Origin of the sequence: Streptacidiphilus sp. EB103A, assembly GCF_041261405.1 — a bacterium.
In the GTDB taxonomy this organism is placed as follows: Bacteria; Actinomycetota; Actinomycetes; order Streptomycetales; family Streptomycetaceae; genus Streptacidiphilus.
The window spans coordinates 1-57,671 of record NZ_JBGCAQ010000023.1; the positions used below are offsets into that span (position 1 = coordinate 1).

The following is a 57,671-nucleotide window of genomic DNA, read 5'->3' on the forward strand; positions in this document are numbered from 1 at the left end:
GCGGCCAGGTCCAGTTGCAGGTTCAGGCGCAGGATGTTGTCGAAGCCGAGCTGGTCCTCGCGCCAGGTGGGGGCGTACAGCACCACCGTTTTGCCCTCGGGCAGGCCGAGGTGTTCGCGGATGGCCTGGGCGCGTTTGTCGCGGTCCGGGGCGTGGAGCTGGTCGGTGCGCGGCAGCCCGGTCTCCAGCACGGTGCCGGTGTAGCGCAGCGCCCGGCGCAGCACCGGGGTGCTGGGCGGGTTGGGGGAGACCAGCAGGTTCCACTGGGCTGCGCCCTGGTCCAGGGCGTGGAGTTGGTCGGGGTCGGCGTACCAGTCGTTGTCGAAGTCGTGGCCGATGCGCTTGACGGGGGTGCCGTGCCAGGTCTGCAGCAGGGTCTGGCCCTCGCGGCGCTGGATCCAGGCGGGCAGGGGGGTGTTGGTGACCAGGTAGCGGCTGGTGGCCAGGGCCTGGTACCACTCGGGGCTGTGCAGGCGGATCGGGGTGGCGGTGGGCGGGATGTCGGCCTGGAGGTCGTCGACGACCCACAGGTGCTCCAGGGGGGTGCCGCGGCGGATGAGTTCGTGGTGGATGGCGCGGGGGGAGTCGGCGTAGGGGCCGCCGTCGAAGCTGTTGTACAGGACGGCGGGGCGCAGGGGCTGGGTGCGGGCGGCGGGGTAGCTGTCCTGGCGGAGCCGGCGCTGGTGGTAGGGGCCGGCTTCGTGGCCGGTCAGGGAGTCGGCGGCGGTCAGCAGCAGGCAGTCGTACCAGCGGCGGGCCAGGGTGACGCTCTTGCCGCGGGCCTGGACCTGCTGCGGGACGCTGGTGTGGGCGCGCGGCGCGAGGTGCAGTTTGATCTCGTCGGCCTGGTGGTCGCCGAGGCGGGCCAGGAGTTCCCATTCGCCGGCGCGCAGCGGCAGTTCGCCGCCGTAGACGTCGTTGGGGTAGGCGGGCAGCTGGGCCTGGAAGGTGCCGTCGGTGACCTGGACCCGGTGGGTCTGCGCGCGGCGGGTGTGCTGCTTGTGGCGCAGCACCAGGTCGAAGTGGTGGCTGCCGGCGACCGGGTAGCTGCCCTCCAGCAGGAACGCCGACCGGTCCGCCGGCACCGAGACCGCCTCGACCACCGGCTGCACCCGCTGATCACAGATCTGCAGATAACCCCGCGGCGAGGAGCGGACCAGCAGCGCGCGGTCTCCCGGCCGTGCCGGTGCGCCGTCCTTGACCAGGGGGAACTGCACCGATGACGGGCTGTCAGCCCCCTGGTCGACGACCAGGGGGAGTGTGCTGTCGTCGGAGAGCAGCAGCTCGGCGGTCCAGTGGTCGATCTGCCGGGTCCGGGCGCTGGCGCGGATCTCCGCCTCCTCCAGCCGGACCTGCTCCAGGGCGGCCGGGTCGATCCGGGTGGTGAAGGGCACCCTGCCGTCGGCCTCGGCGCCCAGCTCGACCGGGTAGAGCAGCTTCCTGCTGCTGCCGTCCTCAGTGTGCCGAACCTCTATCCGGACCGCGTCCAGGCCCTTGCGCGGCTTGATCGAGCCGCTGAGCTCGATCAGTCCGTCGACGGCCCTGGCCGAGGACACCCGGGCCTTGACGGTCTCGACCCGCAGGCCGAGGTGCTGGTCGGAGATCTCGGGGATCAGCCGTACGTCCTGGTTCACCCAGAACGGGGTGGGCACCTGGCCGGAGCCGGTCAGCCCCTCCTTGATCCGGGTCCGCCGCGGACGGCCGGCGCCGAACTGCGCCAGGGTCACGCCCCAGCTGCCGTCCTTCCACTCGCCGCGCTTCTTGAGCCGGTCCGGGTTGACCGTCACCGACCAGCCGGACCAGTCGGCGTGGTGGAACGGCAGATTGCGCTCCCGGGCGGTCACATCGGGACGTCGCACGGTGCGGGTGGGCAGCAGCAGGGTGCGCTTGCTCTTGCCGCCCTGGCGCAGAACCAGCGCGCGGACGGAGTCGTAGCGGTGCTCGGCGCCGAGGTTCTTCTGGAAGGCGTGGCCCTCCAGCCTGAGGGAGCCGTCCTGCCAGGTGATCTCGTCCACGGTGGCGTGCAGGCCGACGGCGGCGACCAGGGTCGCCACCGCCTCGTCCAGCGGCGGGCTGTCCCTGAGAGCGGGGTAGTCCGCCTTGGGACGCAGCGTGCCGCGGGTCGGGATGGCCCGCGGGTACTCCTTCTCGAACTCCAGGATCGCCAGGATGTCGGCCATCCGGCGCTTGGCGGTCAGCCAGAACTTGATCCGCAGACCCTCGGCCAGCTTGTTGAGGACCGTGGGCTCGATGTCCTCCAGGATCGGCCCGACATGGTCGAGGAACAGCTCGCGGTACTCCTCGTCGGCGATCGGCAGCGCCCGGAAGAAGATCAGCATCTCCTCGACCAGGACGTTGTGGTCGTAGGAGCGCAGGTAGGTGCGGAACTCCGGGTCGGACGCGGACTGGGCCTTGAGGAACTCGCGGACCATGCTGATCGAGGCCATTCGGTCGATCAGACCCTTGGGGTCGGTCCGGTTCTGCGTGATCGACCTGGAGCCGACCTCGCGCATCCGCCACAGGTAGACCGGCTCGGCCAGCACGTCCACCGACTTGGCGAGGTAGTGCAGCGGCACGCTGACCGGGGCGTCCTCGTAGAGGATGCCGGGGTACTGCATGGCGTGCTCGTCCCAGAAGCTGCGCCGGTAGACCTTGTTCCACGCGGTGCGGTCGGTGACCAGCGCCGGGAGCTCGCTGATGTGGGTCTTCAGCTTGGTCGAGGCGAACGGCGCGCGGTGCACCCAGGACGGGTTGGATCCCACGGCCCGGAAGCGGAGCACATTGCCGGCGACGAAGTCGGAGCCGGTCTGCTCCAGCGTCTCGATCATCAGCTGGTACGAGTTCGGCGGGACGATGTCGTCGCTGTCCACGAAGGTCAGGAACTCGGCCTCGGGGTCGACCGCCGCGGTGCCGGTGTTGCGGGCCGGGCCGAGGCCCTTGTTCTCCTGCTGGACCAGGCGGAAGCGGGCGTCACGTCGCGCGAAGGCCTCGGCGATCTCGGCACTGGAGTCCGTGGAGCCGTCGTCGACCATGACGACCTCGAAGTCGTCGAAGGTCTGTGCTGCGAGGGACGCCAGGCACTCCTCCAGGTACAGCTCGACGTTGTAGATCGGGACGACCACGGAGAGGCGGGGGGCCATGAGGTGCGGCGGGCCTTTCTGGGACAGGGCGACACGGCGGATGTACTTGACAGCTGATCGTCCGCCTATGGGCCTTCACCCTATCTGGCCGACCGATGCCAGGCACCCGCTGTTCGGATGCACGACACCCGCCGTTCGATCGGATGGCGTTCGGCAAGACGCCCACCGATTCGGGACGGTTCCCGGGGGTCGAACGCTAGGGTGGTGCACCATGCCCCGGTTCAGCATCATCGTGCCCGCGTACCAGGTCCAGTCCTACCTCGGCGCCTGTCTGGACTCCGTCCTCAAACAGTCCTACCGGGACTTCGAGCTGATCGGGGTGGACGACCGCTCGCCGGACGGCAGCGGCGAGATCCTGGACACATACGCCGCCGCGGACCAGCGGGTCCGGGTGCTGCACCTGCCCGAGAACGTCGGCCTGGGCCGGGCCAGGAACGCCGGGATCGAGGCGGCCACCGGCGACTACCTGATCTTCCTGGACAGCGACGACACCCTGACCGAGGGATCGCTCCGGGCGATCGCGGACCGGCTCGACGCCACCGGCGAGCCCGAGGTGCTGGTGTACGACTACGCCCGCAGCTACTGGGACGAGCGGACCGTGCGCAGCCGCGACGGTGCGGCCGGGGCGTTGCGGACCGGTGTCGGCCGGGCCGAGGTCTTCACCGCCGCCGATCGCGAAGACATCCTCAATCTGCTGATGGTGGCCTGGAACAAGGCCTACCGCAGGGACTTCGTCGAGCGGAACGGCTTCCGCTTCCCGGCGGGGTACTACGAGGACACTCCGTGGACCTATCCGGTGATGCTGTCGGCGGCCACCATCGCCACGCTCGACCGGGTGGTGGTTCACTACCGGCAGCGCCGGCAGGGCGGCAACATCCTGGCCACGGTCAGCCGCAGGCACTTCGACGTCTTCGCCCAGTACGACCTGGTCTTCGCCTTCCTTCAGGAGCGCCCCGAGCTGCACCGCTGGCTGCCGCTGCTGCACAAGCGGATGGTCGAGCACTGCCGCACCATCGGCAACCACCCGGACCGGGTGCCGCCGGAGGCGCGCAAGGAGTTCTTCGAGCTCGCCGCCGAGGCCGAACGGCGGCACCGGCCGGAGGGCGCCCCCGCCCTGGCGGTGGGCGGCGACTGGAAGCAGCGGCCGCTCGGCCGGCTGGCCCGGACCGCGGGCCGGACGGTGAACGAGATCCGGCCGGTGGCGGCCAAGGCGGTGGCGCAGGGCCTGCTGACGACCTACCAGGCCGCCCAGCGGAGGCTGCCGCTGAACCCGCAGCTCGCGCTGTTCTCCTCCTACCGGTACCGGCTGCCGGCCTGCAACCCGGCGGCGATCCAGGCCAAGCTGCAGGAGCTGGCCCCGGAGATCAGGTCGGTCTGGGTGGTCGAGGCGGCGCGCCGCAAGGACGTCCCCGAGGGGCTGACGGTGGTGTCGCCCGGTTCCCGGGAGTACCGCGAGGTGGCCTCCCGGGCCGCCTACTCGGTCAGCAACGTGCCCTTCGCGGACAGCGCGCCCAAGCGCGAAGGCATGGTCTACCTGCAGACCCACTGCGGCACCCCGGTCAAGCGGATGGGCACCGACCTGCGCGACTACCCGGCGGCCGGCTCCTCGCTGAGCTTCCACGCGATGCTGCGGCGGGTCGACACCTGGGACTACAGCCTCAGCGCCAACCACTTCTCCTCGCAGGTCTGGGAGCGGGTCTACCCCTCCGACTACCAGAACCTGGAGTACGGCTACCCGCGCAACGACGTCTACAGCACGGCCGGCGCCGCCGAGGTGCTGGCCGCCCGCGAAGAGCTCGGCGTCAAGCCCGGGCAGACCGTGCTGCTGTACGCGCCGACCACGCGTGAGTACCGCGCCAGCTACCGGCCCGGTCTCGACCTGGCCCGGCTGGCCCGCACGCTGGGACCGGACTACGTACTGCTGAACCGGACCCACTTCTTGGACCGGGAGAGCCCGGCGGGATACACGCCGGTCGACGCCCCCGGGGTCATCGACGTGAGCGGCCACCCCTCGGTCGAGCGGCTGGCCCTCGCCGCCGACGCGCTGATCACCGACTACTCGTCGCTGATGGTCGACTACGCCAACCTGGACCGGCCGATCATCGTCTTCGCCGACGACTGGGAGGTCTACCGCCAGACCAGGGGCACCTACCTGGACGTCTTCTCGGGCCGCCCCGGGCAGAGCCCCGGCGCGACCGCGAGCAGCGAGGAGGAGCTGACCGAGCTGCTCCGCTCGGACGAGTGGCGCTCCGGCGCGAACGCCGCGCTGCGGAGCGCCTTCCGTGAGCGCTTCTGCGCCCTGGACGACGGCCGCGCCGCGGAGCGCGTGGTCCGAACCGTCTTCCTGGGCGAGAGCACCCCGCTGCCGGTGATCCCGCTGGCGGAGCGGACCACGGCGCCGAGGCCCGAGGAGCTCTAGGCCTGCGGCGCCCACGGCGCCGACGGTGCGTCAGCTGCTGCGCCTCCGGCGCCGGTTCACGGCCCGGACGGCCAGCGGCGGGAGCAGGTCCGCGGCCAGCCGCCGCAGCCGGGGCCGGCGCGGCGAGGCCGGGGCCGTCTCCTGGGCGGTCCGGACGGTGGGCCGCAGCACCGACGGGCTGTGGAAGCGGGAGGCGGGGAACGCGGGCGGCTCCCCGTTTCCTCCCAGCCGGACGAAGGTCTCGCCCGCGATCGTCGTGTCGATGGTGTGGCGTCCCGGCCAGGTCCCGACGATGGCGCGCAGCGCGGTGACGGCCGGCTCCGGGTCGCCCCAGGTGCCGTAGAACTTCTGCGAGGAGAGGCAGATGGGATGGAGGCCGTGCTGGAACACGGCCTCCCACGCGGCGGCGGCCACCTCGGGGGTGTGCTCGGCCCGGTAGTCGTCGAGGACGATCACCCCGTCCGGCGCCAGGGCCTTCCGGGCGACCTGGATGTCGCCGGCCACGTGCTCGTACAGGTGCGAGGCGTCCACATGCACGAAGCGGCAGCTGCCCGCCGGGATGCGGCCGTCGGCCAGCACCGAGGTCGGGGCCTGGATGATCTCGGGCAGCCGGTCGTGGAACGCCAGGTAGTTCTGCTCGAAGTTGACCCTGGTGAGCGTGGAGCGGTAGAACCCCGCCATCTCGGCGCTGTTGGCGTCGTCCGCGGCGTCCGAGTCGAAGAGGTCGCAGACCGTCAGGATCTCGTCCTGGCGGAGATGGCGGCCCAGCAGGGTCGCGCTCTTGCCCAGGTAGGCGCCCAGCTCCAGGAGGTCGCCGTGGACCTCCCGCTGGTGGTCGCCGAGGAACCAGTCGAAGAGCAGGCGGTCGTTGGCGAAGAACCAGCCGGGTATGTCGTCCAGCTGTTCCGGGCGGGCCGGCGCCGGTGAAGAGGCGGGGGAGGGGGCGGTGGCAGAGGACACTCTGAACGCTCCGAGAGGTGGGGGTGGGCGACTCGGGGTGGTGCTGGATCCCTGGCGGGTGACCCTACCCTCCCCGCAGGGGAAATGGACAGGTTCTTCACGGTCTGCTCACTGACGGGCCGTAGCGTCCAGGGCGCCGGCGGCGGAGCGGTCGTCCTGCCGGCCGATCACGGTGCTGCCCTCCTCGGCGAGCAGCCGCAGCGCCTCCCGCGGGGAGGGGGCGTGGGCGCGGTCGGCGAGCGGCAGCACCGCGGGGACGTCCTGCCCGTCCAGGAACAGGGTGCGGACCACCCGCTCCGCGGCCAAGCCGTCGTCGTGGGTGCAGAAGCGCTCGCGGAACGCCGCGCGGAGGCCCGCCGAGTGCTCGCTGTCCCAGGCGCCGGAGCGGAACGCCAGCGCCAGGGTGTCCTCGTCCGCGGTCACCAGCCCGGGGGTCTCGCCGGGGCGGCCGGACAGCAGGTCGAAGTAGACGCCGCGGATCTCCCGGTACACCTCCCAGTCGGGGGCGTGGACGACGATCGGCCGGTCCAGGTTGGCGTAGTCGAAGAGGATCGACGAGTAGTCGGTCACCAGGGCGTCGGAGGCCAGCATCAGCTGCTCCACGCACGGGTGCTGCGACACGTCCCGCACCAGCCCGCGGCGCTGCAGGTCCCGCAGGGACGCGTCCTCGCCGTAGAAGTAGTGCGCGCGGACCAGCAGGGTGCAGCCGTCGCCCAGGGCCCGGCAGAGCCGGGCGAGGTCCAGCTGCGGCCGGAACTCCCGCTGGTGGTCCCGGTGGGTGGGCGCGTAGAGGATCGCCGTGTTCCCGGCCGGGATCCCCAGCTCCTTCCTGATCCGCAGCACGTCGGCGGAGGTGGCGGTGGCCAGCACGTCGTTGCGCGGGTAGCCGGCCTCCAGGTTCTCGAAGCTGCCGGGGAAGACCCGGTCCCACACCTCGGTGGAGTGCCGGTTCGAGGACAGGCTCAGGTCCCACTGGCCGGCCATGGCCATCAGCCGGTTCCAGTTGACCCTGGCCGAGCAGGCGGGGTGGTCCAGCTGGTCCAGACCCATCTTCTTCAGCGGAGTCCCGTGATGGGTCATCAGGAAGCGCTGCCCGGGGCGCTTCGGGTGGACCAGGCCGAGGCCCGAGTTGGTCACCAGCCAGCCCGCCCTGGTGGCGTACCACCAGAACCTGGGGGAGCGCAGCAGCACCTGGTCGGTACCCGGCGGCGCGGTCTCGGCGCCCTTCTCGGTCAGCACCCACACGCCGCGGACGCCGGGGGCGAGCCGCCGGGCGCAGGCGTGGATCGCGCCGGGGTTACTGCCGGTCGAGGCCCCCCAGTAGGAGCAGTAGAGCGCCAGGTCGCGGCGGATCGGCAGCATCCCGCCGATCCGTCGGGCGGCCCTGACCGCGTAGCCGGTGGCCCGCCGGCCGACCCGCTCGCGGCTCTCCCGCAGGCGCTTCCGGGCCCGGTCGAGCAGCTGGCCGGCCAGGAACGCCGGGCGTGAGCCGGTGATCACGCCGCGGGCCCGCAGCCCGCCGAGCCCCGGCAGCCCGCCCGCCGCGAGCCGTCGCCAGCGGGCGCAGCTGTCGGCCGCGGTGCGGAAGAAGGCGGCGGCCTCGGAGCGGGAGGCGGTGCCGGGGCGGGCCAGCTCGTCCAGGACTGTGCGGACCATCCGCTCCAGGACCAGGCGGGCCAGCGCCGGATCGCCCTGGACCCGGTTGAGCAGCTCCTCGAAGTCCCTCAGCGACGCCGGGTCGCAGGGGCGCCGCGTGGCCGGGACCCGGGGGTCGCGCTGGATCCGGCGCACCAGGCACAGTTCGGGGGTGGTGGCGACGGTCGTCGCGTCCAGCAGCGAGCGGTAGGCGAAGACCAGCTCGGAGTCGGCGCCGGGGAGCGGTCCCGGACCGTGCGGGGCGCAGAAGTCCCGGCGCAGCACCCGGTTGGCGCGCAGCGGCGGCAGGCGCAGCAGCGCGGGCCGAACGGCGGGTCCGCCGACAGTGGTGCCGGTGCCGCCGCCCGGTTGTGTCGGCAGCACCACGCCCTTGGCGGGCTGCGGGCGGCCCTGCCAGTCGTCGGTCCGGTGCGCGAACACCAGCACCTGGGGGTCGCCGGCGGCGGTGAGGGCGCGGTCCAGCACCGCCAGGGCCTCGGGGGTGAGCACGTCGTCGGCGGACAGCAGCAGCAGGTACTCGCCGGAGGCCCGGTCCGCGCCGAGGCGCAGGGCGGCGTCCTCGTCGTCGGGCCGACGGGAGGTCAGCATCAGCACCCGGGCGTCCAGCCGGGTGAACTCGGCGGCGATGGCCGCGGTGTGGTCGGTCGACGCGGTGTCCACCACGATGAGCTGGACCTCGCCGAAGGACTGCGAGAGCACGGACTCCAGACATGTCCTGAGGTGCCGTTGGGCGTTGCGGGCCGGAACGATGATGCTGAAGCGGGGCATGGGAATCCGTCGTGTCGAGGGCCAGGCGGGGCACGGCTGGGCCGGAGGGTGGCGTCACGGCCTGCATCGACAGCGGAACGTAGTGATCTGGTAACATTCTGTCAAATCTGGTGCGCTGTCCAGACGATGCGCCCGGATTCACCTGAACGGGCGAGGGCGGGTGACCTTCTTCCGAGCGCCCGGGTTGGACGTCCGACCGGGGATTCCCCGGTTCCGCGTCCCGCCCGGAACAGGTTGCCGCCATGTCACCCCAACTCAGCGTCATCGTGCCCGTCTTCAATGTGCGGGACTACCTGGCGGACTGCCTGGACTCGATCGCCGCACAGACCATGGCCGACCTGGAGGTCGTGCTGGTGGACGACGGCTCCACGGACGGCAGCACCGAGATCGCGGAGGAGTACGCGGCCGTCGACTCCCGGTTCCGGCTGGTGCGCAAGGAGAACGGCGGCCTCGGCAGCGCCCGCAACCTGGGCGTCCGCTCGGTCCATCCGGACAGCAGGTACCTGGGCTTCGTCGACAGCGACGACGTCCTGCCCCGGGGTGCGTACCGGTACCTGTACGAGGCGCTGGAGGAGAGCGGCTCCGACCTGGCGACCGGCAATGTGTACCGGCTGCAGGCGGACCGCCGGGTGCAGAACCACCAGCACGCTCATCTGCGCGAGACGGTGCTGGGCACCCATGTCACCCGGGAGCCGTGGCTGCTCACCGACCGGATCGCCTGCAACAAGCTGTTCCGGCGGGAGTTCTGGGAGCGGCACCGGCTGGCCTTCCCCGAGGGCGTCCTCTACGAGGACATCTCGCTGACCGTCCCCGCGCACTTCCTGGCGGAGGCCGTCGACGTGGTGCACCGGCACGTCTACTACTGGCGGATCAGGAGCGGCTCCATCACCCAGCGGGCGGCCGAGGCGCAGGGCGCCCGCGACCGGATCGAGGCCGTCAACCGCACCAGCCGGTTCCTCGCCGAGCGCTCGCCGGTCCATCAGCGGACGTTCGAGCAGCAGACCCTCTCCTATGACTTCCGCTTTCTGCTGGACGCCTTCCCGCAGGCGGGCGAGGAGTACCGGGAGGCGGTCGTGGCGGGCGCCGCCGCCTTCGCCGAGCGGCTGGCGCCGGAGGACTTCGCCGAACTCCCGGTCGACCTGAGGGCCAAGTGGGAGCTGATCCGCGGCCGACGCACGGCGGACCTGCTCGACCTGTTGCTGCTGGAGCAGCGCAGCCACAACGGCTTCGAGGTCGCCGGAGCCGTCCGGCGCCGGGCCGTCTACCGCACCGGCTCCGGCGAGCCGATCGCGCTCCCGGCCCGGACCGTGGCTCTGCGGAGCGACGAACTGCCGCTGCTGGCCAAGCTGGAGGAGGTGCGCTGGTCGCCCGAGGGCCGACTGGAGCTGCACGGCTGCGCCTATGTCGACAACCTTCCGGCCGGCTCGCCGCTCACCTCGCTCCGGGCCGCCGTACTGACCGGCCCGGACCGGCGCCGGACGCTGCTCCGGCTGCGCAGCCGGCCGTCGGTCGCCGCCGGACGGGGCTCCGGGCAGGAGCTGCACGACCACGCCGGCGCCGGCTTCCTGCTCTCCGTCGACCCGGAGCGGTTCAAGCTCGGCGGTAAGTGGCAGGCCGGCGCCTGGACGCTGCGGGTCGCGCTGGGCCGCCCCGGTCTGCTGCGGCACGCACCGATCCGGCCCGCCGGCGCCAACGTCGACTTCACCCGGGTCCGGCCGCTGGACGCGGACACCCTGCTGAGGATCGGTTTCGACAACGGGGCGCTGACGCTCAGGGTCGAGGAGGTCCAGGCCAGGATCGACGGCCATCGGCTGGTGGACGGCTGCCTGGAGATCACCGGCCGAGTGCGCGACAAGCACCGGCCGGTCCGGTTGACGGTCAATCAGAAAGACTCCGAGGCACGGGTGGAGACCCCGGTGACAGTCGGGCAGGCCGAGGCCGGATGGCGAGGCTTCACGGCGGCCGTGCCGCTGGACGCGGTCGCCTCGGTCGCGCCGGTGACCGAGGACGGCCCGCACGAACTGGCCCCGAGGTCGGTCGACGGCTGGTGGTCCCGGCTGGTCACCGAGGGCGGAGCGCAGCTGGTCGTCACGGCCCTGCCCGGGCTCGCCGCCGGCAGCTACCCGCTGCCGCCGGGACCCGGTGGACCGGATCCGCGCCTGGGCGACCAGCTGCAGCTGCTGCCGGGCACCGAGGGCCAGTTGGTGCTGGAGCGGACCCGGCGCCCCACCGCCGGGACGCTCTCCTGGACACCGGACGGGCGGCTGGAGATCGCCGGAACACTGCCGGCGACCGCCGGGCCGGTGCAGCTGGTACTGCGCCACAGCGGGCTGCACGAGGAGGTGACCGTCCCGGTCGAGCATGCGGACGGCCGTTTCACCGCCGCCCTGGACCCGGCCGCCCACCCCGGGCTGGGCGGCGAGCTCCCGCTGCGCGAGGGGCACTGGTACGGCTTCCTGCGCCGCACCGGCGCCGACAGCAGGGACGGCGAGCTGTCACTGCGGCTCGCCACCGCCGCCCAGGCCGGGCTGCCGCTGGAGCGCCCCGGTGCAGGACGGCAGTTCGCCGTCATCGCCTGCTACCGCGACATGTTCGTGCTCAGCTCGGCCGCCGCGCCCGGCTTCGAGGCGCAGAGCCCCTACCGGATCCGGCAGCTGGCCCGGCAGGCCTACCCCGCCGCCCGGCGGCTGCCGCTGCGCGACACCGTGCTCTACAGCAGCTTCGACGGACGGCAGTACGGCGACGCGCCACGTGCCATCCACGAAGAACTGCTGGGCCGTGGCAGCGAGTTGCGGCACCTGTGGACGGTGGACGACGAGCAGGCGCCGCTGCCGCCGTCAGCCCGGGCGGTCGCCCTGGGCGGCCCGGAATGGCATCAGGCGCTGGCGACCTGCCGCTATCTGGTCACCAACACCCAGCTCCCGTCCTGGTTCCGGCGCCGGGAGGGCCAGACCGTGGTGCAGTGCGGCGCCGGGGTTCCGGTCAAGCGCACCGGCCTGGCCTTGCGGGGTTCCGTCTACGCCGACCACAGTCGGCTGGCGGAACTCTCCGAGCAGTCCCGGCAGTGGAGCCTGCTGCTGGCGCCGAACCGGTCCGGCGCCACGGCGCTGCGCCGGACCTGGGACTTCCAGGGCGAGATCCTCAGCGACTGCTCCCCGCGCACCGACCTGCTGCACGCCGAGGACCGGGACAAGCTCGCCGAGGTGCTGCGGCGCCGGCTCGACCTGCCCGAGGGCCGGCGGACCGTGCTGTTCGCGCCGACCTTCCGCGACCACCGTGCGGTGTCCGGACGGCCGTTGCGCTACGACTTCACCCCCGGCCTGGACCTGACCTCGTTCGCCGAGGCCCTCGGCGACGGCTACCGGGTCCTGGTGCGCCGGCATCCCGACACGGTGTCCGCGTTCCCGATCGGCGGAGCGGTCACCGACGTCAGCGCCCACCCGGACGCCGTCGAACTGCTGCTGCTCGCCGATGTCCTGGTCACCGACTACTCCTCACTGGCGGTCGACTTCTGCCGTACCGGCCGGCCGGTGCTGTTCTTCACCCCGGACCTGGACCACTATCGGGACTCGGTCCGCGGCCTGGAGATCGACCTGCCCCGGCACAGCCCCGGCCCGCTGCTGGGGACCCAGGAGGAGCTGCTGGAAGCCCTCCTGGACCTGGACGCGGTGGCCGCCGCCCACGCCGAGCGCTATGCGTCCTTCCGGAAGGCCTACTGCGGCGTGCTCGACGCGGAGGGCGCCCGCCGGGCGGTCGACCGGATGCTGACCCTCGGCTGACCTGTTCCGAGCTCGTCGGGCCGGGGCTGCGGCAGGGTCACATCGTCGGACTGCCACACCTGCCAGGCCCCGTAGCCGATCGCCAGCCCGAGCACGGCCCAGGTGAGCAGCCCGAGGAACAGCTCACCGTCGCTCCACCGGGTCACATGGACCCGGTACCAGGGGAAGCCGCCGCTCCAGCGGGTGTAGATCAGCACCAGCAGCGAACCGCCGAGGACGTTGTACCAGAGCCCCGGCCACAGGCCGACGACCAGCATCGCGGGCGCGGCCCAGGCCAGGTACTGCACGCCGCTCGCTGTCGACAGGAACAGCAGCGCGGAGAGGGTGAGCCCGGTGACGACGGGCAGTTCCTTCGGCCGCTTCCAGGCCAGCACCGCGCCGAAGGCCATGACCAGGGCGACGACCGGGAGATGGCCGCTCCCGTAGAGGAAGTCCAGCACCGGCCTGGGCACCCCGAGCCAGCGGCCGGCCTGCAGCAGGCCCCACTGGCGGTCGCCGCCGCCCTGGTACTCCAGCACGTTGCGCAGCAGTCCGCGCGGCTCCAGCACCAGCGCCGGGCCCCACAGCACCGCGAGGGTCGCCAGCAGGCCGGCCAGGAAGCGCCGGGCGGCGCCGGGGCCGATCCTGAACGCGCCCACCAGCAGCAGTGGGAGGGCGACGACCGGCGGAAGCTTGACGCTGATCGCCAGCGCCGCGGCGACCCCGGCCCAGACCGGCGACCCCAGGTCGGCCAGCAGCAGCACCGAGACCAGGGCGAACATGACGCACAGCGAGTCGGTGTTGCCGTGGTAGGCGGAGACGCAGACCAGCACCGGACTGGCGGAGAGCGCCACCGAGCACCCCAGCGCGGTCGGCAGCCGCTGCCGACGCCGCGTCAGTTCGAAGACCACGACGGCGGAACAGAGGTCGCCGAAGCAGGGCGGGATCCGGATCAGGGTGGTGAAGGCGACGCCGTGCCTGGCCAGATGTCCCAGCAGCAGCAGGACCAGGCCGGTCAGCGGGGGGTGGTTGTAGACCGGGAGTCCGCGCCGGAGGCGTGTTCCGTAGATGTGGAACGGCCCGACCCGGAGAATCGCCTCACTGAATCCATGGAAGAACTGCGCGTCCGCGGATCCGACCGTGTGGGCGGCGATATCCAGTTTCAGCAGAAAGGCGATCAGGGCGACGGCGATGGAAAGGCCCCGTGCCAGCCGCAGCGGACGCGACTTCAAAAAGTTCATGTCCAGGACCAACGACCACGCGAACCGTCCGGCAACGTTCCCGGGGACCGGACCATCAGTTCGAGTGACGATCTCTGCTCGGCAGAAGCGGCGAACCTGCAGATGGGGAGCGCAAGGATGACAGTAGGACCGGTCTGCGCCGCAAGCTCCCCATGAGAGTGTCGGTGCCATGCCTCAGCCCGCTGTCCCGACCGCCCCCAGAATCGGCGTCCTGGTCGTCGCGTACAACGCGGAGAACACTCTGGCGAAAACGCTCCAGCGAATCCCGGCGGAATTCCGTGAGCGCATCGCCGAGATCCTGGTGATGGACGACGCCAGCCATGACGCGACCTTCCTGGCCGGCTGGCGCTGGTCCCAGCGGGAGGACGCCCCGCCCACCGTGGTCATGCGCCACACCAAGAACCTCGGCTACGGCGGCAACCAGAAGGCCGGCTACGCCCTGGCGATGGAGCGTGGGCTGGACATCGTGGTGATGCTGCACGGCGACGGGCAGTACGCGCCCGAGCTGATCGCCGAGATGGTCGCGCCGATCGAACGCGGTGAGGCCGACGCGGTGTTCGGCTCCCGGATGATGGACTCGGGCGCGGCCCGCCGTGGCGGCATGCCCGCCTACAAGTGGCTCGGCAACCGGGTGCTGACGAAGATCGAGAACTCGCTGCTGGGCACCTCGCTGACGGAGTTCCACTCCGGCTACCGCGCCTACCGGGTCGATGCGCTGCGCGAGCTGCTGATCGACCGCAACACCGACGCCTTCGACTTTGACACCCAGATCATCGTGCAGCTGATCGACGCGGGGAAGCGCATCGTCGAGGTCCCGATCCCCACCTACTACGGGGACGAGATCTGCTACGTCAACGGCCTCACGTACGCCAAGGACGTGGTCAAGGACGTGCTGGAGTACCGGCTCGCCATGAAGGGCTTCGGCAGCTGCCCGTGGGTGCCCAAGGCCGAGGAGTACGCGTTCAAGGCCGGCGACGGCTCCTCGCACGCGGAGATCCTGGCGATGCTGTCCGGGGCGGAGCCGATGACGGTGCTTGACCTGGGCTGCTCCGGCGGTCTCTTCGCCGAGCAGGTGCGCAAGCTGGGCCATACGGTGACCGGCGTCGACTACATCGAGGTGCCCGGCGTCCGCGAGCGCACCGACCGGTTCCTGCTGGCCGACCTCAACCAGGGGCTGCCGTCCGACCTCGACGGCCCCTTCGACCTGGTGGTCGCCGGGGACGTGGTCGAGCACCTGGTCAACCCCGAACGGCTGCTGCGCCAGGTGCAGCAGGTGCTGCGTCCCGGCGGCGAACTGGTGCTCTCGGTGCCCAACTTCGGGCACTGGTACTCACGGCTCCGGGTCGCCCTCGGCGCGTTCGACTACGACCGCCGGGGCATTCTCGACGAGACCCATCTGCGCTTCTTCTCCCGCTCCAGCCTGCGCCGGATGATCCGCAACGCGGGCTACGACCTCCTCGAACTCCGGTCCACCGGCTCCCCGTTCGTGCAGCTCGCCGGTACCGGGGCGGCGGCCGGGGCGGCCTCGGCGCTGTCCCGGGCGCTGGTCGGGCTGCGGCCCACGCTGTTCGGCTACCAGTACGTGGCCAGACTGACCCCGCACGCCCAGGAGGTCATCACAGCAGGTCAGGGCGGTGGCGTGGACGAGCTGCTGGCCGCCCAGGCGCGTCGCTAGGCGGTATCACCGGTTTCAACCGATTGGGGCGCTACGTTCATGGTCATGCAAGGACCACAGGCTCCACCGTCCGGCGGGCTCGTCGCGCTGACCGGCTGGGGCCGCACCGCGCCCACCGCCGCCAGGGTCACCTCGCCCGCCACCGCGGAGGCGGCGGTCGCCGCGCTGCTGGCGGCGGGGGAGCGCGGGGTGGTCGCGCGCGGGCTCGGGCGCTCCTATGGGGACGCCGCGCAGAACGCCGGCGGCTCGGTGCTGGACATGACCGCGCTCAGCGCGATCCGCTCCATCGACGTCCAACGCGGTCTGCTCGACTGCGAGGCCGGGGTCAGTCTGGACCGGCTGATGCGGCTGCTGCTGCCGCTGGGCTGGTTCGTCCCGGTCACCCCGGGGACCCGTCAGGTCACCGTGGGCGGGGCCTTCGGCGCCGACGTGCATGGCAAGAACCACCATGTCAGCGGCAGCTTCAGCCGCCATGTCCGGTCCATCGAGCTGCTCACCGCGGACGGCCGGGTGCGCACCCTCACCCCGGCCGACGACCCCGACCTCTTCTGGGCCACGGCCGGCGGGATGGGGCTGACCGGGGTGGTCCTCTCGGCGCAGATCCAACTACTGGCCGTGCAGACCTCGTTGATCAGCGTGGACACCGAGCGGGCGGTCGACCTCGACGATCTGATGGCCCGTCTGGACGCCACCGACCACCGCTACCGCTACTCGGTCGCCTGGATCGACCTGCTCGCCCGGGGTGCGTCGCTCGGCCGCGCCGTCCTCACCCGCGGCGACCACGCCCCGCTGGACCGGCTCGGCCCGCGGCAGCTGCGCTCGCCGCTCGCCTTCCGCACCGCCGACCTCCCGGCGGTGCCGCGCGGCCTCCCCGGCGGCCTGCTCAGCGCGGCCACGGTCGGCGCCTTCAACGAGTTCTGGTACCGCAGGGCGCCGCGCGAACGGCGCGGACAGCTGCAGACCATCCCCGCCTTCTTCCACCCCCTCGACGGTCTGCCCGAGTGGAACCGGGTCTACGGCCCGGCGGGCTTCCTGCAGTACCAGTTCGTGGTCCCGTACGGCGAGGAGGCCGCGCTGCGGCGGGTCGTCGAGACCATCAGCCGGCACCGCTGCCCCACCTTCCTGGCCGTCCTCAAGCGCTTCGGCGAGGGCGACCCCGGCTGGCTCTCCTTCCCCGCCCCGGGCTGGACCCTCGCCCTGGACATCCCCGCCGGGCTGCCCGGGCTCGGCCGGCTGCTCGACGGCCTGGACCAGGAAGTTCTGGCCGCAGGCGGCCGGATCTACCTGGCCAAGGACTCCCGGCTGCAGCCGGAGGCCCTGGCGCCGATGTACCCCAGGCTCGACGACTTCCGCGCCCTGCGGGCCCGGATCGACCCGGGCAACCGCTTCACCTCCGACCTCGCCCGCCGCCTCAGTCTCTGAGGTGTCCCGACTCCAAGGTGTCCCGACCATGAAGAACGCCCTGGGCCAGCCCCAGTCCCTGCTGCTGCTCGGCGGCTCCTCCGAGATCGGCCTGGCCACCGCCCGCCGGATGGTCCAGGGCCGGACCAGGCGGGTCCACCTCGCCGGACGCCCCTCGCCCGCGCTCACCGCGGCCGCCGCCGAACTCACCGCGCTCGGCGCCGAGGTCTCCGTCCACGACTTCGACGCCACCGCCCTGGACACCCATGAGGCGGTGCTCGGCAAGGTCTTCGCCGAGGGCGACATCGACACCGTGCTGCTCGCCTTCGGGGTTCTCGGCGACCAGCTGAAGGACGAACAGGACCCGATGGCCGCCGCCGCCGTCGCCCAGGTCAACTACCTGGGCGCGGTCACCTCGGCGCTGGTCAGCGCGCAGGCGCTGCGCCGCCAGGGCCATGGCTCGCTGATCGTGCTGTCCTCGGTCGCGGGGGAGCGGGCCCGCCGGGCCAACTTCATCTACGGCTCCACCAAGGCCGGGCTCGACGCCTTCGCCCAGGGCCTCGGCGACTCGCTGCAGGGCACCGGCGTGCACGTCATGGTGGTCCGCCCCGGATTCGTCAGGGGCCGGATGACCGAGGGCCGGCCGGAGGCGCCCATGGCGACCACCCCGGAGGCCGTCGCCGAGGCCATCCTGGTCGGGCTGCAGCGCGGCAGCGAGACGGTGTGGGCGCCGGCCGCGCTACGGTTCGTCATGTCCGGGCTGCGGCACCTGCCGCGCCCGCTGTTCCGTCGGCTCGCGGTCTGACCGGCCGTCAGGACCGGTCGACGTCATGGACTGGCTGACCCGGCTGCCGGTGCTCGGACCGGTCGCCGCCCGGGTGCTGCGGAGCCGTCCCTACCTGGTCTTCGACCATTTCAACAAGGCGGGCTCGAACCGGCTCGCGGGCGCCGTCACCTTCTTCGGGTTCCTGGCCCTGTTCCCGCTGCTCACCGTGGCCATGGCGATTGCCGCGGCCACCCTCAGCAGCGGACGGGTGCGGAGCATCCAGGACGCCATCGCGAGGCAGCTCCCCTCGCTGGCGGACTCGCTGGACCTGGACTCGCTGGTCCGCAACGCCGCCACGGTCGGAGTGATCAGCGGGGTGCTGCTGCTGGTCTCCGGCCTCGGCTGGGTCGACACCACCCGGGTCGCCATCCGCACCGTGTGGCGGCTGCCCATCGAGCCCGGCAACGCGGTGCTGCGCAAGGCCCTGGACGTCGGGGTGCTGATCGGCCTCGGCGTGGTGGCCGCGGTGTCCATCGCCGCCTCGGCGGCGACCTCGGCGCTCACCGGACAGCTCGCCTCCTGGCTCGGCGTGGCCCACCAGTCCTGGGGCCGGCTGCTGCTGTCGGCGGCGAGCTTCCTGATCGCGGTGGGCGCCGACACCCTGATGTTCGCCTATCTGCTGGTGGGCCTGCCGCGCATCGGCGACCAGCGCAGACGCGTCGTCGTCGAGGGCGCACTGCTGGGCGCGGTCGGCTTCGAACTGCTGAAGCAGTTGCTCTCCGCCTACCTCAGCAATGTCGCCGGCAAGAACATCTACGGCGCCTTCGGCACCCCGGTGGCCCTGCTGCTGTGGATCAACTTCATCTTCCGCTGGCTCTTCTTCTGCGTCGCCTGGACCGCCACCGACGACCCGGAAGCCGCCCGAGCCAGAGCCCGCGCCCGAGCCGTCGAAGCCTGGACCGAGGCCGGCGGCACGGGGACGCCCGGAGCCGCGGCCGACGACCCGTCCGAGCGGCCCGATGAACCGGCCTCGGCGCAGGCGCGCTCCCGCCCGGCGGCCCTGGCCGCCGCCTTCGGGCTGGGCGCGGCGAGCAGCTCCCTGCTGCGACGGCTCCGGCTCCGCCGCGTCCGCTGACGGCCCGGTCTGGCATGGTTGCTTCCCGCAAGCACGAGCAGGAGACGGTGGTCCGCGATGGCAGAGCAGCGACACGGCAGGGTTCTGGTGGTGGACGACGACGCCGCGATCCGGCGGTCGCTGGAGCGCGGGCTGCGGCTGAGCGGCTTCACGGTGGCCCTGGCCGAGGGGGGCCGTGCGGCGCTGGAGGCGTTGACGCAGGCACCGCCGGATGTGCTGGTGCTGGACGTCTCCATGCCCGACCTGCCGGGCACCGAGGTCTGCCGCAGGCTCCGCGAGCGCGGCGACGAGACCCCGGTGCTGATGCTGTCGGCGCTGGACCAGCTGGAGGACCGGCTCGCCGGACTGCAGGCCGGGGCCGACGACTACCTGGTCAAGCCCTTCGCGCTGCAGGAGCTGGTGCTGCGGCTGCACGCGCTGCTGCGCCGCCGGCCGCCGCGCGCCACCGATCTGCTGACGGTCGGCGGGCTCACCGTGGACCCGTCCACCCGCGAGGCGCGCTACCGGGGCGACCCGGTGGAGCTGACCCGCCGTGAGTTCGACCTGCTGGAGGTGCTGGCCCGGAACACCGGGCTGGTGCTGACCCGGGACCAGCTGCTGGAACGGGTCTGGGGCTATGACTTCGACGTACGCACCGATGTGGTCGACACCTTCGTCAGCTATCTGCGCCGCAAGCTGGAGGCCGGCGGCCGGCCCCGGCTGGTGCAGACCGTCCGCGGCGTCGGCTTCGTGCTGAAGCCCGACCAGCCCGACCAGCCGGACCGGGACCGGCGGCCGTGAGGCTCGCCACCAGGATCGCCCTGGTCACCGCCGTGATCGTGCCGGTGCTCGTGCTGCTGGCCGGGCTGCTGCTGCTCGGCCTGGTCGGCCGGGACCTGCGGGCCGGACAGGACGGACAGCTGCGCGACCGCGCCGCGGCCGCGCTCCCGTACGCGCGCACCGAGCTGCGGGCTGCCGCCGCGGGACGGCTGCGGCAGGAGGCCAACCAGCAGGGCCGGCTGAGCGCGGCCGCGCTGGACGCCGGGGTACGGCTGACCGCCGCCGACGGCACCGTGCTGAACAGCGCGGGCGCCCAGCCCGACCTCGCCGTCCCGCTCCCCGCCGCTGCCGACCGCCCGCAGACCGTCGTCGGCGCCGACGGCACCGCCTGGCGGGCGCTGGCGCAGACCATCCCCACCGGCGCCGCCCAGCCCGGCGGCACGCTGTGGCTCTTCGCCCGGGCCTCCGCCGTGCAGCACGAGGTACGGACGGTACGCGGCCGTATCGTCCTGGTCGCCCTCGTCGCCGCGCCGCTAGGCGGCCTGCTCGCCTACCTGGTCGCGGAGCGCGCCGCCCGCCCGCTGCGGCTGCTGCGCCGTCGGACCGGCGGGCTGGACCCGGACGACCCGGCGACCAGGCCGAGCCTCAGCGAGCGGCCCACCGGCGTGGTCGAGGTGGACGAGCTGGCCGGCACCCTGCAGTCGGTGCTCTCCCGCTACGACGAGCAGGCGGCCCGTACCGCGGAGGCGCTGGCGACCGCGCGGGCCTTCGCCGCCTCCGCCTCGCACGAGCTGCGCACCCCCCTGATGAGCATGCGCACCAATCTGGACGTCCTCACCGAGCACCCCGGGCTGGCCGCCGAGGACCGCGCCGAGATCCTCGCCGACCTGCAGTCCGAGCACGCCCGGCTGCTGGGCACGCTCACCGCGCTGCGCGCGCTGGCCCAGGGCGACCTGGTCGAGCAGGACGCCTTCGGTCCGGTGGACCTGGTGGAGCTGGCGGAGTCGGCGGCGGCCGAGGCGCGCCGCCGCGACCAGCAGGCCGTGATCACGGTGCGGTCCTCGGCCGGATCGCTGCGGCTGCACGGCTGGGAGCCCGGCCTGCGGATGGCGGTGGACAACCTGCTGGCCAACGCCCTGGTGCACGGAAGGTCGGCGGACGGCACGGCGCGGATCGACCTGGCCCTGAGCCGCACCGACACCGACGCCGTCCTGACCGTCGCCGACCACGGCCCGGGTGTCCCCGTCGACCAGCGCGACTCGGTCTTCGACCGTTTCCGGCGCGGCCCCGGCAGCCCCGGATCCGGGCTCGGACTGACCCTGGTCGCCCAGCAGATCGCCCTGCACCGGGGCACGGTCCGCTTCACCGACCCGCCGGCCGGGACGGGCGCGCTGGCCGAGGTCGTCCTGCCGCTGGCCGCCTCCACCCCGACCCTCCCCCTGCGCCGGGACTGGCTCAGCGCCGACGGCTGACGTGAGCTCAACCGGACCACAACGTTTCCACAAGGACGATTCCTACGCTCCCCGCAGACGGGGCGCCAACCGCGCTCCGACGTAGTGGAGGAGACCTGCCATGCCCACCCGTCGCGCGACCCTCACCTCGGCCTTCGCCGGGATCGCCCTCACCGGAGCGCTGATCGGCGCGAGCACCCCGGCCTCGGCCGCGGCGCCGAGCGACAGCTCCCCGTCCGCCTCCGCCTCCCCGTCCACCGGGGCCACCAAGACCCCCGCCCAGCGCGAGGCGAAGGCCGTCTGTGCCCGTGCCCCCAGGGTCGACGCCCGGATCACCCGTGCGCTGGCCCGGCTGCACGGCCCCGCCACCGAGCGTGGCTCCATCGCGCGGCTGCAGAAGCGGGTGGACATCGCCAAGGCGGCCGGGAACACCGCCATCGAGACCTACCTCAACGACCGGTTGACCACCCGTCAGGCCATGGTCGGCACGCTCACCACCAGGCTGAGCGACCTCAAGGCAGTGGAGACCTGGTGCTCCGCCAACAACCAGGGCGGCGGAGCCTCCTGATGAGCCGTCGCCCGATCCGCGCAGGCCTGGCGCTGGCGGCCGCCGCCGCGATGCTGACCCTGGGCGCCTGCTCGCACACCCCGGCCGCAGGCACCGCGCCCGCCGGCACCCCGTCGGCCGCGCCCACCGGGGTGGCCGGCAGCACCGTCCAGCAGATGCAGCAGCAGGTCGACGCGGCCCAGAGCGCCGCCGACGCGGCCGACTCGGACGCCGCCGCCGACCCCGGCAACTGAGCCGGTCAGTCGAGCCCGTTCACCGTCGGCAGCGGCCTGCTGCGCCGGGCGATGCGCCGCCGACGGCGCATCAGCAGCGAGGCGCCGGTCGCCACCGCCAACGCGACCAGGCCGGCGCCGGAAGCCCCGGCCCAGCCCAGTGCGCTGACGCCGGAGCTGCCGCCGGAGGCGCCGACCGAGGCCTGTGCGGCCTTGGTCGGGGCCTTCACGGCGTCGCCCCCCGAGCCGTTCCCGGAGCCCGCCGTGTGCGTCGCGGTCGTGGCCGCGTCCAGGCTGCCGACCGGGGTGACCTTGCCGTCCGCGGCGAAGCCCCAGTCGAGCAGCTCCCTGGCCTCGGTGTAGACCGTGTTGAACTGGTGGTCCTGAGGGTTCATCAGCGTCGCCATGATGGTCCGGCCGCCCCGCCTGGCCGCCACCACCAGGGTGTTGCCGGCGTTGGTGGTGTAGCCGTTCTTGACACCGATCAGGCCCTCGTAGCGGGGGACGCCGTCGATGCCCAGCAGCATCCGGTCGGTGTTGTCGATCTCGAACGGCTTGCCCTTGGTGTTCGGCCCGCCGGGGAACTCGGCCTTGCCGGTCCCTGCGTAGCGGGCGAAGTCGGCGTCCTTCATCCCGTCCCGCGCGAACAGACTGAGGTCGTACGCCGAGGACACCTGCCCCGGCATGTCGTACCCGTCCGGGGAGACCACGTGGGTGTCGCCCGCGCCCAGCTTCACTGCCTGGGCCTGCATCTGGGCCACCGTCGCCGCCACCCCGCCGTTCATCGCGGAGAGGACGTGCACGGCGTCGTTGCCGGAGCGCAGGAAGACGCCGAGCCACAGGTCGGACACCTTGTACGTCTGGCCGGGCAGCACGCCGACCAGGCTGCTGCCCGCACCCATCCCGGCCAGGTCCGCGTCGGTCACCTTGTGGGTGGCCGTGGTCGGGATCTTCGGCAGCACGGTGTCGGCGAACAGCGTCTTCAGGGTGCTCGCCGGAGGCAGCGCCCAGTGAGCGTTCTTCGCCGCCAGCACCTGGCCGGTCCCGGTGTCGGAGACGATCCAGGACAGCGCGGTCAGCTTGGCCGGCAGCGCCGGCGCCCCTGCCGCCAGTTGCACCTGCACACCGGACAGCCCCAGCCGTTCACCGCCGACCGTGGACATCCGGGCGGGCGGCCTCGGCGTCACCGTGCCACTCGCAGAGGGCGTGGGCGCCGCCGCAGCGGGAACGGCGGAAACCAGTCCAGCGGTGAGTGCGGCGATGCACACCACGGCTGCGGTACGGAGATCGTTGTGCACCGGTAGACCGTACCCAATCGATGGCGGCGACCGAACCACCCCCTGGTAAAAGCACACCAATGGCTGGCCGGGATACTTGCTCCATGAGACTGAGCCGCCGCGCCTCCTGGTTCCTGACCGCCTTCGGCATCTGGTCGGTTTGGATCTGGGTGACCTTTTTCAAGAACTTGTGGGCCGACGGTGAGGGCCTCGCCTTCACCCACGGCGACCACTCCCGCCCCACCGCCTACTTCTGGATCCACGCCACCCTGGCCCTGGCCTCACTCGTCCTGGGCCTGGTCGTAGGCTCCCTCGGCGTCAGATCCCTTCGCCACAAGGCCTGAACCACAACAAAGGGGCGCGAGGAACTGCGCTGCCAACCATGCACCTACGTGCACGTTGACCAGAACAGTTCCCCGCGCCCCCAGAATCTCCTAGAAGCGACGAGTAACCAGCGCCCGCTTCACTTCCTGGATCGCCTTGGTGACCTCGATCCCCCGAGGGCACGCGTCCGTGCAGTTGAAGGTGGTGCGGCAGCGCCACACCCCGTCGCGGTCGTTGAGAATCTCCAGCCGCTGCTCCGCACCCTCGTCGCGCGAGTCGAAGATGAAGCGGTGGGCGTTGACGATCGCGGCCGGGCCGAAGTACTGCCCGTCGTTCCAGAAGACCGGGCAGGACGTGGTGCACGCGGCGCAGAGGATGCACTTGGTGGTGTCCTCGAAGCGCTGTACGTCCTCCTCGGACTGGATCCGCTCACGGGTCGGCTCGTTGCCGGTCGTGATCAGGAACGGCATCACGTCGCGGTAGGCCTGGAAGAACGGGTCCATGTCCACGACCAGGTCCTTCAGGACCGTGAGGCCCTTGATGGGCTCGATCGTGATCGGCTTCTCCGGCGAGACGTCCTTGATCAGCGTCTTGCAGGCGAGCCGGTTCTTGCCGTTGATCCGCATGGCGTCGGACCCGCAGACGCCGTGGGCGCAGGAGCGACGGTACGTCAGGGTGCCGTCCTGCTCCCACTTGATGGTGTTGATCGCGTCCAGGACGCGGATCTTCGGGTCGACGGTGAGCTGGTAGTCCACCCACACCGCGTCCGGGTGCTCCTCCGGGTTGAACCGGCGGATCCGGACCGTGATGGTGATCAGCTCGACCTTGCCGGACTCGGCGGCGTCCAGGCCGGCCGAGTGCGGGTTCCCGTGCTGAGGGGCGTCGATCGTGGGGGTGCTCATCAGTACTTACGCTCCATCGGCTGGTAGCGGGTCACCACGACCGGCTTGTAGTCCAGGCGGATGCTGGTGTTCCCATCGGCGTCCACCTCGCGGTACGCCATGGTGTGCTGCATGAAGTTGACGTCGTCCCGGGTCGGGTAGTCCTCGCGGAAGTGACCGCCGCGGGACTCCTTGCGGGCCAGCCCGGACACCGCGGTGACCTCGGCCAGGTCGAGCAGGTTGCCCAGCTCCACGGCCTCCAGCAGGTCGGTGTTGAACCGCTTGCCCTTGTCCATCACCGAGATGTGCCGGTAGCGCTCCTTCAGCGCGGCGATGTCCGCCACCGCCTGCTTCAGGGTCGCCTCGGTGCGGTACACCATCGAGTTGGTGTCCATGGACTGCTGCAGCTCGCTGCGGATGTCCGAGACGCGCTCGCTGCCGTTGCCGTTGCGGATCCGCTCCAGCTGCGCGACGACCTGCTCGGCCGGGTTCTCCGGGAGCTCCACGTAGTCGGCGGTGGAGGCGTACTCGGCGGCGGCGATGCCGGCCCGGCGGCCGAAGACGTTGATGTCCAGCAGCGAGTTGGTGCCCAGCCGGTTGGCGCCGTGCACCGACACGCAGGCCACCTCGCCCGCGGCGTAGAGGCCGGGGACGACGGTGTCGTTGTCCAGCAGCACCTCGCCCTGGACGTTGGTGGGGATGCCGCCCATAGCGTAGTGCGCGGTCGGCTGGATCGGGATCGGGTCCGTGTAGGGCTCAATGCCGAGGTAGGTCCGCGCGAACTCGGTGATGTCCGGGAGCTTGGCGTCCAGCTGCTCCGGCGGAAGGTGCGTCAGGTCCAGGTAGACGTGGTCGCCGTCGAGGCCGCAGCCGCGACCCTCGCGGATCTCGGTGTAGATCGCCCGGGAGACGACGTCACGCGAGGCCAGGTCCTTCATGACGGGCGCGTACTTCTCCATGAAGCGCTCGCCGTCCTTGTTGCGGAGGATGCCGCCCTCACCGCGGGCGCCTTCGGTGAGCAGGATGCCCATCCGCCAGATGCCCGTCGGGTGGAACTGGAAGAACTCCATGTCCTCCAGCGGCAGCCCGCGCCGGAACGCGGCGGCCTGGCCGTCGCCGGTCAGGGTGTGCGCGTTGGAGGTGACCTTGAAGAACTTGCCGTTGCCGCCGGAGGCGAAGATCACGGCCTTCGCCTGGAAGACGTGGATCTCGCCGGTGGCCAGCTCGTAGGCGACCACGCCGGCGGTCCGCTTGACCCCGTCGACCTCGGCCAGCAGCAGGTCCAGGACGTAGAACTCGTTGAAGAACTCCACGCCCTCCTTCACGCAGTTCTGGTAGAGCGTCTGGAGGATCATGTGACCGGTGCGGTCGGCCGCGTAGCAGGAGCGGCGCACCGCGGCCTTGCCGTGGTCGCGGGTGTGCCCGCCGAAGCGGCGCTGGTCGATCTTGCCCTCGGGGGTCCGGTTGAACGGGAGGCCCATCTTCTCCAGGTCGAGGACCGCGTCGATGGCCTCCTTCGCCAGGATCTCGGCGGCGTCCTGGTCGACCAGGTAGTCACCGCCCTTGACGGTGTCGAAGGTGTGCCACTCCCAGTTGTCCTCCTCGACGTTGGCCAGTGCGGCGGCCATGCCGCCCTGGGCCGCGCCGGTGTGGGACCGGGTGGGGTAGAGCTTGGTCAGCACGGCGGTGCGGCTGCGCTTGGTCGACTCGATGGCCGCGCGCATTCCGGCGCCGCCGGCGCCGACGATGACGGTGTCGTACTTGTGTACCTGCATGTCAGTCTGCTGCCTCGTCCGTCCGCGCTCAGCTGATGTTCGGGTCGAAGGTGAAGATCACCAGGGTGCCCAGCAGCACGGTGAAGACCGTGGCGGTCACCAGCAGGACCTTCAACCAGAAACGGGTGGTGTCGCGCTCCGCGTAGTCGTTGATGACCGTGCGCATGCCGTTCGCGCCGTGGAGCATCGCCAGCCACAGCATCAGCAGGTCCCAGCCCTGCCAGAACGGGGACGCCCAGCGGCCCGCGACGAAGGCGAAGCTGATCTTGGTGACGCCGCCGTCCAGGACGAGCTGGATGATCAGGTGACCCAGCACAAGGAACACCAGCACCACGCCGGACAGGCGCATGAACAGCCAGGCCAGCATTTCGAAGTTGGTCCGCGACTTGCGGCCCGTCCTCTTGGTGCGGGCACGCGGGGGCTCGATCAGAAAGGCCGAGGGGTCCGTCGGCTGAGCGTTGGTGAGCTCGACGCCGGATACGGAACCAGAAGTTTCAATAGCCATTTTCGCCTCACCCGAACCAGTTGCGGAGGGTTTCCTGCAGGATCGGGTAGAAGGCGAACGCCATCGTCACGACCCACACGGTCACTACGGTCCAGAGCATCTGCCGCTGGTACTTCGGGCCCTTGGCCCAGAAGTCCACCGCGATGACCCGCAGGCCGTTCAGCGCGTGGAACAGGATGGCGGCCGTCAGGCCGTACTCCATCAGGTTGACAGGCCAGGTCTTGTACGTCGCGATCGTGCTGTTGTAGGCCTGCGGTGAGACCCGGACAAGAGCGGTGTCGAGGACGTGGGCGAACAGGAAGAAGAAGATGAGGACGCCGGTGACTCGATGAGCCACCCACGACCACATGCCTTCCCGGCCGCGGTACAGCGTTCCAGCCGGCACGGAACAACCCTCCGGAAGCGGGGCGGGGGCTCGGCCGGCATCGGTGTCGGTCGTCAGCCCGGCCGGGTATGGTCCACCGGCCCCGGCCATCGTAGCCACGGGAACCGGCGGTCAGCCCGCCGGGGGTCGGCAGGATGATCAAACGGCCCAGCCCGGCGTAACGGCCGCCCGGATTAGCGGACTGCTCCGTCGACCTGCCCGCGCCGAATCGGTGCCTCGGCCTGCGGCGGACCCGTGCCGGCGGGCTCCGGGCCAGGTCAGCCGGGACACGCCGACGGCGGCCGCCGTGTGGGGGAGATCACCCCCGCCGTCTCATGTTGCGGCCGAGGCGTGAGACGCCACCAGGTGCTCCAACCGGTGCAGGGCGATCCGCCGCAGCTCCTCGGCCGCCGTGCTGCGCTCCTCGTCGGGGTCGTTGCCGAGCCGGGCCCGCAGGCTGACCAGGACCTGGTCCAGCATCTCCTCGGCCGGGCAGTCGTCCAGGCTGACCACGAACACATGGCCGAAGCGCGCCTCGTAGGCGGCGTGGGCCGCCTGCAGCGCGGTGTGCGCCGCCTGGCTGCCGGGCGCGCGCATCCCCAGCAGCGGCTGCGGCATGCTGCTCTCGTCCGCCAGAGCCTCCGTCAGATCGGTGAAGGACAGGTCGTACGAAGCCTCGCTGGCGGCGGCGAGCAGCGAGGACACGGTCGGGTAGGGGCGGTGCACGGCCAGCCGCAGCGCCCAGCGGCGGCTGCCGCAGCAGGCCAGCAGCGCCTCCTCGGCCGCGCCGAAGTCGGCCTCGTTGAAGCGCCGCAGCCCCGAGGGCAGCCCCGACGGCCCGGCCACCGGACCGACGGTCGGGTCGGTGGCGGGGGGCATGCTGTCCTGGTTCGGCTGCGCCGGGATGTCGCCGGTCAGCGGGTCCTCCTCGGTCGAACTGGGTGAGGGCGCTTGGAGACTGGTGCGGTTCGCCATGCCCCTCTTCTATGGGCACCGACGGTGGAGTGACAGGACCGGTTGCGTGGCACGGATGGGACGACAGGGCAGCCCGAGCACCCGGAGGCCTTGCGGGACAAGGCCCTCCGAGTCTGCGGCACCGTTTTCCCTGGGATAAGGATTCACTCGAATCGGCTATCAAGTCGAGACCCTTACCGCCGAATGATGAGACGGCTTCGTACGGGTGAACGGGCTACGCCGCGTGTCCTGGCGGCTAGAGCTTTCGGGCGACCTTGTGCGCGGCCGCCTGGGCGAGCGGACGGACCACCAGCAGGTCCACATTGACGTGCGGGGGACGGGTGACCGTCCAGGCGATGGTGTCGGCGACGTCCTCGGCGGTCAGCGGCGCGTCGACGCCCGCGTACACCGAGGCGGCCTTCGCGGCGTCTCCGCCGAAGCGGGTGAGCGCGAACTCGTCGGTGCGGACCATGCCCGGGGCGATCTCGATGACCCGGACCGGCTCACCGACCAGTTCGAGACGGAGCGTCCCGGCGATGGCGTGGGCGCCGGCCTTGGCCGCGACATAGCCGCCGCCGCCCTCGTAGGGGACGAAGGCCGCGGTGGAGGAGAGCACCAGCACCGTCCCGGCCCCCGTCTCGGCCCCGCCGGCCCGCAGCGCGGGCAGCAGCGCCTGGGTCATGTGCAGCACACCGAGGACGTTGACCTCGTACATCCGGCGCCAGTCCGCCGGGTCGCCGTCGGCGACGGACTCCGCGCCGAAGGCCCCGCCGGCATTGTTGACCAGGACGTCGACCCGGTCGAGGGAGGCCGCGAAGGCGTCCACGGCGGCGCGGTCGGTGACGTCGAGGACATAGGCCGAGGCCGCCCGGCCGATCTCCTTCGCCAGTTCCTCTATCCGTTCGGCGCGCCGGGCCACCAGCACCACCCGGAACCCCTCCGCCGCGAGCCGCCGCGCGGTGGCGGCCCCGATGCCGCTGCTGGCGCCGGTCACCACGGCGACCTGTTCGATGTGCTGACCTGCCATGTCGCGACTCCTCCGGTCTCGTTCCCGTGCCGGGATCATCGTAGGCGGCGGGTCCGACAGCCGGGCCTGCTCCGGCCGGGGCCCCGCGCTGACCCCGGCGTGATCCAGATCACCCGGGATCGCACGTGTCCTGGCGGGCAGACGATCGTTTGGACGATTGTCCGGGCCCAGCAGGAGGGGAGCGAACCCTATGTCATACCCAGCGACAGTCGGTCCAAGCGCCGAGCGGTCGGGTTCTTCCCCGTTCGGAGGTAAAGATTCCGGCGATCTCCTGCCCCAGCCGTCCCAGAGTCGTAGGCTCATTGAGGTGAGCCAGTCAGTTGACGATGCGTCCGCCTCCCCGCAGCAGTCCCACGCCTCCACTCCCTTTCGCGCGCGCGTGCGAGCCCTGATGCCCGAGCTGATCGAGGTCCGCCGGGACCTCCACCGGCACCCGGAGCTGGGCCGGCAGGAAGTCCGCACCACCGCGCTGCTCAAAGAGCGGCTGGAGCAGGCCGGCCTGGAGCCGTGGGTGCTCCCCGCCGGCACCGGCCTGATCTGCGACCTCCTTCCGGAGGGAGCTGCGGCGGACGCCCCGTTCCTGGCCTTCAGGGCCGACATCGACGCACTGCCCATCGACGACGCCAAGCCGGAGACCGTCCCCTACCGCTCCACGGTCCCGGGCCGTGCCCACGCCTGCGGCCACGATCTGCACACTTCGATCGTGCTGGGCCTCGGACTGCTGCTCGCCGAGGAGCGCGACGCGGGGCGGCTGGACCGGCCGGTGCGGCTGATCTTCCAGCCGGCCGAGGAGGTCATGCCCGGCGGCGCGCTGGACGTGATCGCGGCCGGGGGGATGGACCGGGTCGAGCGGATCTTCGCGGTGCACTGCGACCCCAAGGTCGACGTCGGCCGGATCGGGCTCAAGGTCGGCGCGATCACCTCCGCCTGCGACCGCCTGGAGATCAGCCTGGACGGCCCGGGCGGCCACACCGCCCGCCCGCATCTGACCACCGACCTGGTCGGCGCGGTGGCCGGCACCGCCGTCGAGCTGCCGGCCCTGCTCGGGCGGCGGATGGACCCGCGCTGGGGCGTCAGTCTGGTGTGGGGTCGGATCGCCGCGGGATCGGCGGCCAATGTCATCCCCCGGCGCGCCGAGCTGGAGGGGACGGTCCGCTGCCTGGAGCTGGACGGCTGGCGCGAGGCGCCGGGCGCCATCGAGGAGCTGGTCGGCCAGATCGCCGAGACCTACCGGGCCAAGTGGGTGCTCGACTACCACCGCGGCGTCCCCCCGGTGGTGAACGAGGCCGTCTCGGTGGGCATGCTCAGCGACGCCATGGACCGCTGTTTCGGCCCGGGGCAGGTCGAGGGCACCGAGCAGAGCCTCGGCGGCGAGGACTTCTCCTGGTACCTGGAGCAGGCGCCCGGCGCGCTGGCCCGGCTGGGCGTCCGGTGTCTCGCCGAGTCCGGTTCCAGGGATCTGCACCAAGGCACTTTCGACGCGGACGAGGGTGCCATCGGCGTGGCTCTGGAGCTGTTCACCGCGCTTGTGCTGGGATGATGCACAGCCGATGAACCGGAGGGGCCGGACAGCCCGCAAAGGTACCCCACTCGGGTGGATTGCGACGATCTGATAACGCCCAAGCGTACGTAACACAATCGTGTTCTACGCGCGTTAACGTCGCATTCAATCCGCGCCGGACCGGTGCGCGGGCTCTTGTCGGGAGGAACTGTGATGAGGAAGCCCCTCGCGCTGGTGGCGGTAGCGGCAGCGGTCGCGCTGACGGCGACGGCCTGTGGATCGAAGCCTGTCTCGACGTCGGGTTCGGGCGCCAGCTCGTCCGCCGCGACTGGTTCGAGCACCGCCGCCGGCGCCGCATTCAAGGCCTGTATGGTCACCGACACCGGCGGCCTGGACGACCACTCCTTCAACGCCGAGTCCTGGGCCGGTATGCAGGCCGCGTCCAAGGCCGACTCCAACATCAGCGTGCAGAACGCCACCTCCGCCACGGAGAACGACTACGCCAGCAACATCTCCGGCTTCGTCTCGGCGGGCTGCAAGATGATCGTCACCGTCGGCTTCGCGATGAACGACGCCACGGTCGCCTCGGCCAAGAAGAACCCCACCCAGAACTACGCCATCGTCGACAACTCCTCGACCGGTTCGCAGATCAAGGGCCTGGAGTTCAACACCGCGCAGGGCGCCTTCCTCGGCGGCTACTTCGCCGCGGCGATGACCAAGACCGGCAAGGTCGCGACCTTCGGCGGCGCCAACTACCCGACCGTGACCGTCTACATGGACGGCTTCTGGGAGGGCGTGCAGTACTACAACTCGAAGCACGGCACCAAGGTCCAGGTCCTCGGCTGGGACGAGACCAAGCCGAAGAGCGGCACCTTCGACCCGACCCAGAGCTTCACCGACCAGGCCGGTGGCAAGCAGATCGCCGCCACCTTCCAGGCCCAGGGCGCGGACATCATCTTCCCGGTCGCCGGCGGCACCGGCATCGGCGCGCTCGCCCAGGCCAAGGCCAGCGGCGGCAAGCTGAACGCCATCTGGGTCGACGACGACGGCGCGATCTCCAACGCGTCCTACGCCTCGGTCATCATGACCTCGGTCACCAAGGGCATCGCCAGCGCGGTCACCGCGGTCGTCACCGACTCGGCGAAGGGCACCTTCTCCTCGACGCCGTACATTGGCACCCTGGCCAACGACGGCACCGGCCTGGCCCCGTACCACGACTTCGAGTCGAAGGTCCCGGCCACGCTGACCACCGAGCTGGCCACGGTCAAGCAGGACATCATCAGCGGCACCATCAAGATCGCCTCGAAGAACCAGCCCACCGCCGGCTGATCGAGGAGTTCCCAGGAGCGGGCGCGCGAACGAGCGCGCCCGCCCCGTTCTTGTCTCCCGTCCTACATGTCCTGGCAGTCCGACCGGACCCGGGCAGCTTCCGCCGATCGGCAATGATGCGCGGCGTGAGGGGTGCTGCGCCCCAAAAAATTGGAGTTGAAGTGCGTCTTGAATTGCGCGGCATCACCAAGCGATTCGGTTCACTGGTCGCCAACGACCACATCGACCTGACCGTCGAGCCCGGTGAGATCCACTGCCTGCTGGGGGAGAACGGAGCCGGCAAGTCGACGCTGATGAACGTCCTCTACGGTCTCTACCAGCCGGAAGAGGGCCAGATCCTGGTCGACGGCGAGGTGAAGACCGTCAGCAGCCCCCGCGACGCGATCGCCAACGGCATCGGCATGGTGCACCAGCACTTCATGCTGGTCCCGGTGTTCTCCGTGGCGGAGAACATCATCCTCGGCGACGAGGCGGAACTGGGCGCCCGCCCCGGGCCGCTCGGCCTGCTGGACCGCCGCCGGGCCCGTAAGCACGTCCGCGAGGTCTCGGAGCGCTACGGCCTCCCGGTCGACCCGGACGCACTGGTCGGCGACCTCCCGGTCGGCGTCCAGCAGCGGGTGGAGATCGTCAAGGCGCTGGTGCGCGACGCCCAGACGCTGATCCTGGACGAGCCCACGGCCGTGCTGACCCCGCAGGAGATCGAGGATCTCTTCGTGGTCATGAACTCGCTGCGCGAGGCCGGGAAGTCGATCGTCTTCATCACCCACAAGCTCAAAGAGGTCAAGGCGATCGCCGACCGGATCACCGTGATCCGCCGCGGCGCCGTCGTCGGCGAGGCATCTCCCTCCTCCAGCGAGCAGGACCTGGCCTCGATGATGGTCGGCCGCTCGGTCCGCCTGGTGGTGGAGAAGGAGCCGAACACCCCCGGCGCCGACTCCTTCAAGGTCGACCACCTGACCATCCGCGACCAGCACGGCAACGCCGCGGTCGACGACGTCTCGTTCACGGTGCGCGACGGGGAGATCCTCGGCATCGCCGGAGTGCAGGGCAACGGCCAGTCGGAGATCGCCGAGGCGATCCTCGGCCTGGTCCCGGTCGAGTCCGGATCGATCAGCCTGGACGGCAGGGAGCTGGTCGGGCTGAGCCCGCGTCAGGCCCTGGACGCCGGAATCGGCTTCGTCCCCGAGGACCGCGGGCACGACGGCGTGGTCGGCGAGTTCACGATCGCCGAGAACCTGGTGCTCGACCTCTACAAGACCGCCCCGTTCGGCAAGGGCCTGTCGATCGACCTCGCCGAGATCGAGAAGAACGCCAGGAACCGGATCGAGGAGTTCGACATCCGGCCAACCGCCCCGGCGCACCCGGCGGGCAAGCTCTCCGGCGGCAACCAGCAGAAGGTCGTGGTGGCCCGCGAGCTCTCCCGCCCGTTGCGGCTGCTGGTCGCCTCCCAGCCCACCCGCGGCGTGGACGTCGGCGCGATGGAGTTCATCCACAAGCGCATCGTCGCCGAGCGGGACGCCGGTCGGCCGGTCGTGGTGGTCTCCACCGAACTGGACGAGGTGCTCGCGCTGGCCGACAAGGTCGCCGTGATGTACCGGGGCAAGATCGTCGCCACGGTCTCCCCGGAGACCACCCGGGAGGAGATCGGCCTGCTGATGGCCGGAATCACGGACGGCGGTGCGGCCGCGGCGAAGGGCGCCGCCGCCTCCTCCTCCGGCCCCGACGGACCAGCTTCTGACGCACCAGCTTCTGACGCCGCTGCTCCTGACGCCACCACGACCCCCACGGAGGAGGCGACCTCATGACCACGCCCACCCCGGATGATCAGAGCGCATCCAAGGACGTACCCCCCGCGGAGGCCACCACCCCCGCGCCGGAGGCCCCCGCGCCCGAGGCCCCCGCGGCACCGGCACCCGCGGTGGACCGCAGCGTCGGCACCGTCATCCGCAATGTCTTCACCGCCGAGAACAGCGCCATGGTGACCTTCCTGGCCATCGTGCTCTCGCTGCTCGTCGGCGCGGTGCTGATCGTCGTGTCGAACACCGCGACGATGGACAAGGCCGCCTACTTCTTCGCCAGCCCGGGCGACTTCCTCTCCTCCGCCTGGGACGACATCTCCAGCGCCTACTCCGCGCTCTTCAAGGGTGCGATCTTCGACCCGGCGACGGTGTCCGGCACCCCGTCCCAGTTCTTCGGGCCGATCACCAACACCCTGGAGTACGCCACCCCGCTGATCTTCGGCGGTCTCGGCATCTCGGTCGCCTTCCGGGCCGGGATGTTCAACATCGGCGGCCAGGGCCAGACCATCATCGGCGCCATCTTCACCTCCTACGTCGCCTTCGAGTGGACCTCACTGCCCGGTGCGCTGCACCTGATCGTCGCGGTGCTGGCCGGCCTGGTCGGCGGCATGCTCTTCGGCGGCCTGGTCGGCTGGCTCAAGGCCAAGCGCGGCGCGCACGAGGTCATCGTCACGATCATGCTCAACTACGTGGCCTCGATGTTCCTGGTCGGCTGGGTGCTGAAGAGCTCGCTGTTCCAGGACCCGAGCCACGCCGGCCAGTCGATCTCCAAGCCCGCCGAGGCGGACGCGGTGCTGCCGCACCTCTTCGGCTCGGGTCTGAACACCGACATCGGCCTGCTGCTCGCGCTGGCCGCGACCTTCGTGGTGGCCTGGTTCTTCAAGCGTTCCAAGCTCGGCTTCGAGGTGCGGGCCGTGGGCCTCACCCCGAGCGCCGCGCGGACCGCCGGAATCAACGTCAGCCGGGTGCAGATCGCCTCGATGCTGATCTCCGGCGCACTGATGGGCATGATCGGCGTGACCCAGACCCTGGGTCTGGCCAACCCCAACAACAACGCCATCGCCGGCAGCATCGACGCCGGTCTCGGCTTCACCGCGATCACCGTCGCGCTGCTCGGACGCACCAGGCCCTGGGGCGTGGTGCTGGCGGCACTGCTGTTCGGCGCGCTGCAGGCCGGTGGCTCGGCGATGCAGACCAACGCGCAGGTCTCGATCGAGATCATCACGGTGGTCCAGGCGCTGATCGTCATCTTCGTAGCCGCCCCCCGGCTGGTGAAGGAGATCTTCCGGCTCCGCGCCACCAAGATCGATACCACCGCCGCCGGTCCGCAGGCGACCCCGCCCAGCCCCGATCCCTTCCACATCACCACCGTCGGAGGCCAGGCATGACCACCGCTTCGACCCTGACCGGGTCCGACAAGACGGACGCCCCGCTGGTCAAGACCGACCGGTCCAAGCTGGTCGGCGGAATCGCCCAGGCCGTCGTCGGCGCCTACGCGCTGTGGCAGTTCGGCCTCGCCTCGCGTACCGGCCACGGCGTGCACACCCTGTTCACCCTCAAGCTCGACCCCACCTCCAGCGGCCCGGGCCCGATCTCGGCCCCCGCCGAACCGGTGGCCATCGCGCTCGCGGTGATCGCGATCGCCTGCGGCCTGGTCCGGGCCTTCGCCCCGATCAGCGCCAAGGTCCAGCGCTGGCTGGCGGTGGGCTACTTCACCTCCTTCGTGCTGGCCTTCCTGGTCTGGGCCGCCGCCGGGTCCAGCATCGGGCTGAACGTTCCCTCGATCATCCAGCAGACCTCGATCGCGGCCGTTCCGCTGATCCTGGGCTCGCTCAGCGCGTTGCTCTGCGAGCGCTCCGGCGTGGTCAACATCGCGGTCGAGGGTCAGTTCCTGTTCGGCGCCTTCGCGGCAGTGCTCACGTCGTCGATGACGCACTCGGTCTGGGCGGGGCTGGTCGCGGGCTGCCTGGGCGGTGCGCTGATGTGCGCGCTGCTCGCGGTCTTCGCCAACCGGTACCTGATCGAGCAGGTCGTCCTCGGCGTGGTGCTCAACCTGCTGGCCTCGGGTATCACCGGCTTCCTCTACGACCGGCTGATGTCGACCGACGGGGCCACCTACAACACCCCGCCCAGCTTCTCCGCCATCGCCATTCCCGGGCTGTCGAAGATCCCGGTCATCGGTGATGCGCTGTTCAACCAGAACATACTGTTCTACGCGGCCTACCTGCTGGTGCCGGTGGTCTGGTTCCTGCTCTTCCGCACCCGCTGGGGCCTGCGCACCCGCGCGGTGGGCGAGCACCCGGCCGCGGCGGACACCGTGGGCATCAAGGTCGTCGGACTGCGCTACCGCAACGTCATCACGGCCGGGCTGCTCTCCGGCCTCGGCGGTGTCTGGCTGACCCTCGGCCTGTCCACGGCGTTCGTCAAGGACATGAGCAACGGCCAGGGCTACATCGCCATCGCGGCACTGATCGTCGGCCGCTGGTCGCCGATCGGCTCGCTCGGCGCGGCCGTGCTGTTCGGCTTCGCCACCGAGCTGAACCTGGCGCTCTCCTCGCTGGGCACGCCCATCCCCAGCGCCTTCCTGCAGATGGCTCCGTACCTGGTCACCATCTTCGTGGTGGCGGCGCTCGGCGGCCTGGCCCGGCCCCCGGCGGCTTCCGGCAAGCCCTACGTCAAGGGCTGACCGAGAATGGGGAACGGGTATCCGAGAGAGGCAAGGCGATGACGGCATGACGACGAAGCAGCCCGATGTGGACAGCATCGACGACATCGACTGGGACGCGTTGCGGGTCGCGGCCAAGGAGGCCATGGGCCGCGCCTACGCCCCGTACTCCAAGTACCCGGTCGGCGCGGCGGCGTTGGTCGAGGACGGACGGATCGTCAGCGGCTGCAATGTCGAGAACGCCTCGTACGGGCTCGGGCTCTGCGCCGAGTGCGGACTGGTCTCGGCGCTGCACGCCACCGGCGGCGGCCGGCTGGTCGCCTTCACCTGCTGCGACGGCGACGGCTCGGCACTGATGCCCTGCGGGCGCTGCCGGCAGCTGCTCTGGGAGCACGGCGGCGCGGAACTGCTGGTGGAGTCGGTCTCCGGGATCCGCCCGCTGGCGGAGCTGCTTCCCGACGCCTTCGGACCCGAGCGGCTCTGACCTCTCCCAGTCGTACATGCAACGCGCGTAGAGTGGCGCGGTACGGGCTTCCGTGCCGCGCCACGGCTCTTGATTCATGCACTTGTACCCTCCCTCCTTTGGAGATCCCATGGACGCCATCTCCGTCATCCGCGCCAAGCGCGACCGTGCCGAGCTGACCGATACCCAGATCGACTGGGTGATCGACGCCTACACCCGCGGTGAGGTCGCCGACGAGCAGATGTCGGCGCTGGCGATGGCGATCCTGCTGAACGGCATGAACCTGCGCGAGATCAGTCGCTGGACCGATGCGATGATCCGCTCCGGCGTCCGGATGGACTTCTCCTCGCTGCCGATGCCGACCTCGGACAAGCACTCCACCGGCGGCGTCGGCGACAAGATCACGCTGCCGCTGGCCCCGCTCGTCGCCGCCTGCGGCGCGTCCGTGCCGCAGCTCTCCGGACGCGGCCTCGGCCACACCGGCGGCACCCTGGACAAGCTGGAGTCCATCCCCGGCTGGCGCGCGCTGCTCTCCAACGACGAGATGATGCACGTCCTGCGCGAGGCCGGCGCGGTCATCTGCGCGGCGGGCGACGGGCTGGCCCCCGCCGACAAGAAGCTCTACGCCCTGCGCGACGTGACCGGCACGGTCGAGGCGATTCCGCTGATCGCGTCCTCGATCATGTCCAAGAAGATCGCCGAGGGGACCGGCGCCTTGGTCCTGGACGTCAAGGTCGGCACCGGCGCCTTCATGAAGAACCTGGCGGACGCCCAGGAACTGGCCCGCACCATGGTCGGCCTGGGCAAGGCAGCGGGCGTCAACACCGTCGCGCTGCTCACGGGCATGTCCACCCCGCTGGGCCTGACGGCCGGAAACGCGCTGGAGGTCCGGGAGTCGGTCGAGGTCCTGGCCGGCGGCGGCCCGGCGGACGTGGTCGAGCTGACGCTCGCCCTGGCCCGGGAGATGCTGGCGGCGGCGGGCGTCGTGGGAGGGAAGGACCCGGAGACTGCTCTCAAGGACGGTTCCGCGATGGACCACTGGCGCCGCATGATCACCGCTCAGGGCGGCGACGTGGACGCCCCGCTCCCGGTCGCCCGCGAGCAGCACGTCGTCACCGCCCCCGCCACCGGCGTCCTCACCGAGCTCGACGCCTACGCCGTCGGCGTCGCCGCCTGGCGCCTCGGCGCCGGCCGCGCCCGCAAGGAGGACCCGGTGCAGGCCGGGGCGGGCGTGGAACTCCACGCCAAGCCGGGCGCAGTGGTGACGGAGGGCCAGCCGCTGCTCACCCTCCACACCGACACCCCGGAGCGATTCGCGTACGCGCTGGAGGCCCTCACCACCGGCATCACCGTCTCGGCACCGGGGACGGCGTTCGAGGCGGCGCCGATCGTGCTGGACCGGATCGGGTGAGGGGGAGCCGGCGCCGATACCCGGGCCGGTGTCCGAACCCGGACCTGTCCTCACAGCGGGGACAGGTCCGTGCAGCGCGTCACTTTCCGTACGTCAGCAGTCCGCTCGTGTCGATGCGCCAAGGGCCGACGGCGACGGTGTCACCGAAGACGAAGCTCTCGCGTCGGGAGTACCGGGGCTGCGAGTGCACGATCCCGGTCCCGTCACGCGGGTCGACGATGAGGTAGAGCGGGATGCCCATGGCGGCGTAGTCCCTGACCTTGTCGTCGTAGTCGTTCTCCGGGTTGGACTTGGAGACGATCTCCACAGCCAGGAGCACGTCGGCAGGATAGACGGCCGCCGAGTCCTCCTCCAGGGTCGCCTCGGGGAACACCATGAGATCGGGGCGCCGAAGCCGCCCCAGGCCGACGTCCTCGATGTCCGCGCCCGCATGAGCGACAAACCCCGGGTGCGTCGCCTCCAACTGCTCGTTCAGCTGCCTGCTGATGCGCATGACGGCCAACTCGTGCCGCCGGACCGGCGACATCATCATGACGATCTCGCCGTTGGCGATCTCCACCTGCCCTATCCCGGGGATCCTCGGCAACTGGTCGGCGATCTCGCGCAACCGCGCATACGTGGCGGCGTCGATGCTCATGGGACGAGTCTAACGACCGAAGGTCTATCGGGAGGGGGCGAGAACCCGTGCGGATGTCGCGCGGGAGTGCACCGTTCCGTACAGCGTCACCCCTGCGGCCAGGACCATTGCGGTGAGGGCGACCAGGACGGTGCCGGGCCAGGCGGCGCTGTGGTAGGCGTCGGCGCCCAGGGTGCCGCCGAGGCTGTTGCCGAGGTAGTAGGCGGCGAGGTAGAGGGCGGAGGCCTGGGCGCGGCCGTGGGTGGCGGTGCGGCCGACCGACGCGGAGGCGACGCAGTGGCCGGTGAAGAAGCCGGCGGTGATCAGGACCAGGCCGAGCAGGGCCAGCGGGAGGGAGTTGGGCAGGGTCAGCAGCAGGCCCGCCGAGGTGGTGCCGATGGCCAGGTAGAGGGTGCCCCGGCGGCCGAGGCGGCCGGTGACCTTGGCCGAGACGGCGGAGGCGAAGGTGCCGACGATGTAGACGGCGAAGATGGAGCTGGCCAGGCCCTGGGACAGGCCGAACGGGGCTGCGACCAGGCGGTACCCCATCACCGTGTAGACCGCGCCGAAGACGGTCATGAAGAGCAGCCCGAGCGCGAACAGCCGTCCCAGGAGGGGGTTGCGCAGGTGCGAGGTGACGGTGCGGAGCAGCGCAGCCGGGTTGATCGGGCCGGGGTGGAAGTGCCGGGCCCGGGGGATCAGCGCGCGGAATGCCACCGCGCAGAGCAGCGAGACGATCGCGACCGAGGCGAGGCCCCAGCGCCAGCCGTAGGAGCCCGCGACCATGCCGGAGATCAGCCGTCCGCTCATGCCGCCGATGCTGTTGCCCGCCACGTAGAGGCCCATGGCCGAGGCCAGCGCGGTGGGGTGCACCTCCTCCGCGAGGTAGGCCATCGCGGTGGCCGGGAGTCCGGCGAGGGCGATGCCCTGGAGGGCGCGCAGGGCGGTGAGGGTGCCGAGGTCGGGGGCGAAGGGCAGGACCAGGGCGATGGCGGCGGCGGTGAAGACGGAGGCCGTCATCACGGCGGTGCGGCCGTAGCGCTCGGACAGGGCGCTGACCGGGATCACCGCGAGGGCCAGACCGATCGCTGCGGCGGAGACGGTGAGGCTGGCCTGACCCGGCGTCAGGTGCAGCGAGGTGGAGAGCGCCGGCAGCAGTGCCTGGGTGGAGTAGAGCAGCAGGAAGGTCGCGAGCCCGGCGCCGAAGAGGGCGAGCTGGGTGCGGCGCAGGCCCTGGCTGCCGGGGAGGTGGCGCAGGTCGGGCGCGGTGACGGAAGCGGCGGCGACGGGGGGCGGCGAGGTGAGGGCACCCGGCGACGGTGCGTCGGATGCCCCGCTGGTGGCAGGCGGCATATCTGAAATCTAGGACGGGGGCGCTGATGCGTCCAATGCATCGAAGACGGATGATTGATGCTGTGGCGTATGAGCAGAGGTCAGTCGTGAGGCAGAAACACGTGCGTGACGCAGAAGACATCGTGGGCGGTGTCGCCGTGCTCGCGCCGGAGGCGCCCGCCGTGCTGCTCGCGCCGTTGCTGGCGCAGTTCGCGGCCGTTGCCCGGCTGGAGCATGTGACCCGCGCCGCAGCCGAGTTGGCGATGCCGCAGCCGACGCTGAGTCGTGCCGTGGCCAGGGTCGAGCAGGAGTTGGGGGTCGCGCTGCTGGCCCGTGAGGGGCGCACGGTCCGGCTGACCCGGGGCGGGCGGATCTTCCTGGCGGCGGTGGAGCGGGCCCTCGCCGAGGTCGAGCGCGGGGCGGAGGCGGCCAGGGCCGAGGCGGACCCGGTCGGCGGCCGGGTGGCCTTCGGCTTCCTCCACACCATGGGGACGGAGGCGGTGCCGGCGCTGCTCCGCGGCTTCCGGGCGGAGTACCCCAAGGTGCGGTTCCAGCTGGTGCAGGACTACGCCGACTCGATGCTGCAGCGGCTGCGCGAGGGCGAGCTGGACCTGTGCGTGGTGTCGCCGCGCCCGGACGGTCCCGAGCTGACCTCGCGCCGGCTCGGCGAGCAGCGGCTCCGGCTGGTCGTCCCGGCCGACCACCGGCTGGCCGGCCGGCAGCGGGTGCGGCTGGGCGAGGTGGCGGAGGACGCCTTCGTGACCCTGGAGCCCGGGTACGGCCTGCGGCGGATCACCGACGCGCTGTGCGCGGAGGCGGGGTTCACGCCCAGGGTGTCGTTCGAGGGGGAGGAGGCCGAGACCCTGCGCGGACTGGTCGCGGCCGGGCTGGGGGTCGCGGTGCTGCCGCCGGCCACGGCGCCCCGCCCCGATGTGGCGGAGCTGCAGCTGTCCTCGCCGGGCGCGCGCCGCGAGATCGCGCTGGCGTGGGTGACCGGTCGTGCGCTCACCCCGCCCGCCGAGGCGTTTCGCACGTATGTCCTCTCCGCGCGGGACCGGCTGCCCCTCCACAGCTGAGAACCACGAGCCGCATCGGAGATGCACGGAGGAGACCGAGAACACACACCGATCTACGCGCGTAGGAGGTATCGTTGTGCGATGGAGAGCACCCTTACCCCCAGCGTTCCCACCGCGGACCAGATCCGCCGCGTCCCCAAGGTCCTGCTGCACGACCACCTCGACGGCGGCCTGCGCCCCGAGACGATCGTCGAGCTCGCGGCCGAGATCGGCTACGACGGCCTGCCGACCACCGACCCCGTCGACCTCGGGACCTGGTTCCGTGACGCCGCCGACTCCGGCTCGCTGGTTCGCTACCTGGAGACCTTCGCGCACACCTGCGCGGTCATGCAGACCCGCGAGGGCCTGGTCCGGGTCGCTGCCGACTGCGCCGAGGACCTCGCCGCCGACGGCGTCGTCTACGCCGAGGTGCGCTACGCCCCCGAGCAGCACCTGGAGCGCGGGATGACCCTGGACGAGGTCGTCGAGGCCGTCAACGAGGGCTTCCGGCTCGGTGAGGCCCGCGCCGCCGAGGCCGGCCGCCGGATCCGCATCGGCACCCTGCTCACCGCGATGCGCCACGCCGCCCGCTCCCTGGAGATCGCCGAGCTGGCCAACCGCTTCCGCGACCTGGGCGTCGTCGGCTTCGACATCGCGGGCGCCGAGGCCGGCCACCCGCCGACCCGGCACCTGGACGCCTTCGACTACCTGAAGCGGGAGAACAACCACTTCACCATCCACGCCGGTGAGGCCTTCGGCCTGCCGTCCATCTGGGAGGCGCTGCAGTGCTGCGGCGCCGACCGGCTGGGCCACGGCGTGCGGATCATCGACGACATCTCCGTCGCCGAGGACGGCAGCGTCAAGCTCGGCCGCCTCGCCGAGTACGTCCGCGACCGCCGGGTGCCGCTGGAGATGTGCCCCACCTCCAACCTGCAGACCGCCGCCGCCTCCTCGTACGCGGAGCACCCGATCGGGCTGCTTCGGCGGCTGCACTTCAGGGTGACCGTCAACACCGACAACCGGCTGATGTCCGGCACCAGCCTGAGCCGCGAGTTCGAGCACCTGGTGGAGGCCTTCGGCTACACCTTGGACGACCTCCGCTGGTTCACCATCAATGCGATGAAGTCGGCCTTCATCCCGTTCGACGAGCGGCTGGCGCTGATCGACGAGGTCATCAAGCCGGGCTTCGAGCGCGTCGCGGCCGAGGGCGCCGTGGCCGGGGCCGCCGGGGCGCGGTCCTGACGTCCGGTTAGGCCGATCAGGGGACAGCGATTTGGGCGTGTTGTCACCTCGTGGATACGTTGGGCGGCCAGTCGGACACGCGGCGTAGTCGTCGGACCCGGTTCGCCGCCGTCCCCACCCGAGGACACGAGGAATCAGCTCATGAAGAAGGCAATGCTCCAGGCCGCCGGAACCGCAGTGCTCGGTGCCGCGCTGGCCGCTGCTGCCGTCACCCCGGCTGCCGCGGACGGACTCGGCGGTGCTCTCGGAGGCCTGCCCTCCGGCGCCGGCAACGTCCCGCTGCAGGGGCTGGCCGCCGGTCCGGTCTCGGACGGACAGCAGATGCTCACCTCGCAGACCGGCAGCGTGCACGCGGTGACCGGAACGGCGCAGGGCCTGGTCAACAGCGCTGCCCCTTCGGTGCAGAACGCCACGCAGAACGCGACGCTGCCCAGCGTGCGCTCGGCCGCCCCGCAGACCCGCGAGGGGCTGCCGATCGCGGGGCAGGCCCTGCCGGTGGCCGGCAGCCTCTCCAGCCTGCCGGGTGTCGGCACGGCGACCGGGTCGGTGCAGTCGGGCCTCGGCCAGGCGACCTCCGCGCTGCCGGTGCACACCCCGCTGGGCTGAGCCGGACGCCCCGCACCCCAGGCACGCAAAGGGCCGGGCCTCGCCACCGTGACGGTGGTGGGGGCCCGGCCCGCTGTGCTGTTGCCGATGTCGATACTGCCGCCATGGGTCAGGCGGACTGGGGGAGCAGCAGCCAGAGCGCCAGGTAGACCAGGAACTGCGGTCCCGGCAGCAGGCAGGACAGCAGGAACAGGACTCGCACGGTCCAGGGGGTGAGGCCGAAGCGCTCGGCGATGCCGGCGCAGACACCGGCGATCACGCGGTTGTGGCGGGGACGGGACAGGGTGGTGGCGGTGCTCATGGCGGATCTCCGTCGGCCGGTGCTCGGCGCCCCGCTCCGGGGCTCCGTCGTGCTCTGCTACCAGCCTCCCGCTCCACGGAGCGCGAATCCTCAGCCGCTTCGACGATTCCGGCCCCGTCCCCGCCCGGCTCCGGGATGACCCCGGTCTCGGGGTGTTCTCCGGGTCCGACCCCGAGCCGAGCGGCCGTCCGACCGCATGAATCGCAGGTCAGGGCGTCAGGTGGGCGATCTCGAAGGCGCTCGGGGTAGCCCTCGGGCCGTTGCCGCCCTCGTGGTTGCGCTCCCTGCGGCGCAGCGCGGCCCGCGCGGCCGGTACGACGGCGAGATGGGTGAGTGCGACCCCGACCGCCGCCAGCAGCACATCGTCCACATCCAGCAGATGGCTGGTCAGGGTGGACATCAGCAGTTCCAGTCCGGTCGCGATGAGGACCGCGGCGAAGACGGTGCGCAGGAACGACGTCAGGGTGGACGCGTACAGCCGGCCGCCCGCGAGGGGCAGCAGCAGGCCGAGCGGCGCCAGCAGCAGCAGGCCCCGCAGCAGTTCCAGATAGGCGTGCGCGGTGCCGGCGCTCACCTCGGAGCGGACGGTGGCGAACGGCGTCAGATTGGTGTCGGCCATCCAGGCCGAGGACACCGGCCGGAACGCGGACCACAGCACCAGCGCGAGATGGACGGCGAGCAGCAGCAGACCGAGGCGCCGTGCGTTGCGGTGCACCGTCGACGGGTCACCGAGGGCACCCTCCATCGGGGACCGCTGGCCGATACCGGTTCGCACGCCGGTGTCTCCTTGCTGCACGCCGGGGAGGACGCGCGTCCTGGTGGTCTCGGTTCCATCGTTTCCACGAACGGGTTTTTCCACGAACGGGTGTCGCGGGAGTCAGCTCAGCCCGTCTCGCTGGGGTGCAGGCAGGCGAGAGTGCCGTCGGACGCGGTGGGGCTGGCGACGGCGGAGGGCGTGAGCCCCGCCGAGGAGGCGGCGGAGGCTGCGGCGGCCGAGCGCGACGCGGCTCCTGCGGCCGCCTTCGCCTTCGCCGCCGCAGCGGCGAGGCTGGCCTGCTCCTCCTTGGTCAGCGGTGGCAGAATCCTGGTCGGTGCGGCGGTGGGGATCAGACTGGCGTCGCGTTCCAGCGCGGTCAGACTGGCGCTGGGCCCGGGCGGGCAGGCGGTGCGTGACGCCGGGTCACCTGCGTCGACCGGGACCGCGGTGTCGCGGATCCCGCAGCCGCTGAGCAGCACGGCCAGCACCGCGACGGACGCGGCGACGGTGGCGGCCGTGGTCGCCGCGGTGCGGCGCGGGGTCCGCCGGAACGGGTGGTTCGCGCGGCCCGGAGCCGGCGGGGGGATCGGGGGAACCCTGCGGACGGGGGTGCTGTACTGCCTCACGTGCTCCGGCCCTTTCCCGCTCCCGAGTCCGCTGCCGGACCTGCCCCCGCTGCCGACCCCGAGTCCGACGCCGGACCGGACCCCGGACCCGTCCCCGACTTCGGGCCGCCGTCCGCGGCCAGTGGGTGCCCGGCCTCGACCGCCGGTGTCATCGGCAGCCGCAGCGTGAAGACGGCTCCCCCGGACTCGCTGTTGGCCGCCGTGATCGTGCCCCCGTGGATGCGGGCGTTCTCCGCCGCGATGGAGAGCCCCAGGCCGCTGCCCTCGGAGCGGCGCCGGGCCGCGTCCGCCTTGAAGAAGCGGTCGAAGACATGCGGCAGCACGTCGTCGGGGATGCCGGGACCGCCGTCGGCGACCCGTACCACCAGCTCGGGGCCCTCGGCCCGGACCTGTACCCGCACCGGGGAGCCGCCGTGCTTCAGGGCGTTGCCGATCAGATTGGCCAGGATCACGTCCACCCGGCGCGGGTCCACCCGGGCGACGATGCCGCGCGGGGCGTCCACGTCCACCGCGTCCAGCCAGGCGCGGGTGTCGATGCAGGAGGTCAGCAGGTCGGAGATGTCGATCTCGTCCAGGACGACCTTGGCGGTGCCGGCGTCGAAGCGGGTGACCTCCATCAGGTTCTCCACCAGCTCGGTGAGCCTGCGGGTCTCGCTGACGACCAGTCGGACGGCCGGGGCGATCATCGGGTCGAGGGTGTCGGCCTCGTCCTCCAGGATGTCCGTCACCGCCGTCATCGCGGTCAGCGGTGTCCGCAGCTCGTGCGACATGTCGGCGACGAAGCGGCGGCTGGCGTGCTCGCGCGCGCTCAGCTCCTCGACCTGGGCCTGCAGCGACTCGGCGGTCTGGTTGAAGGTCTGCGACAGGTCGGCCAGCTCGGCCGCGCCGCGCACCTCCAGCCGGGTGTCCAGCCGTCCCGCGCCCAGCTGCCGTGCGGCCTCGCCGAGCCGCGCCACCGGGCGCAGCACCGTCGACGCGGCGGCCTGCGCCAGCAGCGCCGAGCCGACCAGCGCCAGCAGTGTGGCGATGCCCAGCGACCAGGCCAGCGAGTCCATGTCCTTGCGCTCGTCGTCGAGGGATTTGAACATGTACGCGGTCGGCCCGGTGGGCAGCACCTGGGTGCCGCCGATCAGGAACGGCGTGCCGTCCAGGGTCTGCCGCTGCCAGAACAGGTGGTACTGGTGCGGATTGGCGGTGCAGTGCACGCACGGTGCGGTCACCGAGTGCTGCAGCGCCGTCGGCACCAGCGAGGAGGTGAACTCCGGGTTGGAGGTGACCGCGCAGTTCGACTCCACCAGCACCACCGAGTAGTTCAGCCCGGAGTGCGCTATCAGCACCGCGACCCGCTGCAACTGGTCGCAGGTGGGGTGCAGCGGCAGGTCGGTGATGTCCCGGCTGAGCTGGCTGCGGAAGTCGGCGAGCGCCGAGTCCTGGGTGCGCTTCAGCACCGCGTCGCGGTTCAGCCAGTACGCGATGCCGGAGGCGGAGACCGCGGCGGCCAGCGCCACCAGGGCGAACACCGCGATCAGCCGTATCCGCAGCGACGTCAGCCGCAGGCGCCGGGCCAGCGAGGGCAGCCGCAGGCGGCTGGCCGGCCAGGACGCCGCCGGGGCTTTGGGGTGGTCGGTCACGTCGCCTTCGATGCCGGGTGCTTGAGCCGTCTTGGTGTTTCCGCGCAGCCTACTGCGGCGCGTCCAGCCGGTAGCCCACCCCGCGCACCGTGCGGATCAGCGTCGGCTCGGACGGCACGTCCTCCACCTTCGCCCGCAGCCGCTGCACACAGGCGTCCACCAGCCGCGAGTCGCCCAGGTAGTCGTGCTCCCACACCAGCCGCAGCAGTTGCTGCCGCGACAGCGCCTGGCCCGGACGCTGGCTGAGCTCCAGCAGCAGCCGCAGCTCGGTCGGCGTCAGCTGCAGGTCGACGCCCGCCTTGGTGACGGTCATCGCGCTGCGGTCGATCACCACGTCGCCGTAGGTCGACGAGTCCGAGCTCTCCCGCTCGCCGCGACGGAGCACCGCCCTGATCCGGGCGTCCAGCACCCGTGGCTGCACCGGCTTCACCACGTAGTCGTCGGCGCCCGACTCCAGGCCCACCACCACGTCGATGTCGTCGCTGCGCGCGGTCAGCAGGATGATGGGCAGCTGGTCGGTGCGCCGGATCCGGCGACAGACCTCGAAGCCGTCGATCCCGGGGAGCATCACGTCCAGGACGATCAGGTCGGGACGGCTCTCCTTGAACAGCTTCAGGCCTTCCTCGCCCGAGGCAGCGGCCGATACCTGATGGCCCTGCCTGGTCAGGGCGAGTTCGAGACCCGTGCGGATGGCGGGGTCGTCCTCGATGAGCAGCAGATGAGACACGCGGGCCATTCTGGCCCATGAACGGCCGATCGATCGACCCCCGGCGGGGTCCGCAACGGGCCAGAGGCCTTGTGACACCTCTGTGACAGTCGACGGACACGGCCATGACGAGCCCGGGGCAAGCTTTTGCATGTCGGAGTCGGGGGACCCCGGCAGACCGCACCACCATCCACCAGGGAGCGCAGCATGAACGCAGTCACCGAAGTACGGAGCGCCGCGGCACTTCGCGCTGCGCGCCCGGTGCACCGGACGTCGGTCCACAGCACCGCCCGCCAGGCGGCGCACTCGCCGTCCTGTGAGGCGGCCGCGACGGGCTCGACGACCATGACACTCACGCTTCGCGGGGTGGTGCGCAGCACCACCGTCCGCGAACTCCCGGGGGGTACGGGGGGTGCCGGGGGGAGCGGCCGGCAGGCGGGCGGCTCGGGGGAGCCCGCCGTCCTGTCGGCCGCTGCACCGGCTTTCGTCACAACAGAGGAGCGCCGGCTCAGCAATGAGGAGGAGTTCTCGGCGTACGTCCGCGAGCGTCGCGCCTCCCTCTACGCCACCGCCTACCACCTCACCGGCGACCGCTTCGCCGCCGAGGACCTGCTGCAGAGCGCGCTCTTCAGCACCTACCGGGCCTGGGACCGGATCACCGACAAGGCCGCGGTCGGCGGGTACATGCGCCGCACCATGACCAACCTGCACATCTCGGCCTGGCGCCGCCGCAAGGTCAACGAGTACCCGACCGAGGAGATGCCGGAGACGGTCGGTGACACCGACGCCATGGGCGGCACCGAACTGCGCGCCGTGCTGTGGCAGGCGCTGGCCAAGCTGCCGGAGAACCAGCGCACCATGCTGGTGCTCCGCTACTACGAGGGCCGCACCGACCCCGAGATCGCCGATGTGCTGAACATCAGCGTCGGCACGGTGAAGAGCAGCATCTGGCGCGCACTGCGCCGGCTGCGCGAGGACGAGATCCTGGCGTCGCGCGACGGCGACCTGGGTGGAGCTTTCGGCGAACTGGTCGCCTGACCGGTGCGCTGAGGGGTGTACGGCCACGGGGAGTCCCGTGATCCGGGGGGATCACGAGGCCCGCACGCCCGGGGCGATCGAGGGGGAGGGGGAAAGTCGCGGGAGGGGGCCCGGCTCGGGGGAGCGGGGGTCTCGCGACAGCAGGAAACGGAACGGGCACGGCCGGCCTCGGGGGAGGCGGGCCGGGCCCGTTCCGGATTTTCGGCTGCGGACCGTAGATGGTTGTTCGCGCAGTTCCCCGCGCCCCTAGCAAGTGCAACTGGCCCAGTTGCAGACCCCCAGGGGCGCGGGGAACTGCGCGACAAGCCATGCACACGCCGCACCCGAGAACCGGACCTACCGCACGGCCCCCTCAAGCACGTGCACGCCACTGCCCAGTGCAACGATCCGCCCCAGCGCCACAGCCCCGCCGCAGGCGTACGCGCCTTGGGCAACCTGTCGGGAGACGATCCCGCGCTCGGCCCGCATCAGCCGCCAACCCCTGTGCAACAGATACGGCACCGACTTCCGCCGCTCCCGGACATCCCGCCGGAACCGCCGCCACGCGGTGGTCACCGGCTGGTTCCGCAGGCAGATCGCGTCGCCGAGCAGCCCCTCGGCCTCGCACCGCCGCACGATCTCGGCGGCGAAGATCCCCTCCGCGATGAACGCCGCGGCCCCGTCCAGGACCAGCGTGTGCGTGCCGATCCGGCCGTTGGCGGGGATCGAGTACACCGGGATCTCGGCCCGCCCGTCGCCGCAGAGCGCCCGGATCGCGGCCATCGCGTCGTCCGCGTGCCACGACCCCGGGTCGTCCCAGTCGGGGCCCTGGCCGTCGGCGAGCGGCGGGATCGTCGGGTCGTCCCCGTCCTTGTAGAAGTCGTCGAGCTGCAGTACCGGCAGCCCGGCGCGCTCCGCCAGTGTCGACTTCCCCGACCCGGAGGGCCCGCACAAAAGGACGACTCGGGCCCGGACCGGGCTGTTCACTGGATCGCTGCTCACGGGACACCAGTCTGACGCATGGGCCGCCCCGAGCAGAACCAGGGGGAACAGCGAAAGCGAACGGGCACGCACTCGGGGGGGAGGAGCGCGTGCCCGTTCTCAACGGGCGACCGGCCCAGGGGGGGGTGGGGCGGGCCGCCCGGTCTATGGGGGAGTCGCCGACCCTGAGGTCAGATTCCCATCGGGTGCCAAACCGTCTTGGTCTCCAGGAAGGCCAGCAGGCGGTCGGTGCCCTGAGCGGCGGTCCAGTCGTCGGTGACGTCGGGACGCCGTACACGTTTAAGGGTATCCGCTGCGAGCGTTTCCAGAGCGCGCGCCGAGCCGGGGCCTTCGGACGAGTTCACACCGGTGAGGTCCAGGGCGTTGACGTCCTGGTGGGAGGCCAGGGTCGGGGCGATGTCCTCGGTCCGTCCGGAGATCAGGTTCACCACGCCGCCGGGGAGGTCCGAGGTGGCCAGCACCTCGCCCAGGGACAGTCCGGGGAGCGGCGCCTCCGGGGCCAGGGCGACCACCACGGTGTTGCCGGTGGCGATGACCGGGGCGATCGCGGAGACCAGGCCGAGCAGCGAGAAGCCGTTCCCCCGGGTCGGGGCGAGCACGCCGACCACGCCGGTGGGCTCGGGGGTGCTCAGGTTGAAGTACGGGCCCGCGACCGGGTTGGCCGACCCCGCGATCTGGGCGACCTTGTCGGTCCAGCCCGCGTACCAGACCCAGCGGTCGACGGCCGCCTCCACCAGGGCGGCGGCCTTCTTGGCGCCGACACCCTCGCTCACCGCGACCTCGGCGGCGAACTGTTCGCGGCGGCCCTGCAGCATCTCGGCGGCGCGGTAGAGGATCTGCCCGCGGTTGTAGGCGGTCGCGCCGGACCAGCCGCCGACGGCCTTGCGGGCGGCGCCGACCGCGTCGCGGGTGTCCTTGCGGGTGCCCTGCGGGACGTTGGCGAGCCACTCGCCGGTCTTGCGGTCGGTCACCTCGTACACCCGTCCGCTCTCGGAGCGGGGGAACGCGCCCCCGACGAACAGCTTGTAGGTCTTCATGACGTTGATACGGGTCCCAGCGATACGGGTTTCGGTCTCAGACATCGAGGTAGGCCTCCAGCCCGTGGCGACCGCCCTCGCGGCCGTAGCCCGACTCCTTGTAGCCGCCGAAGGGCGAGGTCGGGTCGAACTTGTTGAAGGTGTTGGACCACACCACGCCGGCCCGGAGCTTGGACGCCATCCAGAGAATGCGCGAGCCCTTCTCGGTCCAGATGCCGGCCGAGAGTCCGTACGGGGTGTTGTTGGCCTTGGCGACGGCCTCCTCCGGGGTGCGGAAGGTCAGCACCGACAGCACCGGGCCGAAGATCTCCTCGCGGGCCACCCGGTGGGTGGCGCTGACGTTGGTGAACACCGTCGGTGCGAACCAGTAGCCGGCGGACGGCAGCTCGCAGGCGGGCGACCAGCGCTCGGCGCCCTCGGCCTCGCCCGCGTCGGTCAGCTCGCGGATGCGGGCCAGCTGGGCGGCGGAGTTGATGGCGCCGATGTCGGTGTTCTTGTCCAGCGGGTCGCCGAGCCGCAGCGTCGCCATCCGGCGCTTGAGGGCGTCCATGACCTCGTCGTGGACCGACTCCTGGACCAGCAGCCGGGAGCCCGCGCAGCAGACGTGGCCCTGGTTGAAGAAGATCCCGTCGACGATGCCCTCGACGGCCTGGTCGACCGGGGCGTCGTCGAAGACGATGTTCGCGGCCTTGCCGCCCAGTTCCAGCGACAGCCGGGTACGGGTGCCGGCGAGGGTGCGGGCGATGGCCCGGCCGACGTCGGTGGAGCCGGTGAAGGCGACCTTGTCGACGCCGGGGTGGGCGGTCAGCGCGGCGCCGGTGCGGCCGTCGCCGGTGACGATGTTGACGACGCCCTTGGGCAGGCCGGCCTGGCGGCAGATCTCGGCGAAGCGCAGCGCGGTCAGCGGGGTGGTCTCGGCCGGCTTGAGGACCACGGTGTTGCCGGTGGCCAGCGCCGGGGCGATCTTCCAGGCGAGCATCAGCAGCGGGAAGTTCCAGGGGATCACCTGGGCGGCCACCCCGACCGGCCGGGGGTCGGGTCCATAGCCGGCGAACTCCAGCTTGTCGGCCCAGCCGGCGTAGTAGAAGAAGTGCGCGGCGACCAGCGGCAGGTCGACGTCACGGGTCTCCCGGATGGGCTTGCCGTTGTCGATCGACTCCAGCACGGCCAGTTCGCGGCTGCGTTCCTGGATGATCCGGGCGATCCGGAACAGGTACTTGCCGCGCTCGGCGCCGGGCAGCGCCGACCAGGGGCCGAAGGCGTCACGGGCTGCCTTGACCGCGCGTTCGACGTCCTCCTCGGTGCCCTGCGCGAACTCGGCGAGCACCTGCTCGGTGGACGGGTCCACCGTCTTCAGCGCCTCCTTGCCGCTGCTCTCGACGAACTCGCCGTTGATGTAGTGGCCGTAGGAGCTGGCGATCTCGCCGGCGGCGGCCCGGGACTCGGGCGCGGGGGCGTACTCGAACAGCTTGCGGCCGGGGGCCGCGGTCTGCGTGGTCGTCGCGGTCGGGGCTTCGGGCTTCTTCTTGTCGGCCACGGCTAGTCCACCGTCACATAGTCGGGACCGGAGTACCGGCCGGTGGTCAGCTTCTGACGCTGCATCAGCAGGTCGTTGAGCAGGCTGGAGGCGCCGAAGCGGAACCAGTCCGGGGACAGCCAGTCGTCGCCCAGCACCTCGTTCACGGTCACCAGGTACTTCATGGCGTCCTTGGTGGTACGGATGCCCCCGGCGGGCTTCACGCCCACCTGGACGCCGGTGGCGGCGCGGAAGTCGCGGACCGCCTCCATCAGCACCAGGGTGTTGGCCGGAGTCGCGTTGACGGCGACCTTGCCGGTGGAGGTCTTGATGAAGTCGGCGCCGGCGATCATCGCCAGCCAGGAGGCGCGGCGGATGTTGTCGTAGGTCTGCAGCTCGCCGGTCTCGAAGATCACCTTGAGGTGTGCGGCCGTTCCGTCAGGACGAAGGCACGCCCCCTTGATCGCCCGGATGGTCTCGAAGACCTCCAGGTAGCGGCCGGAGAGGCAGGCGCCCCGGTCGATCACCATGTCGATCTCGTCGGCGCCGGCGGCCACGGCCTCGGCGGTGTCGGCGAGCTTCACCGGCAGCCCGGCGCGCCCGGACGGGAACGCGGTGGCGACCGAGGCGACCTGCACCCCGCTGCCGGCCACGGCGGCGTGGGCGAAGGGCACCATGTCGGGATAGACGCAGACGGCGGCGGTGCGCGGCGTCGACGGGTCGCTCGGGTCGGGGCGCATCGCCTTGGCGCAGAGCGATCGCACCTTGCCGGGGGTGTCCGCACCCTCCAGCGTGGTCAGGTCGATCATGGAGATGGCCAGGTCGATGGCGTACGCCTTGGCGGTGGTCTTGATGGACCGGGTGCCGAGCGAGGCGGCTCGCGCCTGGAGGCCGACGGCGTCGATACCGGGCAGCCCGTGCAGGAAGCGGCGCAGGGTCGCCTCCGAGGAGGCGACCTCGGCGAGGCTTTCGCGGGCGCCGTCGGCGACAGCGGCGACCCCGTCGGCGACTGGGGGCGGGGGAGAGGTGGGCATGCTCACCAGATCAGCATATCTACACGCGTAGCGTTTCGTCAGTACCCGGCCGGTGTGACTTACGGCTGCTCCGTCAGGACGGCCCTCGATGCCATATCGCAATTCGACCCCGGGAGATGGTGGCGCTCGGCTGAGGCAGAATCGTTCACCATGAGCGACTCCCAGGGCCCTGACGTGCCTGGCCAGGAGACCCCCGGCCAGGATGCCAAGGCAGCACCGACCCCCGCACCGAGCACCACCCCCGCCCCCGGCTACGCCGACCGGAGCTACCGCTCCAGGTCGGGTGCGGCCGCCGGCGTGCTGCTGCTCGCACTCACGCTGTGGCTGTGCGTCGACGCCCTGGTCAAGGGGCACGGGCAGACCCCCTGGTTCGCCCTGGCCACGCTGTTCCTGGCGGTTCCGCTGGTGACCGCCTTCACGCTGTGGCCGGTCGTCCGGGCCAACGAGGACCGCCTGGTGGTCCGCAACCCGTTCCGTACCGTCACGGCGCCCTGGAAGCAGGTCGAGTCGCTGCAGGCGGCGCTGTCCGTGGAGCTCCGGGCGGACGGGAGGAAGTACCAGGTCTGGGCGGTGCCGGTGTCCCTGCGGCAGCGCAAGCGGGCCAACCGCAGGTCGATGATCTCCAAGGGCGACGCGTCGGTGATCAGTTCCCGGCGCGGCCAGGACTCCCGCTTCGCGCCCGGCGGGCCGGGGCTGCGCTCGGCACTCTCCCGCTCCTCGGCCGCCGCCTCCTACGGCTCGGCGGACAGCGCGGGACCGGGCGTCGCCTGGGCCGACCGGGTGGTCCAGGAACTGCTCGAACTCCGGGCGCGGGCAGTCGAGGAGGACCGGTCGGGCGCCGAGGGCGCAGTTGCGGTGGCGTGGACCTGGTGGGTCGTCGCCCCGGCGGTGGCCGGTGCGGTCGCACTGATCGTGCTGCTCGCGGCGGGCTGAGGCTTGGTGCAGGCCTTTCGGTAAGCGCCGGCCGCGCCCCTGGAGATCAGTTTTTGTACGAAGTAGAACCGGCCCGTACCTAGTTGGTCACCTCCTGATAACAGTTGCTCGGGCGCTGTTTCTTGTCGCGTGCATGGGAAGTGTGCCCGGTGCAGGGCGGGAGGTCGGCCAAGGTATGACAAATGGTCGCATGTGCTCCGTCTGTGTGGCGCGATGCACTCAACGGGATGCACACCCCGCCTCCATAATTCGGATAAGCTCCGGCATCTCGCCTTCATGTTCGAAACCGGACGGCCTGTGTTCTCTCCGAGGGTCGACGACAGGGCCCACCTCCGTGCCAGAAGGAAAGATGCCATGGCGGTAACCAATCCGGGGCGCACCGGCGGCCGCGGCGTGGCACCGGAGCGGCGGCGGCAGCGTGCGGGCCGGCCGCAGCAGGTGGGCCTGCTGCCTGAGCCGCCCTCGGACGCCGAGAAGTACTCGTACGCCAAGCGCTACCTGTGGGTGCTCACGCTCAGTTCCATGGTCAGCTTCTGCTGCCTGGTGGCGAGCCAGGTCTCGCTGGCGTCGTCCACCAGCCTGATGTGGGCGTACATGCCGGTCCTGGCCTTCACGATCGTGTACTACCTCATCTCCTTGCGGGTCAACGGCTTCTCGCGCGACTTCGACGTCAAGGCGCACAAGAGGCTGGTCCGCGGATGGCGTCCCGAGGTCTACCCCGACGTCGATGTGTTCCTTCCGGTGTGCGGAGAGCCGATCGAGGTCCTGCACAACACCTGGACGCATGTGCGCCGGCTGGTCGACCGCTACCCGGGGACCGTGGTGCCGTTCGTCCTCGACGACGGTGCCAGCCCCGAACTCAGGGCGATGGCAGCGCACTTCGGGTTCCGCTACGGCACCCGCGAGAATCGCGGCTGGTTCAAGAAGGCCGGCAACCTGCACTTCGGCTACACCCAGACCGCCGGGAAGTACATCCTCATCCTCGACGCCGACTTCACGCCGCGCGCGGACCTCCTGGAGGAGCTGCTTCCGTACATGGAGGCCGACGAGGGCATAGGCATCGTGCAGTCGCCGCAGCACTTCCGGGTGATGGATTCGCAGAACTGGATCGAGCGCGGGGCCGGTGCGGTGCAGGAGCTGTTCTACCGCTCCGTGCAGGTGTCGCGTCAGGGCAGTGACGGCGCGATCTGCGTGGGCAGTTGCGCGGTCTATCGTCGGGCCGCACTGGAGACCAACGGCGGCACCACCCTCATCGAGCACTCCGAGGATGTGCACACCGGCTTCGACCTGCGCGGTCTGGGATGGGACCTCCGGTACGTCCCCATCGCCGTCTCGACGGGGGTCTGCCCGGACACCGCGGGCGCGTTCTTCAACCAGCAGTACCGCTGGTGCTCCGGTTCGATGAGCCTGCTGGGCAGCCGGAAGTTCTGGGAGCGCAAACTCAAGTTCTCCAGCCGACTGTGCTACATGTCCGGATTCTTCTACTACATCCACACCGCGCTGTTCACGTTCGCGGCCCCGATCATCCCGATCATGCTGCTGCTCTTCATGCCGGACAAGCTGCAGTGGCACAACATGTGGCTGGTCCTGCCCAGCCTCGTCTACACCACACTCATATTTCCGATCTGGCACCGGGCCCCCTACCGGCTGGAAGCCTGGTCGGCCCGCATGATGTACGGCTGGGCCCACGTCTTCGCCATCTGGGACATCCTGCGCAGGAACCGCATGGGCTGGCAGCCCACCGGATCGTCCGGCGCCAAGAAGAACCAGACCCGCCGCTTCTGGATCGGCCTCATCGTGTGGAGCGGTGGAACGGCCGTGGCCTGGGTCGCGATCGCCGTGTGGCGGATGTTCGCGCTCTACCCGCCCGACTTCGCGCTGGTGCTCTCCAGCGGCCTGTTCTACGCACTCGTCGTCGGCCGCTGCCTGGTCCAGCCACGTGCCCAGGAGGTCGCGGCGTGACGGCTGTTCGACGAGGGACCGCGGCGGGCGCGGCGGCAGTCTGCGCCGTCCTCCTCGTCGTGAGCGGTTGCTCCCGGTCCTCGCCCGCGCACGGCGGCTCGTCCACGACGGCACCGACGGCCGCGGCGACCGCCGCCGGTGCGTCAGCGCCTCCGTTCAATGTGACCTCGTTGCTCCATCCCGCGAAGAAGTACTTCGGCGTGGCACTGGACAAGGTGCCGGACCAGCTCGGCCCGCTCGACTCCTACACGGCCATGGTCGGCAAGCAGCCGAACCTCCTTGAGTACTACGCGGAATGGGGCGCCGGATTCGACGCCTCGGCGGTTCGCCGCGCATGGCAGAACGGTTCCCTGACCCTGATGTCCTGGGAGCCCAAGTCCGTCTCCCTGAAGGACATCGCGGCCGGAAAGACCGACGACTACCTGCGGAAGTACGCGGCGGCCGTGCTGAAGCTGAACCTCCCTGTGGTGATCGACTTCGCCGACGAGTTCAACGGCCACTGGGACAACTGGGGCACCCAGAACACGACCCCCGCGGACTATGTGGCCGCCTATCGGCACATGCACGACGTCTTCGGCGCCGTGGGTGCGACCAACGTGATCTGGGCCTGGTCCCCCAACATCATCAATCCGGTGAAGAGCGTGAAGCTCAAGCCCTACTACCCGGGTGACGCCTACGTGGACTGGGTCGGCCTCGTCGGCTACTTCACCATCGGGACCAGCAACACCTTCTCGACCGTGTTCGGTCCGACGGTCGACGAGGTCCGGACCTTCAGCAGCAAGCCCTTCATCATCATCGAGACGGCCTCCGAGGCGGGGAAGGCGAGCGAGGTGAAGGCCCTCTTCACCGGCGTCGCCGGTCGCAACGACTTCCTCGGCTTCATCTGGTTCAACTACGCCAAGCTGGCAGATTGGCGGCTTCAGGCCCATCCCGCAGCGCTGCAGGAGTTCAAGCGCCTTGCCACCGACAAGCTGTTCGGTTTCGACGCCCGGCACCCGTGATGAACATGGACGTTCATGACGTGAGCTGCTCGATGGACATCTGGAGACACGACCCGATATGAGCTTTACCGGCGACCCGGCTCCCCACGGCGGCCGAGACACCCTGGGCGAGCCGCACCCGTGGTTCGAATCCGGCACCGGCACGGTTCCGCAGCAGCGCGAGGGCGATGCCGCCCCCACGGCCGAGTACGACGACTGGCCGCCGCACGACGACGAGACCGTCGCCCTGCGCCAGATCTCGACCGAGCCCGGCTTCGTCGTCCCCCCGGTACCCGAGGCCGGCTGGGACATGGACCCCAGCAGGCGGCGGACCTGGGTCAGCCGCTGCCTGCTCGGCGTCATCCTGCTCGTCCAGGCGATCCTGTCGCTGCGCCTGCACAACTCCGCGTTCCAGGACGAGGCGCTGTACCTGTACGCAGGCCATGCGGAGATCGCGCACCTGCTGCACGGCACACCCCTGCCGATCGACTACAACGCCTACTTCTCCGGATCGCCGGTCCTCTATCCGGTGCTCGCCGCCGCGGTCGACTCGCACTTCGGTCTGATCGGGGCCCGCGTGCTGAGCCTGCTGTTCATGCTGGGCACCAGTGCGTTGCTCTACTCCATGACCCGGCGGATGTTCAACGAGAGGGCGGCCCTGGCTGCGGCGGCAGTCTTCGCCGTTGCGCAGTCGACGGTCGTCCTCGGCAACTTCGCCACCTACGACGCGGCCGCCCTGTTCCTGCTGGCGCTCACCACCTGGATCGTGGTCCGCACCGATCGCGCGCCCATGGCGGCCGTCATGCTCGCCGCGCCGACCGCTGTCCTCGCCGTCGCGGTCAAGTACGCGGCAGCGCTCTACCTGCCGACCATCGTGCTCCTCGCCGTGCTCTCGGCCTGGCCGCACCGCGGTTTCCGCTCGCTCTGGCGCGGGGTGCTCCTGGGCGCGGGCGTGGCGGCGGTCGGCGGGATCGCGCTGTACTACACCGCTGTCCTCCGCGGTGTGCAGACGACGACGACCAACCGCGCCCACGGCACCGACAGCCTGATGACCGTGTTCGACTTCTCGGCGCAGTGGAGCGGTCTGGTCTTCCTCACCGCCTGCGCGGGGGCGTGGAGCTACACCAGGAGGGG

The 57,671-nt window shown here is 71.3% G+C and carries 48 protein-coding genes (1 of these 48 running past the window's edge); 26 read left to right on the forward strand and 22 right to left on the reverse strand.

The window, feature by feature from the left end:
- Positions 1–3,140 (reverse strand): CDP-glycerol glycerophosphotransferase family protein (locus tag ABH941_RS32405; protein WP_370133158.1); only part of this gene is annotated, 3,140 nt, incomplete at its 3' end.
- Positions 3,141–3,351: 211 nt separating this feature from the next.
- Here ABH941_RS32405 and ABH941_RS32410 point away from each other — a divergent pair.
- A complete protein-coding gene (locus ABH941_RS32410) occupies positions 3,352–5,559 on the forward strand; it encodes a CDP-glycerol glycerophosphotransferase family protein (RefSeq protein WP_370133159.1) in 2,208 nt (735 codons plus the stop codon).
- Positions 5,560–5,589: 30 nt separating this feature from the next.
- Here the strand turns inward: ABH941_RS32410 and ABH941_RS32415 are convergent, their stop codons facing one another.
- Both ABH941_RS32415 and ABH941_RS32420 read right to left on the reverse strand, forming a co-directional pair.
- Positions 5,590–6,519 (reverse strand): class I SAM-dependent methyltransferase, encoded by a 930-nt coding sequence (locus ABH941_RS32415; RefSeq protein WP_370133160.1) that lies wholly within the window; start codon positions 6,517–6,519, stop codon positions 5,590–5,592.
- A gap of 108 nt (positions 6,520–6,627) precedes the next feature.
- The gene (locus tag ABH941_RS32420) at positions 6,628–8,943 is read right to left on the reverse strand and encodes a CDP-glycerol glycerophosphotransferase family protein (RefSeq protein WP_370133161.1); all 2,316 of its coding nucleotides are present in this window, start codon (positions 8,941–8,943) and stop codon (positions 6,628–6,630) included.
- 242 nt (positions 8,944–9,185) lie between these two features.
- On the opposite strand from ABH941_RS32420, the gene ABH941_RS32425 reads away from it, so the two are divergent.
- Positions 9,186–12,722, forward strand: a complete 3,537-nt coding sequence (locus tag ABH941_RS32425; RefSeq protein WP_370133162.1) for a CDP-glycerol glycerophosphotransferase family protein — start codon at positions 9,186–9,188, stop codon at positions 12,720–12,722.
- Here ABH941_RS32425 and ABH941_RS32430 read toward each other — a convergent pair.
- Entirely contained in the window at positions 12,656–13,942 is a 1,287-nt protein-coding gene (locus tag ABH941_RS32430; protein WP_370133163.1) for a hypothetical protein, read from the reverse strand. The two genes, ABH941_RS32425 and ABH941_RS32430, sit on opposite strands and share 67 nt — an antisense overlap.
- A 169-nt stretch (positions 13,943–14,111) precedes the next feature.
- On the opposite strand from ABH941_RS32430, the gene ABH941_RS32435 reads away from it, so the two are divergent.
- The 8 genes from ABH941_RS32435 to ABH941_RS32470 all read left to right on the forward strand — a co-directional run bounded on the left by ABH941_RS32435 (position 14,112) and on the right by ABH941_RS32470 (position 21,930).
- The gene (locus ABH941_RS32435; protein WP_370133164.1) at positions 14,112–15,617 is read left to right on the forward strand and encodes a methyltransferase domain-containing protein; all 1,506 of its coding nucleotides are present in this window, start codon (positions 14,112–14,114) and stop codon (positions 15,615–15,617) included.
- A gap of 45 nt (positions 15,618–15,662) precedes the next feature.
- Positions 15,663–17,039, forward strand: coding sequence for an FAD-binding protein (locus ABH941_RS32440; protein ID WP_370133165.1), 1,377 nt, complete (start codon positions 15,663–15,665; stop codon positions 17,037–17,039).
- A gap of 28 nt (positions 17,040–17,067) precedes the next feature.
- A complete protein-coding gene (locus ABH941_RS32445) occupies positions 17,068–17,823 on the forward strand; it encodes a decaprenylphospho-beta-D-erythro-pentofuranosid-2-ulose 2-reductase (protein WP_370133166.1) in 756 nt (251 codons plus the stop codon).
- Between the two features lie 25 nt (positions 17,824–17,848).
- Positions 17,849–18,919, forward strand: coding sequence for a YihY/virulence factor BrkB family protein (locus ABH941_RS32450; protein ID WP_370133167.1), 1,071 nt, complete (start codon positions 17,849–17,851; stop codon positions 18,917–18,919).
- Between the two features lie 57 nt (positions 18,920–18,976).
- Complete coding sequence (locus tag ABH941_RS32455; protein ID WP_370133168.1) at positions 18,977–19,699, forward strand: response regulator transcription factor; 723 nt, start codon at positions 18,977–18,979, stop codon at positions 19,697–19,699.
- On the forward strand, positions 19,696–21,150 hold the full coding sequence (locus tag ABH941_RS32460) for a sensor histidine kinase (RefSeq protein ID WP_370133169.1): 1,455 nt from the start codon (positions 19,696–19,698) through the stop codon (positions 21,148–21,150). Before ABH941_RS32455 ends, ABH941_RS32460 begins: the two co-directional genes overlap by 4 nt.
- A gap of 100 nt (positions 21,151–21,250) precedes the next feature.
- On the forward strand, positions 21,251–21,697 hold the full coding sequence (locus tag ABH941_RS32465; RefSeq protein WP_370133170.1) for a hypothetical protein: 447 nt from the start codon (positions 21,251–21,253) through the stop codon (positions 21,695–21,697).
- Positions 21,697–21,930: a hypothetical protein gene (locus tag ABH941_RS32470; RefSeq protein ID WP_370133171.1), complete on the forward strand. Its 234-nt coding sequence runs from the start codon at positions 21,697–21,699 to the stop codon at positions 21,928–21,930. The genes ABH941_RS32465 and ABH941_RS32470 overlap by 1 nt, the downstream gene beginning before the upstream one ends.
- A gap of 5 nt (positions 21,931–21,935) precedes the next feature.
- Here ABH941_RS32470 and ABH941_RS32475 read toward each other — a convergent pair whose 3' ends face one another.
- Positions 21,936–23,207: a D-alanyl-D-alanine carboxypeptidase family protein gene (locus ABH941_RS32475; RefSeq protein ID WP_370133172.1), complete on the reverse strand. Its 1,272-nt coding sequence runs from the start codon at positions 23,205–23,207 to the stop codon at positions 21,936–21,938.
- Positions 23,208–23,290: 83 nt separating this feature from the next.
- Here ABH941_RS32475 and ABH941_RS32480 point away from each other — a divergent pair, with 83 nt between their 5' ends.
- Positions 23,291–23,530, forward strand: a complete 240-nt coding sequence (locus ABH941_RS32480) for an SCO4848 family membrane protein (protein ID WP_370133173.1) — start codon at positions 23,291–23,293, stop codon at positions 23,528–23,530.
- A 90-nt stretch (positions 23,531–23,620) separates the two neighbouring features.
- Here the strand turns inward: ABH941_RS32480 and ABH941_RS32485 are convergent, their stop codons facing one another.
- The 6 genes from ABH941_RS32485 to ABH941_RS32510 all read right to left on the reverse strand — a co-directional run bounded on the left by ABH941_RS32485 (position 23,621) and on the right by ABH941_RS32510 (position 29,016).
- A complete protein-coding gene (locus ABH941_RS32485) occupies positions 23,621–24,412 on the reverse strand; it encodes a succinate dehydrogenase iron-sulfur subunit (protein WP_370133174.1) in 792 nt (263 codons plus the stop codon).
- Positions 24,412–26,166 carry a succinate dehydrogenase flavoprotein subunit gene (gene sdhA / locus ABH941_RS32490; protein WP_370133175.1) on the reverse strand — a complete coding sequence of 585 codons (1,755 nt, stop codon included), beginning with the start codon at positions 26,164–26,166 and terminating at the stop codon, positions 24,412–24,414. The genes ABH941_RS32485 and sdhA overlap by 1 nt, the downstream gene beginning before the upstream one ends.
- Positions 26,167–26,194: 28 nt before the next feature.
- The gene (locus ABH941_RS32495) at positions 26,195–26,671 is read right to left on the reverse strand and encodes a succinate dehydrogenase hydrophobic membrane anchor subunit (RefSeq protein WP_370133176.1); all 477 of its coding nucleotides are present in this window, start codon (positions 26,669–26,671) and stop codon (positions 26,195–26,197) included.
- A 7-nt stretch (positions 26,672–26,678) separates the two neighbouring features.
- Complete coding sequence (gene sdhC / locus ABH941_RS32500; RefSeq protein WP_134006220.1) at positions 26,679–27,056, reverse strand: succinate dehydrogenase, cytochrome b556 subunit; 378 nt, start codon at positions 27,054–27,056, stop codon at positions 26,679–26,681.
- A 312-nt stretch (positions 27,057–27,368) separates the two neighbouring features.
- Positions 27,369–28,010, reverse strand: coding sequence for a 2-oxo-4-hydroxy-4-carboxy-5-ureidoimidazoline decarboxylase (locus tag ABH941_RS32505; protein ID WP_370133177.1), 642 nt, complete (start codon positions 28,008–28,010; stop codon positions 27,369–27,371).
- Positions 28,011–28,245: 235 nt separating this feature from the next.
- On the reverse strand, positions 28,246–29,016 hold the full coding sequence (locus ABH941_RS32510) for an SDR family NAD(P)-dependent oxidoreductase (RefSeq protein ID WP_370133178.1): 771 nt from the start codon (positions 29,014–29,016) through the stop codon (positions 28,246–28,248).
- Positions 29,017–29,407: 391 nt separating this feature from the next.
- Here ABH941_RS32510 and ABH941_RS32515 point away from each other — a divergent pair, with 391 nt between their 5' ends.
- From ABH941_RS32515 to ABH941_RS32545, 7 genes are all read left to right on the forward strand, one after another.
- Positions 29,408–30,556 carry an amidohydrolase gene (locus ABH941_RS32515; protein WP_370133274.1) on the forward strand — a complete coding sequence of 383 codons (1,149 nt, stop codon included), beginning with the start codon at positions 29,408–29,410 and terminating at the stop codon, positions 30,554–30,556.
- 174 nt (positions 30,557–30,730) lie between these two features.
- Positions 30,731–31,846, forward strand: a complete 1,116-nt coding sequence (locus ABH941_RS32520; RefSeq protein WP_370133179.1) for a BMP family protein — start codon at positions 30,731–30,733, stop codon at positions 31,844–31,846.
- A 161-nt stretch (positions 31,847–32,007) separates the two neighbouring features.
- On the forward strand, positions 32,008–33,651 hold the full coding sequence (locus tag ABH941_RS32525) for an ABC transporter ATP-binding protein (RefSeq protein WP_370133180.1): 1,644 nt from the start codon (positions 32,008–32,010) through the stop codon (positions 33,649–33,651).
- Positions 33,648–35,033 carry an ABC transporter permease gene (locus tag ABH941_RS32530; RefSeq protein ID WP_370133181.1) on the forward strand — a complete coding sequence of 462 codons (1,386 nt, stop codon included), beginning with the start codon at positions 33,648–33,650 and terminating at the stop codon, positions 35,031–35,033. The genes ABH941_RS32525 and ABH941_RS32530 overlap by 4 nt, the downstream gene beginning before the upstream one ends.
- Positions 35,030–36,331, forward strand: coding sequence for an ABC transporter permease (locus ABH941_RS32535; RefSeq protein ID WP_370133182.1), 1,302 nt, complete (start codon positions 35,030–35,032; stop codon positions 36,329–36,331). Before ABH941_RS32530 ends, ABH941_RS32535 begins: the two co-directional genes overlap by 4 nt.
- 46 nt (positions 36,332–36,377) lie before the next feature.
- Positions 36,378–36,794 (forward strand): cytidine deaminase, encoded by a 417-nt coding sequence (locus tag ABH941_RS32540; RefSeq protein WP_370133183.1) that lies wholly within the window; start codon positions 36,378–36,380, stop codon positions 36,792–36,794.
- A 109-nt stretch (positions 36,795–36,903) separates the two neighbouring features.
- The gene (locus ABH941_RS32545; protein ID WP_370133184.1) at positions 36,904–38,184 is read left to right on the forward strand and encodes a thymidine phosphorylase; all 1,281 of its coding nucleotides are present in this window, start codon (positions 36,904–36,906) and stop codon (positions 38,182–38,184) included.
- A 79-nt stretch (positions 38,185–38,263) separates the two neighbouring features.
- Here the strand turns inward: ABH941_RS32545 and ABH941_RS32550 are convergent, their stop codons facing one another.
- Both ABH941_RS32550 and ABH941_RS32555 read right to left on the reverse strand, forming a co-directional pair.
- A complete protein-coding gene (locus ABH941_RS32550) occupies positions 38,264–38,821 on the reverse strand; it encodes a Uma2 family endonuclease (RefSeq protein ID WP_370133185.1) in 558 nt (185 codons plus the stop codon).
- A 24-nt stretch (positions 38,822–38,845) separates the two neighbouring features.
- A complete protein-coding gene (locus tag ABH941_RS32555; protein WP_370133186.1) occupies positions 38,846–40,153 on the reverse strand; it encodes an MFS transporter in 1,308 nt (435 codons plus the stop codon).
- Positions 40,154–40,317: 164 nt separating this feature from the next.
- Between ABH941_RS32555 and ABH941_RS32560 the strand changes: the two genes are divergently transcribed.
- The 3 genes from ABH941_RS32560 (at position 40,318) to ABH941_RS32570 (ending at position 43,035) form a co-directional block, all read left to right on the forward strand.
- Positions 40,318–41,208, forward strand: a complete 891-nt coding sequence (locus ABH941_RS32560; protein ID WP_370133275.1) for a LysR substrate-binding domain-containing protein — start codon at positions 40,318–40,320, stop codon at positions 41,206–41,208.
- Positions 41,209–41,289: 81 nt separating this feature from the next.
- Positions 41,290–42,429, forward strand: coding sequence for an adenosine deaminase (locus ABH941_RS32565; protein WP_370133187.1), 1,140 nt, complete (start codon positions 41,290–41,292; stop codon positions 42,427–42,429).
- 141 nt (positions 42,430–42,570) lie between these two features.
- Complete coding sequence (locus ABH941_RS32570) at positions 42,571–43,035, forward strand: hypothetical protein (protein ID WP_370133188.1); 465 nt, start codon at positions 42,571–42,573, stop codon at positions 43,033–43,035.
- A 109-nt stretch (positions 43,036–43,144) separates the two neighbouring features.
- Here the strand turns inward: ABH941_RS32570 and ABH941_RS32575 are convergent, their stop codons facing one another.
- The 5 genes from ABH941_RS32575 to ABH941_RS32595 form a co-directional block, all read right to left on the reverse strand.
- On the reverse strand, positions 43,145–43,336 hold the full coding sequence (locus ABH941_RS32575; RefSeq protein ID WP_370133189.1) for a PspC domain-containing protein: 192 nt from the start codon (positions 43,334–43,336) through the stop codon (positions 43,145–43,147).
- Between the two features lie 208 nt (positions 43,337–43,544).
- Complete coding sequence (locus tag ABH941_RS32580; protein ID WP_370133190.1) at positions 43,545–44,111, reverse strand: VanZ family protein; 567 nt, start codon at positions 44,109–44,111, stop codon at positions 43,545–43,547.
- Positions 44,112–44,218: 107 nt separating this feature from the next.
- The gene (locus tag ABH941_RS32585; RefSeq protein WP_370133191.1) at positions 44,219–44,719 is read right to left on the reverse strand and encodes a hypothetical protein; all 501 of its coding nucleotides are present in this window, start codon (positions 44,717–44,719) and stop codon (positions 44,219–44,221) included.
- Positions 44,716–46,350 (reverse strand): ATP-binding protein, encoded by a 1,635-nt coding sequence (locus ABH941_RS32590; RefSeq protein ID WP_370133192.1) that lies wholly within the window; start codon positions 46,348–46,350, stop codon positions 44,716–44,718. Before ABH941_RS32590 ends, ABH941_RS32585 begins: the two co-directional genes overlap by 4 nt.
- A 49-nt stretch (positions 46,351–46,399) precedes the next feature.
- On the reverse strand, positions 46,400–47,077 hold the full coding sequence (locus ABH941_RS32595) for a response regulator (protein WP_370133193.1): 678 nt from the start codon (positions 47,075–47,077) through the stop codon (positions 46,400–46,402).
- A gap of 186 nt (positions 47,078–47,263) precedes the next feature.
- Between ABH941_RS32595 and ABH941_RS32600 the strand changes: the two genes are divergently transcribed.
- A complete protein-coding gene (locus tag ABH941_RS32600; RefSeq protein WP_370133194.1) occupies positions 47,264–48,094 on the forward strand; it encodes a SigE family RNA polymerase sigma factor in 831 nt (276 codons plus the stop codon).
- Between the two features lie 336 nt (positions 48,095–48,430).
- On the opposite strand, the gene ABH941_RS32605 is transcribed toward ABH941_RS32600, so the two are convergent.
- The 4 genes from ABH941_RS32605 to deoC all read right to left on the reverse strand — a co-directional run bounded on the left by ABH941_RS32605 (position 48,431) and on the right by deoC (position 52,668).
- The gene (locus tag ABH941_RS32605) at positions 48,431–49,075 is read right to left on the reverse strand and encodes a uridine kinase (RefSeq protein ID WP_370133195.1); all 645 of its coding nucleotides are present in this window, start codon (positions 49,073–49,075) and stop codon (positions 48,431–48,433) included.
- A 170-nt stretch (positions 49,076–49,245) separates the two neighbouring features.
- Positions 49,246–50,157, reverse strand: coding sequence for an aldehyde dehydrogenase family protein (locus ABH941_RS32610; protein WP_370133196.1), 912 nt, complete (start codon positions 50,155–50,157; stop codon positions 49,246–49,248).
- The gene (locus tag ABH941_RS32615; RefSeq protein WP_370133276.1) at positions 50,150–51,580 is read right to left on the reverse strand and encodes an aldehyde dehydrogenase family protein; all 1,431 of its coding nucleotides are present in this window, start codon (positions 51,578–51,580) and stop codon (positions 50,150–50,152) included. The genes ABH941_RS32610 and ABH941_RS32615 overlap by 8 nt, the downstream gene beginning before the upstream one ends.
- Before the next feature lie 71 nt (positions 51,581–51,651).
- Positions 51,652–52,668 carry a deoxyribose-phosphate aldolase gene (gene deoC / locus ABH941_RS32620; protein WP_370133197.1) on the reverse strand — a complete coding sequence of 339 codons (1,017 nt, stop codon included), beginning with the start codon at positions 52,666–52,668 and terminating at the stop codon, positions 51,652–51,654.
- 144 nt (positions 52,669–52,812) lie between these two features.
- Between deoC and ABH941_RS32625 the strand changes: the two genes are divergently transcribed.
- The 4 genes from ABH941_RS32625 to ABH941_RS32640 form a co-directional block, all read left to right on the forward strand.
- The gene (locus tag ABH941_RS32625; protein ID WP_370133198.1) at positions 52,813–53,595 is read left to right on the forward strand and encodes a PH domain-containing protein; all 783 of its coding nucleotides are present in this window, start codon (positions 52,813–52,815) and stop codon (positions 53,593–53,595) included.
- Positions 53,596–53,949: 354 nt separating this feature from the next.
- Complete coding sequence (locus tag ABH941_RS32630) at positions 53,950–55,557, forward strand: glycosyltransferase family 2 protein (RefSeq protein ID WP_370133199.1); 1,608 nt, start codon at positions 53,950–53,952, stop codon at positions 55,555–55,557.
- On the forward strand, positions 55,554–56,558 hold the full coding sequence (locus tag ABH941_RS32635; protein ID WP_370133200.1) for a glycoside hydrolase family 26 protein: 1,005 nt from the start codon (positions 55,554–55,556) through the stop codon (positions 56,556–56,558). The genes ABH941_RS32630 and ABH941_RS32635 overlap by 4 nt, the downstream gene beginning before the upstream one ends.
- Before the next feature lie 58 nt (positions 56,559–56,616).
- Positions 56,617–57,671, forward strand: the 5' portion of a protein-coding gene (locus tag ABH941_RS32640; protein WP_370133201.1) for an ArnT family glycosyltransferase. Its footprint extends 670 nt past the window's final position; 1,055 of the gene's 1,725 nt are visible here — the first part of the coding sequence; the start codon lies at positions 56,617–56,619; its stop codon lies beyond the right edge, outside the window.

Coding starts and splice junctions, on each gene's coding strand:
- ABH941_RS32410 (WP_370133159.1), top strand. CDS start 3,352: ATGCCCCGGTTCAGCATCATCGTGCCCGCGTACCAGGTCCAGTCCTAC.
- ABH941_RS32420 (WP_370133161.1), bottom strand. CDS start 8,943: ATGCCCCGCTTCAGCATCATCGTTCCGGCCCGCAACGCCCAACGGCAC.
- ABH941_RS32425 (WP_370133162.1), top strand. CDS start 9,186: ATGTCACCCCAACTCAGCGTCATCGTGCCCGTCTTCAATGTGCGGGAC.
- ABH941_RS32430 (WP_370133163.1), bottom strand. CDS start 13,942: ATGAACTTTTTGAAGTCGCGTCCGCTGCGGCTGGCACGGGGCCTTTCC.
- ABH941_RS32435 (WP_370133164.1), top strand. CDS start 14,112: ATGCCTCAGCCCGCTGTCCCGACCGCCCCCAGAATCGGCGTCCTGGTC.
- ABH941_RS32440 (WP_370133165.1), top strand. CDS start 15,663: ATGCAAGGACCACAGGCTCCACCGTCCGGCGGGCTCGTCGCGCTGACC.
- ABH941_RS32445 (WP_370133166.1), top strand. CDS start 17,068: ATGAAGAACGCCCTGGGCCAGCCCCAGTCCCTGCTGCTGCTCGGCGGC.
- ABH941_RS32450 (WP_370133167.1), top strand. CDS start 17,849: ATGGACTGGCTGACCCGGCTGCCGGTGCTCGGACCGGTCGCCGCCCGG.
- ABH941_RS32455 (WP_370133168.1), top strand. CDS start 18,977: ATGGCAGAGCAGCGACACGGCAGGGTTCTGGTGGTGGACGACGACGCC.
- ABH941_RS32465 (WP_370133170.1), top strand. CDS start 21,251: ATGCCCACCCGTCGCGCGACCCTCACCTCGGCCTTCGCCGGGATCGCC.
- ABH941_RS32470 (WP_370133171.1), top strand. CDS start 21,697: ATGAGCCGTCGCCCGATCCGCGCAGGCCTGGCGCTGGCGGCCGCCGCC.
- ABH941_RS32480 (WP_370133173.1), top strand. CDS start 23,291: ATGAGACTGAGCCGCCGCGCCTCCTGGTTCCTGACCGCCTTCGGCATC.
- ABH941_RS32485 (WP_370133174.1), bottom strand. CDS start 24,412: ATGAGCACCCCCACGATCGACGCCCCTCAGCACGGGAACCCGCACTCG.
- sdhA (WP_370133175.1), bottom strand. CDS start 26,166: ATGCAGGTACACAAGTACGACACCGTCATCGTCGGCGCCGGCGGCGCC.
- ABH941_RS32495 (WP_370133176.1), bottom strand. CDS start 26,671: ATGGCTATTGAAACTTCTGGTTCCGTATCCGGCGTCGAGCTCACCAAC.
- ABH941_RS32505 (WP_370133177.1), bottom strand. CDS start 28,010: ATGGCGAACCGCACCAGTCTCCAAGCGCCCTCACCCAGTTCGACCGAG.
- ABH941_RS32510 (WP_370133178.1), bottom strand. CDS start 29,016: ATGGCAGGTCAGCACATCGAACAGGTCGCCGTGGTGACCGGCGCCAGC.
- ABH941_RS32515 (WP_370133274.1), top strand. CDS start 29,408: ATGCCCGAGCTGATCGAGGTCCGCCGGGACCTCCACCGGCACCCGGAG.
- ABH941_RS32520 (WP_370133179.1), top strand. CDS start 30,731: ATGAGGAAGCCCCTCGCGCTGGTGGCGGTAGCGGCAGCGGTCGCGCTG.
- ABH941_RS32530 (WP_370133181.1), top strand. CDS start 33,648: ATGACCACGCCCACCCCGGATGATCAGAGCGCATCCAAGGACGTACCC.
- ABH941_RS32535 (WP_370133182.1), top strand. CDS start 35,030: ATGACCACCGCTTCGACCCTGACCGGGTCCGACAAGACGGACGCCCCG.
- ABH941_RS32540 (WP_370133183.1), top strand. CDS start 36,378: ATGACGACGAAGCAGCCCGATGTGGACAGCATCGACGACATCGACTGG.
- ABH941_RS32545 (WP_370133184.1), top strand. CDS start 36,904: ATGGACGCCATCTCCGTCATCCGCGCCAAGCGCGACCGTGCCGAGCTG.
- ABH941_RS32550 (WP_370133185.1), bottom strand. CDS start 38,821: ATGAGCATCGACGCCGCCACGTATGCGCGGTTGCGCGAGATCGCCGAC.
- ABH941_RS32555 (WP_370133186.1), bottom strand. CDS start 40,153: ATGCCGCCTGCCACCAGCGGGGCATCCGACGCACCGTCGCCGGGTGCC.
- ABH941_RS32565 (WP_370133187.1), top strand. CDS start 41,290: ATGGAGAGCACCCTTACCCCCAGCGTTCCCACCGCGGACCAGATCCGC.
- ABH941_RS32570 (WP_370133188.1), top strand. CDS start 42,571: ATGAAGAAGGCAATGCTCCAGGCCGCCGGAACCGCAGTGCTCGGTGCC.
- ABH941_RS32575 (WP_370133189.1), bottom strand. CDS start 43,336: ATGAGCACCGCCACCACCCTGTCCCGTCCCCGCCACAACCGCGTGATC.
- ABH941_RS32600 (WP_370133194.1), top strand. CDS start 47,264: ATGAACGCAGTCACCGAAGTACGGAGCGCCGCGGCACTTCGCGCTGCG.
- ABH941_RS32610 (WP_370133196.1), bottom strand. CDS start 50,157: ATGTCTGAGACCGAAACCCGTATCGCTGGGACCCGTATCAACGTCATG.
- ABH941_RS32625 (WP_370133198.1), top strand. CDS start 52,813: ATGAGCGACTCCCAGGGCCCTGACGTGCCTGGCCAGGAGACCCCCGGC.
- ABH941_RS32630 (WP_370133199.1), top strand. CDS start 53,950: ATGGCGGTAACCAATCCGGGGCGCACCGGCGGCCGCGGCGTGGCACCG.